Origin of the sequence: Yoonia sp. (assembly GCF_030731595.1) — a bacterium.
Classification (GTDB): Bacteria; Pseudomonadota; Alphaproteobacteria; order Rhodobacterales; family Rhodobacteraceae; genus Yoonia.
The window spans coordinates 1-51,799 of sequence record NZ_JANQTS010000044.1; the positions used below are offsets into that span (position 1 = coordinate 1).

The 51,799-nt window shown below is 57.7% G+C and carries 47 protein-coding genes and 1 pseudogene; 23 read left to right on the forward strand and 25 right to left on the reverse strand.

From position 1 onward, the window contains the following. Positions 1–690: pseudogene (locus NWQ23_RS04210) on the forward strand (F0F1 ATP synthase subunit beta); the annotation flags it as partial. A gap of 18 nt (positions 691–708) precedes the next feature. Continuing rightward, entirely contained in the window at positions 709–1,137 is a 429-nt protein-coding gene (locus NWQ23_RS04215; protein ID WP_306164998.1) for a F0F1 ATP synthase subunit epsilon, read from the forward strand. Positions 1,138–1,199: 62 nt separating this feature from the next. On the opposite strand, the gene NWQ23_RS04220 is transcribed toward NWQ23_RS04215, so the two are convergent. Continuing rightward, on the reverse strand, positions 1,200–1,991 hold the full coding sequence (locus NWQ23_RS04220; protein WP_306164999.1) for a hypothetical protein: 792 nt from the start codon (positions 1,989–1,991) through the stop codon (positions 1,200–1,202). Positions 1,992–2,138: 147 nt separating this feature from the next. Here NWQ23_RS04220 and NWQ23_RS04225 point away from each other — a divergent pair, with 147 nt between their 5' ends. Further along, a complete protein-coding gene (locus NWQ23_RS04225) occupies positions 2,139–2,489 on the forward strand; it encodes an H-type lectin domain-containing protein (RefSeq protein WP_306165000.1) in 351 nt (116 codons plus the stop codon). A 15-nt stretch (positions 2,490–2,504) separates the two neighbouring features. On the opposite strand, the gene NWQ23_RS04230 is transcribed toward NWQ23_RS04225, so the two are convergent. Continuing rightward, the gene (locus NWQ23_RS04230) at positions 2,505–3,524 is read right to left on the reverse strand and encodes a ribose-phosphate pyrophosphokinase (protein ID WP_306165001.1); all 1,020 of its coding nucleotides are present in this window, start codon (positions 3,522–3,524) and stop codon (positions 2,505–2,507) included. A gap of 118 nt (positions 3,525–3,642) precedes the next feature. On the opposite strand from NWQ23_RS04230, the gene NWQ23_RS04235 reads away from it, so the two are divergent. Beyond that, positions 3,643–4,239, forward strand: coding sequence for a 2-hydroxychromene-2-carboxylate isomerase (locus NWQ23_RS04235; RefSeq protein WP_306165002.1), 597 nt, complete (start codon positions 3,643–3,645; stop codon positions 4,237–4,239). Continuing rightward, the gene (locus NWQ23_RS04240; protein ID WP_306165003.1) at positions 4,239–5,024 is read left to right on the forward strand and encodes an alpha/beta fold hydrolase; all 786 of its coding nucleotides are present in this window, start codon (positions 4,239–4,241) and stop codon (positions 5,022–5,024) included. The genes NWQ23_RS04235 and NWQ23_RS04240 overlap by 1 nt, the downstream gene beginning before the upstream one ends. Here NWQ23_RS04240 and NWQ23_RS04245 read toward each other — a convergent pair. From NWQ23_RS04245 to NWQ23_RS04270, 6 genes are all read right to left on the reverse strand, one after another. After that, positions 4,993–6,039: a low specificity L-threonine aldolase gene (locus tag NWQ23_RS04245; RefSeq protein ID WP_306165004.1), complete on the reverse strand. Its 1,047-nt coding sequence runs from the start codon at positions 6,037–6,039 to the stop codon at positions 4,993–4,995. The genes NWQ23_RS04240 and NWQ23_RS04245 overlap by 32 nt on opposite strands. Next, on the reverse strand, positions 6,040–6,507 hold the full coding sequence (locus tag NWQ23_RS04250) for a YcgN family cysteine cluster protein (protein ID WP_306165005.1): 468 nt from the start codon (positions 6,505–6,507) through the stop codon (positions 6,040–6,042). Continuing rightward, on the reverse strand, positions 6,497–7,438 hold the full coding sequence (locus NWQ23_RS04255; protein WP_306165006.1) for a bifunctional riboflavin kinase/FAD synthetase: 942 nt from the start codon (positions 7,436–7,438) through the stop codon (positions 6,497–6,499). The genes NWQ23_RS04250 and NWQ23_RS04255 overlap by 11 nt, the downstream gene beginning before the upstream one ends. Before the next feature lie 36 nt (positions 7,439–7,474). Further along, a complete protein-coding gene (locus tag NWQ23_RS04260) occupies positions 7,475–7,918 on the reverse strand; it encodes a MaoC family dehydratase (RefSeq protein WP_306165007.1) in 444 nt (147 codons plus the stop codon). Positions 7,919–8,009: 91 nt separating this feature from the next. Beyond that, positions 8,010–8,885, reverse strand: coding sequence for a TIGR01459 family HAD-type hydrolase (locus tag NWQ23_RS04265; protein WP_306165008.1), 876 nt, complete (start codon positions 8,883–8,885; stop codon positions 8,010–8,012). A 24-nt stretch (positions 8,886–8,909) separates the two neighbouring features. After that, complete coding sequence (locus tag NWQ23_RS04270) at positions 8,910–9,827, reverse strand: manganese-dependent inorganic pyrophosphatase (RefSeq protein ID WP_306165009.1); 918 nt, start codon at positions 9,825–9,827, stop codon at positions 8,910–8,912. A gap of 242 nt (positions 9,828–10,069) precedes the next feature. On the opposite strand from NWQ23_RS04270, the gene NWQ23_RS04275 reads away from it, so the two are divergent. Continuing rightward, positions 10,070–10,720: a DUF2161 domain-containing phosphodiesterase gene (locus NWQ23_RS04275; RefSeq protein ID WP_306165010.1), complete on the forward strand. Its 651-nt coding sequence runs from the start codon at positions 10,070–10,072 to the stop codon at positions 10,718–10,720. On the opposite strand, the gene NWQ23_RS04280 is transcribed toward NWQ23_RS04275, so the two are convergent. From NWQ23_RS04280 to NWQ23_RS04305, 6 genes are all read right to left on the reverse strand, one after another. After that, positions 10,717–11,739, reverse strand: a complete 1,023-nt coding sequence (locus tag NWQ23_RS04280) for a TraB/GumN family protein (protein WP_306165011.1) — start codon at positions 11,737–11,739, stop codon at positions 10,717–10,719. The genes NWQ23_RS04275 and NWQ23_RS04280 overlap by 4 nt on opposite strands. Positions 11,740–12,148: 409 nt before the next feature. Then, positions 12,149–12,829 carry a Crp/Fnr family transcriptional regulator gene (locus NWQ23_RS04285; protein WP_306165012.1) on the reverse strand — a complete coding sequence of 227 codons (681 nt, stop codon included), beginning with the start codon at positions 12,827–12,829 and terminating at the stop codon, positions 12,149–12,151. Further along, on the reverse strand, positions 12,826–15,822 hold the full coding sequence (locus NWQ23_RS04290) for an adenylate/guanylate cyclase domain-containing protein (RefSeq protein ID WP_306165013.1): 2,997 nt from the start codon (positions 15,820–15,822) through the stop codon (positions 12,826–12,828). Before NWQ23_RS04290 ends, NWQ23_RS04285 begins: the two co-directional genes overlap by 4 nt. Before the next feature lie 28 nt (positions 15,823–15,850). Next, a complete protein-coding gene (locus NWQ23_RS04295; RefSeq protein WP_306165014.1) occupies positions 15,851–18,811 on the reverse strand; it encodes an FAD/NAD(P)-binding protein in 2,961 nt (986 codons plus the stop codon). Between the two features lie 120 nt (positions 18,812–18,931). Beyond that, entirely contained in the window at positions 18,932–19,915 is a 984-nt protein-coding gene (locus NWQ23_RS04300; RefSeq protein WP_306165015.1) for a hypothetical protein, read from the reverse strand. Between the two features lie 102 nt (positions 19,916–20,017). After that, positions 20,018–20,551, reverse strand: coding sequence for a phage tail protein (locus tag NWQ23_RS04305; protein ID WP_306165016.1), 534 nt, complete (start codon positions 20,549–20,551; stop codon positions 20,018–20,020). A 498-nt stretch (positions 20,552–21,049) separates the two neighbouring features. Between NWQ23_RS04305 and NWQ23_RS04310 the strand changes: the two genes are divergently transcribed. Further along, a complete protein-coding gene (locus NWQ23_RS04310) occupies positions 21,050–21,712 on the forward strand; it encodes a response regulator transcription factor (RefSeq protein WP_306165017.1) in 663 nt (220 codons plus the stop codon). After that, entirely contained in the window at positions 21,709–23,061 is a 1,353-nt protein-coding gene (locus NWQ23_RS04315) for a sensor histidine kinase (protein WP_306165018.1), read from the forward strand. The genes NWQ23_RS04310 and NWQ23_RS04315 overlap by 4 nt, the downstream gene beginning before the upstream one ends. Here NWQ23_RS04315 and NWQ23_RS04320 read toward each other — a convergent pair. Both NWQ23_RS04320 and NWQ23_RS04325 read right to left on the reverse strand, forming a co-directional pair. Next, positions 23,058–24,053 (reverse strand): YcjF family protein, encoded by a 996-nt coding sequence (locus NWQ23_RS04320; RefSeq protein ID WP_306165019.1) that lies wholly within the window; start codon positions 24,051–24,053, stop codon positions 23,058–23,060. The two genes, NWQ23_RS04315 and NWQ23_RS04320, sit on opposite strands and share 4 nt — an antisense overlap. Beyond that, on the reverse strand, positions 24,050–25,462 hold the full coding sequence (locus NWQ23_RS04325; protein WP_306165020.1) for a YcjX family protein: 1,413 nt from the start codon (positions 25,460–25,462) through the stop codon (positions 24,050–24,052). The genes NWQ23_RS04320 and NWQ23_RS04325 overlap by 4 nt, the downstream gene beginning before the upstream one ends. Positions 25,463–25,556: 94 nt before the next feature. Here NWQ23_RS04325 and truA point away from each other — a divergent pair, with 94 nt between their 5' ends. Further along, complete coding sequence (gene truA, locus NWQ23_RS04330; protein ID WP_306165021.1) at positions 25,557–26,330, forward strand: tRNA pseudouridine(38-40) synthase TruA; 774 nt, start codon at positions 25,557–25,559, stop codon at positions 26,328–26,330. On the opposite strand, the gene NWQ23_RS04335 is transcribed toward truA, so the two are convergent. Then, on the reverse strand, positions 26,327–26,869 hold the full coding sequence (locus tag NWQ23_RS04335; RefSeq protein ID WP_306165022.1) for a DUF3726 domain-containing protein: 543 nt from the start codon (positions 26,867–26,869) through the stop codon (positions 26,327–26,329). The genes truA and NWQ23_RS04335 overlap by 4 nt on opposite strands. Then, a complete protein-coding gene (locus tag NWQ23_RS04340; RefSeq protein ID WP_306165023.1) occupies positions 26,845–28,494 on the reverse strand; it encodes a hypothetical protein in 1,650 nt (549 codons plus the stop codon). The genes NWQ23_RS04335 and NWQ23_RS04340 overlap by 25 nt, the downstream gene beginning before the upstream one ends. A 179-nt stretch (positions 28,495–28,673) precedes the next feature. Here NWQ23_RS04340 and NWQ23_RS04345 point away from each other — a divergent pair, with 179 nt between their 5' ends. The 3 genes from NWQ23_RS04345 (at position 28,674) to NWQ23_RS04355 (ending at position 35,330) form a co-directional block, all read left to right on the forward strand. Beyond that, complete coding sequence (locus NWQ23_RS04345) at positions 28,674–30,413, forward strand: autotransporter assembly complex family protein (protein ID WP_306165024.1); 1,740 nt, start codon at positions 28,674–28,676, stop codon at positions 30,411–30,413. After that, positions 30,410–34,666, forward strand: coding sequence for a translocation/assembly module TamB domain-containing protein (locus NWQ23_RS04350; protein ID WP_306165025.1), 4,257 nt, complete (start codon positions 30,410–30,412; stop codon positions 34,664–34,666). Before NWQ23_RS04345 ends, NWQ23_RS04350 begins: the two co-directional genes overlap by 4 nt. Positions 34,667–34,760: 94 nt before the next feature. Beyond that, positions 34,761–35,330 carry a hemerythrin domain-containing protein gene (locus NWQ23_RS04355; protein WP_306165026.1) on the forward strand — a complete coding sequence of 190 codons (570 nt, stop codon included), beginning with the start codon at positions 34,761–34,763 and terminating at the stop codon, positions 35,328–35,330. Position 35,331: 1 nt separating this feature from the next. On the opposite strand, the gene NWQ23_RS04360 is transcribed toward NWQ23_RS04355, so the two are convergent. Continuing rightward, positions 35,332–35,694, reverse strand: a complete 363-nt coding sequence (locus NWQ23_RS04360) for a dihydrodipicolinate reductase (RefSeq protein WP_306165027.1) — start codon at positions 35,692–35,694, stop codon at positions 35,332–35,334. A gap of 253 nt (positions 35,695–35,947) precedes the next feature. Between NWQ23_RS04360 and NWQ23_RS04365 the strand changes: the two genes are divergently transcribed. Further along, a complete protein-coding gene (locus tag NWQ23_RS04365) occupies positions 35,948–36,769 on the forward strand; it encodes a hypothetical protein (protein WP_306165028.1) in 822 nt (273 codons plus the stop codon). A gap of 124 nt (positions 36,770–36,893) precedes the next feature. Here NWQ23_RS04365 and dapB read toward each other — a convergent pair whose 3' ends face one another. Beyond that, positions 36,894–37,703, reverse strand: a complete 810-nt coding sequence (dapB, locus tag NWQ23_RS04370) for a 4-hydroxy-tetrahydrodipicolinate reductase (protein ID WP_306165029.1) — start codon at positions 37,701–37,703, stop codon at positions 36,894–36,896. Between the two features lie 97 nt (positions 37,704–37,800). Here dapB and rbfA point away from each other — a divergent pair, with 97 nt between their 5' ends. Both rbfA and NWQ23_RS04380 read left to right on the forward strand, forming a co-directional pair. Further along, on the forward strand, positions 37,801–38,196 hold the full coding sequence (rbfA, locus tag NWQ23_RS04375) for a 30S ribosome-binding factor RbfA (protein WP_306165030.1): 396 nt from the start codon (positions 37,801–37,803) through the stop codon (positions 38,194–38,196). Next, complete coding sequence (locus tag NWQ23_RS04380) at positions 38,196–38,912, forward strand: phosphodiester glycosidase family protein (protein ID WP_306165031.1); 717 nt, start codon at positions 38,196–38,198, stop codon at positions 38,910–38,912. Before rbfA ends, NWQ23_RS04380 begins: the two co-directional genes overlap by 1 nt. A gap of 21 nt (positions 38,913–38,933) precedes the next feature. Here the strand turns inward: NWQ23_RS04380 and NWQ23_RS04385 are convergent, their stop codons facing one another. Together NWQ23_RS04385 and NWQ23_RS04390 are read right to left on the reverse strand one after the other, a co-directional pair. Continuing rightward, entirely contained in the window at positions 38,934–39,335 is a 402-nt protein-coding gene (locus NWQ23_RS04385) for an NUDIX hydrolase (protein ID WP_306165044.1), read from the reverse strand. Continuing rightward, positions 39,335–39,973 (reverse strand): SGNH/GDSL hydrolase family protein, encoded by a 639-nt coding sequence (locus NWQ23_RS04390; protein WP_306165032.1) that lies wholly within the window; start codon positions 39,971–39,973, stop codon positions 39,335–39,337. The genes NWQ23_RS04385 and NWQ23_RS04390 overlap by 1 nt, the downstream gene beginning before the upstream one ends. Positions 39,974–40,080: 107 nt before the next feature. Between NWQ23_RS04390 and NWQ23_RS04395 the strand changes: the two genes are divergently transcribed. From NWQ23_RS04395 to NWQ23_RS04405, 3 genes are read left to right on the forward strand one after another with little or no spacing between them, the layout of a single operon-like run. Next, entirely contained in the window at positions 40,081–40,992 is a 912-nt protein-coding gene (locus NWQ23_RS04395) for a co-chaperone YbbN (RefSeq protein ID WP_306165033.1), read from the forward strand. A gap of 27 nt (positions 40,993–41,019) precedes the next feature. Continuing rightward, a complete protein-coding gene (locus tag NWQ23_RS04400) occupies positions 41,020–41,661 on the forward strand; it encodes an LON peptidase substrate-binding domain-containing protein (protein ID WP_306165034.1) in 642 nt (213 codons plus the stop codon). Next, positions 41,658–41,837 carry a Trm112 family protein gene (locus NWQ23_RS04405; RefSeq protein WP_306165035.1) on the forward strand — a complete coding sequence of 60 codons (180 nt, stop codon included), beginning with the start codon at positions 41,658–41,660 and terminating at the stop codon, positions 41,835–41,837. The genes NWQ23_RS04400 and NWQ23_RS04405 overlap by 4 nt, the downstream gene beginning before the upstream one ends. Positions 41,838–42,046: 209 nt before the next feature. Here NWQ23_RS04405 and NWQ23_RS04410 read toward each other — a convergent pair whose 3' ends face one another. Further along, positions 42,047–43,234: an alpha/beta fold hydrolase gene (locus NWQ23_RS04410; RefSeq protein ID WP_306165036.1), complete on the reverse strand. Its 1,188-nt coding sequence runs from the start codon at positions 43,232–43,234 to the stop codon at positions 42,047–42,049. A gap of 479 nt (positions 43,235–43,713) precedes the next feature. Here NWQ23_RS04410 and NWQ23_RS04415 point away from each other — a divergent pair, with 479 nt between their 5' ends. Beyond that, the gene (locus NWQ23_RS04415) at positions 43,714–43,989 is read left to right on the forward strand and encodes a hypothetical protein (protein WP_306165037.1); all 276 of its coding nucleotides are present in this window, start codon (positions 43,714–43,716) and stop codon (positions 43,987–43,989) included. Positions 43,990–44,063: 74 nt separating this feature from the next. Here NWQ23_RS04415 and rpiB read toward each other — a convergent pair whose 3' ends face one another. Continuing rightward, positions 44,064–44,513 carry a ribose 5-phosphate isomerase B gene (rpiB, locus tag NWQ23_RS04420; protein WP_306165038.1) on the reverse strand — a complete coding sequence of 150 codons (450 nt, stop codon included), beginning with the start codon at positions 44,511–44,513 and terminating at the stop codon, positions 44,064–44,066. Positions 44,514–44,537: 24 nt separating this feature from the next. Next, entirely contained in the window at positions 44,538–45,785 is a 1,248-nt protein-coding gene (locus NWQ23_RS04425) for a UbiH/UbiF/VisC/COQ6 family ubiquinone biosynthesis hydroxylase (RefSeq protein ID WP_306165039.1), read from the reverse strand. Positions 45,786–45,830: 45 nt separating this feature from the next. Here NWQ23_RS04425 and NWQ23_RS04430 point away from each other — a divergent pair, with 45 nt between their 5' ends. From NWQ23_RS04430 to NWQ23_RS04445, 4 genes are all read left to right on the forward strand, one after another. Further along, positions 45,831–47,159, forward strand: coding sequence for an amidase (locus NWQ23_RS04430; protein WP_306165040.1), 1,329 nt, complete (start codon positions 45,831–45,833; stop codon positions 47,157–47,159). Between the two features lie 208 nt (positions 47,160–47,367). Beyond that, a complete protein-coding gene (locus NWQ23_RS04435; RefSeq protein WP_306165041.1) occupies positions 47,368–48,264 on the forward strand; it encodes an imm11 family protein in 897 nt (298 codons plus the stop codon). Positions 48,265–48,501: 237 nt separating this feature from the next. After that, positions 48,502–49,701: an aminotransferase class I/II-fold pyridoxal phosphate-dependent enzyme gene (locus NWQ23_RS04440; protein WP_306165042.1), complete on the forward strand. Its 1,200-nt coding sequence runs from the start codon at positions 48,502–48,504 to the stop codon at positions 49,699–49,701. A gap of 11 nt (positions 49,702–49,712) precedes the next feature. After that, on the forward strand, positions 49,713–51,799 hold a 2,087-nt coding region (locus tag NWQ23_RS04445; RefSeq protein ID WP_306165043.1), incomplete at its 3' end, for a DNA translocase FtsK 4TM domain-containing protein.

Consider the following 51,799-nt stretch of genomic DNA (forward strand, 5'->3'; position numbering starts at 1 on the left):
GACGTTCTGTTCTTCGTGGACAACATCTTCCGCTTTACACAAGCGGGTTCCGAGGTGTCCGCACTTTTGGGTCGTATTCCTTCTGCTGTAGGCTACCAGCCAACACTGGCCACCGACATGGGCCAGATGCAGGAACGCATCACATCCACAAAGAACGGTTCGATCACATCCGTGCAGGCGATCTATGTGCCTGCGGACGACTTGACCGACCCTGCGCCAGCGACGTCGTTTGCGCACTTGGACGCCACAACCGTTCTGAACCGTGCGATTTCGGAAAAGGGTATCTACCCTGCTGTTGACCCGCTCGATTCCACATCGCGTCTGCTTGATCCGGCCATCGTTGGCGAAGAGCATTATGCCGTGGCTGCCGACGTTCAGCAGATGTTGCAGCGTTATAAGTCGCTTCAGGATATCATCGCGATTCTCGGCATGGACGAACTGTCAGAAGAAGACAAACTGACCGTTGCCCGCGCCCGCAAGATCGAGCGCTTCCTGTCGCAGCCATTCGACGTGGCACAGGTCTTTACAGGTTCACCCGGTGTACAGGTGCCACTGGAAGACACAATCGCGTCGTTCAAGGCAGTTGTCGCAGGCGAGTACGATCACTTCCCCGAAGCGGCTTTCTACATGGTTGGCGGGATCGAAGAAGTGAAAGCCAAAGCCCAGAAAATGGCTGCAGCCGCAGCTTAAGAAACCCGTAAGGAGCCGATGATGGCAAACCTACAATTCGATCTTGTCTCGCCCGAGCGCCGTTTGGCGTCGGTCGAGGCAACCGAGGTCCTGATCCCCGGTGCGGATGGCGATATGACTGCCATGGCTGGTCATGCGCCAACCATCACAACATTGCGTCCCGGCGTTTTGACCGTGGTGCATGGTGGTGGCTCGGATGCTTATGTTGTCTTAGGTGGTTTTGCTGAAATCACTGCGACAGGTGTTTCTGTGCTGGCCGAGCAGGCGATGCCACGCGCTGAAGTCACACAGGACGTCTATGACCAGATGGTCGCAGAGGCGAAGCTGACCTACAGCAATGCGCAAGACACCTTCAAGAACGAACCCGGCCCGGTCGATGACGCGGCAAAGCTGTTGTCTGATATGGTGGCGATCGGTGGGCATATCGGTTTGACTGCAAAGACCTAAGCCAGCCTTGGCATAGAATGTATTGGGGCCCTGCTATTGCGGGGCCCTTTTTTATCGCCTCATCACTCCTTCAGAGCCCACACCGTTGCAATACCAACTGGGACGGGTCCGCTGCCGTCGATTGTTGCGTCAATATCGTCGCTGATCCCGCCTTGGCTTCCGGTTGCGCGCAACCCCGAGCCCTCGGCGCCAAAGAGGTATCCAGACAGGGTACCGTTTATACCAAAGGTATTCTGGCCATTGTCCAATGCGCCATCAATCCCGAAGCTGATCGCGCTGCCTCCGGTCCCCCCTTCGGTTACACCACCGCCAGTGATTGCCACGACACCCTCGTAGCTAACGACTTGGTTCATCATCGCAGAATCAAGCGTCATTCCCAGAAATCCTGTGGCAGAACCTGTGACTGGTCCGCCGGACAGATCCACCAGGAGTGTGGCGTCGCCAATCACATTGGCCGAGACTGTTTCGTTCCCGATGAGCAGTTGCATGTAACCGTCGTAGGAGACTGCGCCAGCCGGTGGCGCGGGATCAAATGGCGTCAATCCTCCGAGAATTGCGGTATCGCGCACCATCGCAAAGTCGCTCAGAAAGGATCCAAGGTATAGAATTCGCTCTTCTTCAGTCACGATGTTGAGCAATATGGGCGCGGGTGTAACTACGTCTGTCCCGCCGCCGCCGTCAGATGTTCCATCGCCGCCTGACCCGCCACTGCTTCCAGAGCCACCTCCGCCCACGGTTTCTCCAGCACTTGGAGGCGCACTTTCCGTTCCAGAATCAGCCGCGCCGCCGCCACATGCAGATCCCAGCAACAAGACCAGGTAGCACAGCTGTAATCGCACCAGTAACTTTGTCATAATAAAGCCTAATTTTTTCTAAATCCTCCGCCTCAGCTATCAGTGAATTATTAACCAAGTCTTATTGCTTTCGATTTCATTGCTCCATTGGCAGGCAAGGTCCGACAGGACGCCAAGGCATGACGCAGTAACAAACCAAGGTCAAAAATGCGCAGAATGGAGATAGGCAGGGTAGGCATCGACCATGGTGATGTCGTTCTGTTTTCCGACTTTGAAGATGATGGTCAGATGTGGCGAGGAGAAGGTCCGCGCCAATCGCGCGCACCGGTCAGGTTTTCAGAGCCCTACGCAAAACCGCCGCATGTACAGGTTTCAATCTCGATGTGGGACATCGCAAATACCACGAATATCCGCGCGGATATTCAGGCCGAGGACATCACCAACGAGGGGTTCGATATCGTGTTTCGCACTTGGGCCGATACCCAAGTCGCCCGGGTGCGGGTCGCTTGGACATCTATTGGTGAGTTGCCACAAGACGATGGATGGGAGCTCTACTAGGCGACGGGCAAGCAACTATTCCGCTGCATACAGCCCTTCATAGATCGGCCCCAGCGTCTTGTGGTCAAACAAGGATGACACCGACGTGCCGTTCCACGTGTTCAGGATCGCTTGGGCAAACATTGGTGCAGTTGGCACAATGCGGATATTCGGGCATGCCCTTACCGCGTCTGACGGTTGAATCGTATCGGTGATGACAAGACTTTTCATCACCGATTTCGAGACACGATCAACCGCAGGGCCGGACAGCACCCCGTGCGTGATGTAGGAATGGACCTCTTTCGCGCCATTCTCCATCAAGACCTCAGCCGCTTTGCAAAGCGTTCCGGCAGTATCAACGATATCGTCTACGATGACGCAAACCTTGTCGGTCACATCCCCGATCACGGTCATCTCGGCCACTTCGCCCGGTTTGCCACGGCGTTTGTCGACGATAGACAAGGGTGCGCCGATCCGTTGGGCCAGATCACGTGCGCGGGCCACGCCGCCAACATCGGGGGACACGACCATCACATCATCCATTTTGCCGCGGAAATTGTGCATGGCATCCAGTGCATAGATTGGTGAAGCATAAAGGTTATCGACCGGAATATCGAAAAAACCCTGAATCTGCGTTGCGTGCAAATCCAGGGTCAAAACGCGTTCGATGCCGGCTTCTACAATCATATTCGACACGAGTTTGGCCGTGATCGGGGTGCGGGCCTTTGATCTGCGATCTTGGCGCGCATAGCCAAAGTAGGGGATCACGGCTGTGATCCGCGCGGCCGAGGACCGGCGCAGCGCATCGGCGATGATCAGCAATTCCATCAGATTGTCATTTGCCGGGTTCGAGGTGGGCTGGACAATGAACATATCCTCGCCCCGGACGTTCTCGTAAACCTCGACGAAAATCTCGCCGTCATTGAACCGTTCCACGCGCGCATCAACAAGGCTGACTTCCATTCCACGGTGCATCGACATGCGGCGCGCTATGGCATTTGCCAGTGGTCTGTTCGCGTTTCCGGCAATCAGCTTTGGCTCGATCATTGTGGGCATGGGGGTGGTCCTCTGACAGAAGGGGCGCTTACTCGTTTGTAACAGAATCGTGGCGTTGACACCGCCTAACACAAGCTTACCGTCTCGCAAAGAATGCGCGTGACCAAGGAGACGCAAAATGCCCCATATCGACTACTACTTTGCAACACTGTCCCCCTTTACCTATCTCAGCGGTACACGCCCGGCTGAAATCGCCGCAAAGCATGGCGCAACGATCTCCTACAAGCCGCTCGATATCATGGCACTCTTTGCCCGCACCGGTGGGATCCCGCCCAAGGATCGTCACCCGAACCGCCAAGCGTATCGTTTGCAGGAATTGGCCCGACGGTCGAAACTGCTTGGCCTGCCGTTGAACCCAAAGCCTATGTATTGGCCGACCAATGGCGCGCCCTCGGCTTATGCGATTATAGCCGCACAGAACACAGGCGGGGATGTCGCCGCATTGGTGCGCGCCTTTGGCGCCGCCTGTTGGGCAGAAGAGCGTGACATCAGCCAAGATGACGTTGTCCGCGATTGCCTTGAAAAAAGCGGCTTTGATCCGGCACTGGCCGACAAGGACATGCTGACCAGTGCGGATACTTTCGCCAAGAACCTCGAAGATGCAGTGAGCGCCGGAGCCTTTGGCGCGCCCTTCTTTATCACTGATACCGATCAGCGCTTTTGGGGCGAGGACAGGATTGATGATCTGGATATGTATCTGTCCGGCAAACTGTAATGCCTGAGATCTCCGGGCATGCGGTCCATGCTGTGACCGTTGGCGAAGGCGTGCCAATGGTCATGATCCACTGCATGCTGGCAAGGCACGAGGCACTGTTGGCCTTGGCAGAGGCTATTGGCGGGCGCGCCACTCTTTTCGATGTGCCCGGCCATGGGCGCAGTGCGGATTGGGATGGCCAGACTGACTATCAAACCCTTGTGGTTGATGCCGCTGCCGCTTTCTGTGACGGGCCGACCCATCTGATCGGGCATTCCTTTGGTGCGACCGCAGCACTCCGCTTGGCCGTAGAACGACCCGATCTTGTGAATCGTCTAACCTTGATTGAGCCCGTCTATTTTGCGGCAGCGAAAGGCACGCCGGAACATGCGGCTCATGCCAGAATGTTCCGCCCCTTTGTCGGCGCGATGTTATGCGGGGAAGAGGTCAAGGCAGCGGAACTTTTCAACAATCTTTGGGGAGCGACAGACTGGGCGCGTATCCCGGCACGTCTGCAAAAATATCTTGTCGACCGGATTCACCTGATCGTCGCAGGTGGTGGCGCGATCGAAGAGGACGCGAATGGTATCACATCAGCAGCGCGGTTGGGGCTCTTGGATATTCCTGTCACCTTGATCCAAGGTGCAGATACGCAGCCCGTTATCTCGGCGATCCATCATGTCTTGGCCGCGCGGATTCCCCGCGCCACCAATCACGTTGTAGCCGGTGCAGGGCATATGATTTCACTGACACATGCGCAGGCCGTGGCAGAAATTATCCGCGCAGCAGATCCAGAAACTGGTTAACGCCTGCTTCGGTCATCGACCAATCGCAGACGAGTCGGCCTGTGAGTTGCGCCTCCGGATCACCTGTTTCTGGATCGCCGCCCATCACATAGTAGACTGCACCGCCATCCAGCATGCGCTTGTGTTCGCGGCGGGGCATTTGGAAGAAGATCATATTGGCTTGAGGCTCGAACAGGAATGTTACGGCATTGTGGCCGCGCAGCCCTTCGGCCAGCTGTACGCAACGGGCGTTGGCCGAACGTGCCATATCAAGCCACAGATCATCTGCCAGATAGGCCTGCATCTGCGCTGACAGATAGCGGTGTTTGGACAAAAGATGCCCGCCGCGCTTGCGCCGCAACTCGAATTCCCAAGCGATCTTGGGGTCGAAAATTACACAGGCCTCGACGCCGAGCGCTCCGTTTTTCGTCCCGCCAAAGCTGACCGTGTCGATCCCCGCTTTCCACGTCATTTCAGCAGGGGTGCAATCAAGCGCGACCAAGGCATTGGCAAAACGCGCGCCATCCAGATGCGTTTTGATCCCGAAGTCCTGCGCCGTCGCCGTCAGGGCGCGGATTTCATCGAGACTATAAATTGTTCCTTTCTCGGTCACTTGGGTGATCGATAGCGGCCCCCGCTGCGGGCCATGCACGCCGCGGGTTTCCTCGCCCATAATTTTGCGGCGCAGATCGTCGGCTGACATTTTACCAGCGGTGGTTGGGACCAAGGTCAGCTTGGCTTGGGTAAAGAACTCTGGCGCGTTGCATTCGTCTTCGTGGATATGGGCGCAGTCGGAACAAAAGATCGTCTGCCAAGGCTGCGACATCGACGCAAGCAACACAGAATTCGCTGCTGTCCCGTTGATGATCAGATAGACGGCAGCTTCTGGTGCCTCAAAAACCTTGCGCACCTGTGCGCGCACCTCTTCCATGATCGGGTCAGCGCCATAGCCCATAGCATAGCCGTTGTTGGCCGCGACAAGTGCCTCCATCACCTTGGGATGCGCAGGACCTGCATTATCTGAAGCAAAAAACATCTATAGCGGCTCCTCGATGATGTAATCTTCCCAGTCGTCTTCATCGACTTCGAATTCCGGGATCGTCATGCCCCTGACAGAGACGCCCGCCCGATGCACTGATTCCGGATCGCCCGAGATCAGCGGGTGCCAATCGTAAAGCGGTCGCCCTTCGTGGACGAGGCGGTAACCGCAAGTCAGCGGCAGCCAGTACAGGTTCTCGACGATGGTTTTGGGTGTCAGCACGATGCATTCCGGCACGAACTTGTGGCGGATCGGGTAATTGCCGCAAAGGCAGCTGTGATCGTCCAGCAGGCGGCAGGCGACGCGGGTCATTGCCACGGTGCCTTCGTCATCTTCCAGCTTGTTCAGGCAGCACTTGCCACAACCATCGCACAGCGCTTCCCATTCCTGCTGGTTCAGTTTTGTCATCGGTTTGGTTTCCCAGAACCGTGGGGCAAGCCCGTCGCGGGGGATATCACCGGACATCGGCAAGGATCTTTCGGGCCGTGACGCAGTCGGCGTCCATCTGGGCAATGAGCGCATCCAATCCGTCAAACTTCAGCTCTGGCCGCAGGTAGTCGACTAGTGCAACGGACAGGGTCGCGCCGTAAAGGTCGCCTTTGAAATCAAAGATGAAGGTTTCGCAGTTCGGGATATTCTCACCAAACATCGGGCGCACACCGATGGATGCCGCGCCATTATAGGTGCCTTTGTGCGGACCATCCAGAACATCGACTTTGACCGCATAGACACCAAACTTTGGCGGGTGCAGGCCCGTGATTGACATATTGGCGGTAGGATAGCCCAATTCGCGCCCGCGCTGGTCGCCACGGATCACCTCGCCTTCGATCCGGTGCCGATGGCCCAGCATCGCGGCGGCATCACGTGGTTTGCCATCCGTCAGGGCCTGCCGGATCGCGGTGGAAGATACATTGGCCGTATCGATGGCGATGATGGGGGCGATGGTCACGCCAAAGCCCATTTCGCCACCAAACTGCTCAAGGTCTTTCACCGTTCCGGCGCGGTCTTTGCCGAAACAGAAATCAGCGCCGACAACCACATGTTTGAGGCCAAGCTGATCCGATATGATGGTTTGCGCAAAAGCGCGGGGCGTCAGGCTGGCAAGGGCCGCGTTAAAGGGGACTTCATACAGCTTTTCGACGCCAAGTTTGGCCAGACGGTTGGCTTTGGCTTCGGCATTCATCAGCCGGAAAGGTGTGGGATCCTTGGAGAAATAGCTGCGCGGGTGCGGTTCGAACGTCATGATGCCCAAAGGGGCACCGATAGCTTTCGCAGCGTCGCGGGTCAGGTCAATAACAGCCCTATGGCCGATGTGAACACCGTCGAAATTACCAATAGCCGCAGCTGCGCCGCGATCTTTTGGGTCCATAAAAACGGTGTCTCGAATAATGCGCATGGCACTGCCTAGCGCGGCAGGGAGAGGGGTGCAAGATTAGTCGAATTTCCGCGACGGGGCGAGGACGGTCGCGTCGCCGACCAGCACCTTCTTGTCGTTGACGATGCAGCGTGTGTTCATCGTCACGCGTCGCCGCGAATGGTCGATATCGGTGACCTCGACTTCGGCCAGCACCATGTCGCCGGGGCGGACAGGGGCAAGGAATTTCAGGCTTTGGCCCAGATAGACCGTGCCATGACCGGGGAGTTGTTCTCCGATGACAGCACTGACCAGGCCAGCGGTCAGCATCCCATGCGCGATACGCCCGCCAAAGATCGTATCCTGCGCATAGTCTTCATCAAGATGGACAGGGTTTCTGTCTGTCGAAACCTCGGCGAACATTTCGATATCGCGGTCGGTGATCACCTTGCGGAGCGACCGGATCATGCCGATTTCGATATCTTCGATGCAGATCGTTCCGCGGGGGGCGTTGTCCAGCATGTCGGGCTCCATTGAGTAACAAAAAATCCAGTATCAGTCCGATATTGAAATTTTATTACTTTGCCAATGCAGAAAGATCAAGCGATTCCTGTCAGCGTAGATGCCCGATTGTGTAGCTCGCGCTCATTTGTTGGGCATTCAGGAAATCGTTGAGTGCGTCCGGGTCCGGTTGATGCACGGTCTTTGTTTCCGCCGCCGCCAAGCCGCCGGAAATAAACAGCGCGTCGATGTCTTCTTGCAGCGCACCTAGAATATCGGTGCCGATTCCGTCCCCGATGGCAATGATACGCGGATCGGATGGCACCTTGTCCAGCGCAGCAAGCCTGCGGCGTGCGAGGTCGTAGATCGGCGGGTGCGGCTTGCCGAAATACAGGCTTTCGCCGCCCATCTCGGTATAAAGGGCAGCCAGCGCACCGGCGCACCATTCGCGCACCTCGCCCCTGTCCACGATGATATCGGGGTTGGCGCAAAGCAGCTTCAGCCCTTTGGTCTTGGCATAAAGAAATTCGGGACGGTTCACGGCCACATCAGCCAACGGATCAAAAGGACCACAGCAGATGATGCCCTCGGCTTCTTCCAGGGGTACCTTTTGGATATTCACCGGATTTTCGATGATTTTCAGTGGTTGGAAAAAATCCTCATCGCGGGGGCTTTCGCCCATGAACCATATCTTTTCACCCACGATGCCGCGAAACATTGCAGCGCGGGCACTGTCGCCCGAGGTCGCAATCGCATCCCAAGCATCATCAGGGATGCCAAAGCCGTTGATCTGGCGCGCGACCGAGTCCCACGGGCGGGGCGAGTTGGTGACAAGGATGACAACGCCACCCTGCGCGCGGTACTTCTGCATGGCAGCAACCGCCGCGGGCAGCGCATGCACGCCATTGTGCATACAGCCCCACAGGTCCACGAAGGCAGCGTCATATTGCCCCGAGATATCCTCGAAACGGTCGATGATCTGGGTCATGTGATCGCCTTTTTAGGTCGTGTTTCAGACTTTGAGCGCAGGAATGATCTGTTTCTTGCGGCTCATCACGCCGGGCAGGACCACGCTGTCGCCTTCGACTGTCGCGTCAAAGGATTTCTCGGCAACGGTCTTGGCCAGATCATTGGGGATCAGCATCGTGGCTTCTTCTTTGATGATATCCACGACGAAAAGCAGCACCTCGTCGACTTTGTCTTCCTTTGCGACCTTGGGCATGGTTTCCATCAAGGATGCCTTGCGGTCCAGCACGACCTTGGGTGCTGTGGTTTCCAGCACGGAGACGCGGAATTTCTTGCCGCCGACTTCGTATTCCTTGCTGTCCATGCGCAGCAGTTCAGCGTCAGAGAAAGCCGAGATATCGGATTTCGCTTCGAACATCTCGCCCGCATAGGCTTCAATGTCGATGCCAAGGTCTTTGGCCAGTGCTTCGGCGATCTCTTTGTCCATTTCCGTCGTGGTGGGCGAGCGGAAGGCCAGCGTGTCCGACAGGATGCACGACAGCATCAGCCCTTTGATCCCTTCGGGCATGTGGCCCGCATGATCCCCCATCATCTGGTGCATGATCGTTGCAGTGCAGGCCAAGGGCCGGATAGTGATGTTGATCGGTTTCTTGGTGTGCAGACCGCCCACCAGTAGATGATGGTCGATGATCGCCAGCACGTCGGCATTGTTGATATTGGCAGGCAATTCGGCTGGGTTGTTGGTGTCCACGATGACGCAAGACTGGTCGTCTTGCACATCAGCAATGACCTCAGGCAGATCAAAGCCCCAGCGTTTGGCGACAAATTGTGCCTCGGTATTGGGTGTCCCTAGCAGCGCGGCTTTGGCTTCGATGCCCGTATGGTTGAGGAACCATTCCCAGATGAGCGGGGAACCTGTGCTGTCAGTGTCGGGGGATTTATGGCCAAAAACGAGCGTTGTCATGTGGATCACTTTCCATCGGGGATCAGGGTTTGGCCCGTATATAAGAGCGTGCAAGACTGCTGTCACCCCATCGCTTTGCAAAGGTGGTATGGGGGCGCTGCCCCCGGCGCTGCGCGCCTCCCCCGAGGTATTTAAGAACAAAAGAAGATGAAGGTCGTTTGTTTGTACAGGCGGCGCCCTGTGCGGCAGGGCTTGCGGCCAGCGCAGAATTGCATTTGGCTGCGCAAGCAGGAGGAATGCCGATGCCGCGTGAGGCTGATCTATACCCCCCCATCAAAGCCTATTTCCAGCGCCAAGGTTATGAGGTGAAGGGCGAAGTGGGTGCTGCCGATGTTGTTGCCCGCAAGGGAAATGATTTGGTTGTGGTCGAACTCAAGACCGGGTTTTCGCTGGCGCTGTTCCATCAGGGGGTGGAGCGGTTGGCGATCACGGATCACGTCTATCTTGCTGTTCCTGCCGGCGGACAGGCCAAGGCGCTGAAAGCGAATGTGAAACTGGCGCGGCGCGCGGGGCTGGGGGTGATGACCGTGCGTTTGCGTGACGGGTTGGTGGAGGTGCTGGCGGACCCCGGCCCCTATGCGGCGCGCACGGCCAAAAAGAAAAAGACCCGGCTTTTGCGTGCCTTTGATCGGTTGCAGGGCGATCCGAACGCAGGCGGTGCGACGCGGCACGGGATCGTTACGGGCTATCGGCAGGATGCGCTGCGTTGCGCGCGCTTTTTGGCGGTGCATGGCCCATCAAGAGGCGCCAAGGTCAAGGAATGGGCCGAGGTACCGCAAGCCACCCGGATCATGGCAGATGACCACTATGGCTGGTTCACCCGCGTGGCGCGCGGTGTCTATGATCTGACCGACGCGGGGCGCAAAGGGCTGACCGATTTCGGGGATGTCTAGGGCTGCCGCGTGATCGTCCAACCCTCGTTTTCAAGCAAGCGCAGAATGCCTTGGTCGCCGATAAGGTGGGCTGCACCCACAGCAATCACAATGTTGTCGTGGGTTTGAGCCGCGTCGGTGATAACAGGAATCCAATTGCGATTCCGTTGATCCAAAAGCGCATCTTGCATTTCGGTGAACATGGCAGCGCCCTCTGCTGGGTCAAGGCCGGGTACATCCTCTAGGGCAATCCGCGACATTTCCCAAAGCCGCCCGATGTCTTCGGCAAAGTAGCGGTCCAGCATCGCCACAAACATCTTCTGTTGCAGGTCAGGGGCCAAGAGATTGACGCGCAGCAGATCGACCTGTTCCGCGATCGAGTCGCTTTGGAAGATGTCGAACAGCGTGGTGTAGGGTTCCAGTGCCTGCAATGGAACACCTGCGGCAGTCGCATCAGCCGAGATCATATGGTCAAGGCCGGACGCACCCGCCACCATGTCGGACATCGCACAAGACGGGATGGCGAGCATCAGCGACAGATACCAGGGCTGCATCTTGGCGGCCATGAAAGCGGGGATACCCCGCTGTGTTGCGGCGTCCGCGATCAGGGTCCAAGTTGCTTCGTCCAGCAGGTCAGGCAGGGTCGGGCCATCCACGATAAAGAGCCTGCCGGGATCGGTAACCAACAAGTCCTGAAGCTGGGCCTCTTCTTCGGGCGTCGCTTCGAGCAGGATGATATCGGCCTTTGTGACCGGTTCGGAGACTTTGGCGCGTATCTCTTCAAGCCGTGGATCGTAGATATGCATGGTGCCGATGATCGTTAGCGTCCTAGCACCCTGGGTAGCGGTCCATAACAGCCCCTCTGCAAAAGGCATGTTCTGGACTGCTTGCTCCAGCGCGGCTTGCTGCCCATCAGTCAATTGATCAAGATAGCTGTCGCCCACACATTGTGCAGCGGCGGGGAGGCCCGTCAGCAGGGCGAGACAAATAGCAGCAGCGCGAAAGACCATGATGCATCCTTTGTAATCCGTTCTCTCCATAAGTAAGAGCTTCGCGGTACGGGTCAAACCCCCAAAGGGTGCGGATTTCGATTGGGCATTTTGGCGCAAAAGGAGGCGGGTCCTAGATTGATTGGGTCTTTGCCGTTCAGGTCAGCAAGGACATTATCAATGCCACGGGTGGCATTGTGCGATTTGATCCTCTTGAAAACTCTGGAAAGGGATGATCACGGTTCGCGCAGGCGTAAACACCAGATTCATCGGGGTCTCTATCTGCCTCTAACCCCAGAAAAGACTGATCAATCCTACGGTTCCGCCGACCAACATGAGTGTCGCTTCACCGCCCAAGATGCCAAAAAGACGACCCATAACATCACCGCTGCTTTAGTTTTTTTCAACCATAGCGTTTAATTGTGGCCGATTTTGGGCAATTTGAGCAGAATTGAATGATCTATTGCTGCACGTCAGCCAGTGCTTCTGGATCAATGATTTCGATCTTTTGCCGTGCAGATTTAATGACGCCACGTTTTGTCAATTTGCTGATTGATCTGCTGACCATTTCTCGGTTCGCTCCGATAGAGCTGGCGATTTCCGAATGTGTCGGCGCGTCTTCAATGACGGCTCCCTTGTTGAGTTTGCCTTGCTCCGCGGCGAGACGCAAAAGATAGTTTCCGACCCGCTCTTCCACCGAAAGCGTGGTCATTTCCATATTGCGCAAGGTCAGTGTTCTGATGCGTGCAACCAGATCATGCGTGATCCTTTGGCGAACGATTGGCACCTCGTTAAAGAGTTGCAAGAAGCTATTGCGTTTCATCGCCAAGACGCGTGCCTCGGTCTTGGCGACGACGGCAAGTGAACGTGGCGTGCCATCAAGCGCTGCAAGTTCACCAAAGTATGCGCCAACTGGAAATCTCGAAAAGACGATCTCGCGTCCTTTTGTCGTCCAGAACACGGCAAGAAGTGACCCTGAAAGAAGGAAATAGAGGTCATACGAATCGTCTTCTTGATCAAAGATCGTTTGCCATGCGGCCAGTTTTTGCTCGCTCACAGCCAAAGGGATATTGGCAAGCTCGGTCGGTGACAAACCCGCAAACAACGGAAGGTCGTAGCTGAGCAGTGTTTCGGGTGTCATATGATTGACAGCAGTGCATTGGCCTGTGCGATCTCGGGCGGTTGGGCGCGCGCATCAAATCGTTGGACAACGGCCTTGACGGTTGACGCATCTGTCCGGCCAGAGCGAAGTTGATCCAGCCGGGTCCGCAAGAGCCATAGCTTGGCATTCTGCGCTGTTGCCATGTCTGCAGCCTCTTCCAGGAAGCGCGCCGCGTCCTCCTTACGACCTGTTTGATCGCAGATATATGCATGAATCCGCAGCACTTCAGGATACCAGCAGAGCAGCCCATTTGCCTCGTTCTCGCGCGTGGCCAGCCATGAGGCTTGGTAAGCGTCATCGGCCCTCTCATGTTTCAGCAGCGCCAGTGCATAGTGGGCACGGAAATAAGGGAGCCCGATGTGGGAACCGATCATTTCCAGCGTTTGATTGACCTGATGAAATCCTGCCAAGCCTTCGGCGCTATCGGTTTGCGAAGAGTCCATCACGTTCAGCCAAGCAGCCCCTGTAACCTGCCAAAATACGGCAGACTGCGCTTGCGCCGTTTGTAATCCCCTTCGGCAACGCGCGATCGCCGCCTTTGTTTCACCGGCATAGAAGAGCGGCACTGCACCCCAGATTTGCGCATAGGGCAGCATGATCGGGATGTTCAGCAGCTTCTGGTGCGCATCCGTCTCCGCACTCAGGTCCGCGACCAGATGTGTATCGCCACAAATCGAGCGCCCGGCGCTTTCGAACATTTGCGCAGCAGCAAACGTATCGACGCCATATTTGGAAATCATCGCACCATGCTTGGTGATGTCGTAGATGTTACGCAATGCGGCGAACGCCTTGAATTGCGCGTCAAAATCACCCTTGTAGAAATACAGCGACGCATCAACATTGATCGACGCAAGGTGGAGTTCGTGATTGGTCTCTTCAGCGGGAACTGATCCGGCCGCCTCGCGAAGAAGCGTGCTGAAGCGGTCGGCACCGGCCTTGTCGCCTGACAGGATTGCGTGGGTGAAACTGCCGTAAAAGGCTGGGCCGTTTGCTGCGGAATATGTGTTTTGCGTAGAGGCGAGTTTGGCGACCTGTTCAAAAGCCTCCTTGACAGGCTGGGCAGTAAAGCCCTGAGTCTGCATCCTGACTGAACCAAGTGCTGTGTGGCATGCGATTTCCAAAGCGCGCACGTCAACATCTTCTGGCGCCTGTTCACACAGCGAGATTGCGGCCAAGATATGTGCCTCGGCGTCGTCAAAAGCGCCCTGAAACAGCGCCCATTGACTGACGCCAAGATAGCTCTCGATCGCCGGGATATGCTGTTGCGAAAGGCTCAAGTGATCGGTCAGAAGTGTCGGGTTGCGCATGATAGCATCGGCATGATGCGTTTGCAGATGGTCCGCGATCTTGCTGTGAAGGGTGATCCTTGTGCGCCGCAGCATGCCTTGATAGGCGACCTGATGCAGCAATGCATGCGCAAACATCCAACTGGTCGGGCCAGTCTGTTGCAAAACCCCTTGTGCGCAAGCCTTTGAAAGATGAGAGGTCAGGGGGGCGTGCTCTGCGGCAATGACACCAAGCATTTCGAGATCGAATGACCGCCCGATGATCGCGGCGCATTGCAAGACTGGTTTGGACGAACCTGTCGCGTCGATTTGGTCTGCCAGAAGGTCCATCAAGGTCCCCGGGACTGTTGTCGATGTCACGACGCCCGACGTGCCACGTTTGAAGAGCTGTTCGATAAAAAGCGGAATACCGGCCGCACGGGCCAAGAGCGCGGTCCGTTCGTCTAACGGGGTTTGGCCCTCTGAAAACTTGTCCAACATCATGCCAGCGTCAGCTTCATCCAAGGCGTCAAGCGGAATGACGGTGACTGTCGCATGCCCAAGGTATTTCCCGATCTTTGTGTCTTCCCGGCTGGTCATCAGGATCTGATAATTCGCGGCCTCAGCGCTTTGCAGCACATGGAGCAGAACGCCAAAGCTGGCGTTGTCGAGCCAATGCAGATCTTCAAAAATCAAAAGTCCGCTGCTTTGGGTCGACCGGATCGCTTCCCAGAGGCTGGCTTCGATCAAGGCTTTGAGCGCAACATTTGTCTTTTCAGCCAACAGACGCTGGCCTTCTGGCAAACCCAGAATGAGCGCAAGGGCGCGTTTTGCGTCGTCTTCAAGTGTGCCGAAGCAGCGCTGTATGTCACCGAACTCGGGAAGCTTGCTGCCGGTCTGACGCATGATCCAATGCGTAAACGGCTGATAGCTGGCCCGGATATGGACACCATCAGCGGCAAAGGTCGTCCGCGCAACTGCGCCTTGACCCACCTGACGCGCCAATGCCGATTTACCAATTCCGGCTTGGCCGATCACAAGGCAAGGGTCAGCGCTTGCACTGATTTTGCTCAACTCGGCCTTGCGGCCCACAAAAAATGGCTGGTTCAGCGTTGTTGCGACGAACGTATCCGCAAGCGGTTGGAAAAGGGTCAGTGGTTCGGCAAAACCCTTGAGACGCCGTTGCCCGACTGTTTGTGTGGCTATGGTGTCACGCAGCAAGCTTTGTGTGCTTTCAGAGATCATCACGGTGCCTGGAGCTGCTTGCTCTTGGATGCGCTGAGCAAGCGTTGTGACCATACCTGTAGCGCGAGGGAGGTTGTCTTTGCCGGAATTTGCCCGCACGGCAACTTCTCCTGTGGCAACACCGATCCGCAGTTGCAGTGTCATACCTTTGTCTTGCCCTGCGGTCACATCGCGTAAGGCGGTCATGGCTGCGTTCACCGCTTTTGAGGCGGCCAATTCGTCGGCGCGCTGCAAACCGAAAAGCGCGACAATCCCGTCGCCGAGATACTCGGTTACCTCGCCGTCGTGGGCTTCAACGATTTGGCGGGATTGCGCATAGAATTCTTCCAGCCATTGCTGCAGGTCTTCAGCATCAGAGGTGCTGGCGATGTCGCTGAATCCGACGACATCCATAAATACAGCCGTGATTTGTTTGAGTTCGCCACTGCCAATGCCGGCAACGGTCGGTGCTAACTCACTCATTTATATTCCCACGCTTCTACCAGCCACACTATATGCGGGTTTTCGCAGCTTCCAAGTGCGCAATGCGTGCACTGTCGAACGGGTTCGATAGTGTCCAGCTTGTCCAGATGCGAAAGGCACCAGGAAGGGCATGCGCATCAGAGGCCGCGTCATTGTGTAGCTTGAGTGGTTGAGCGATCATTTTGCCAGCGGGCAAATTGGCGAGCCCCGCATCGGCGACATCGATTTGTGCATGTATCCCAGCAACATGCGCGGACGTGAGTCCAAAGTCGAGGTTGGAGTACTGCCATTTTCCGAACTGGTTTTTGGTTACGACAACCTGATTGGCCAAGCGGTTCACAGCCCCCAGCGTCGCATAATCTGTCATGGGACGGGCCACATCGCGCTGGGCATATTTACCAGACCAAACCGGTGTACCAGTCGCGGATTTCACCGAGTAGCGGTCATTGCCCATCTCAAGCTGACCCATCCGTTTGTTGTATCCGTAGAACCATACTCCCGCCAGTTGTGGCAGTTTGCTGTTCAGATAGAGGTTCGGCAGATAGGCAAAGGCCCCGTCCTGTCCTTCGACCTGCACGTAATTGATGGCGACGATCGCTTCGAAATAGGGGCGGAACCCGAAAAGGCGCGGCATGATCGTCGGCCGCACACCGATTTGCTGGTTGGCAAGGATCGAAACAGGGTGGGTCCCTTCGGGCGTGATAGATTGGGGGTGCAGGGTCATGCCTTTCGGCAGGCACTTTTCCAGTTCCTTGGCATCCACCGCATGAAAGCTGAAGAATCCGTCAAGCTCACCCACCCCAAAGAAAGGGGTCAGCGGCCAATTGGCGTTCTGCGCATAGGGGCTTTGCAGTTTGGCCGCGGCAGTAGGGCCTGCATCGGGCGCAAGATCGCCTTCGCCGACGATTTCGATATCGGCGCCCGTCAACCCGCGCGCGGCGGCAAGGCCAGAGATCGTCGCAGCCTCCACACAGCCTGCATTGATCCCGCAGCGGGTCCAGTCGCCCGCGATAAAGAGGTTCTCGAACCCGCTGTCATCGGGGGCCAGCCGGTACTGCACCGAATTTGGCACCGAAAGCACGTAGCGTTCCGAGCCATAAAGGTTTTCGCGGAAATACTGCGCCTTGAACTTTGCCGCACCCGTCTTGGCCCCTTCGGCATGAAGCAAAGAAAGATCAAACTTGCCCGCCTTCTTGGCACCGGGCCAGAGTTTCACAAGGTCGTTGTCAGCCCACGCTTGGACCCGATCAACGAAAGGAACGGTATCCACCCCCGCGTCATGTGCGGGGCTACAGAAATAGGCGATGGATTTCGGCCCCGGCTCTTGCCAGTCCTCCCGCCCGATCAGGTCCGACATATCGGCCCAAGTATCCAAGGGTTCGACAAAGCTGGTGATCACGGTTTTCAGATCCGCAGGAATGTCGCCGATGTTGTGTTTGGCGACCAGATCGTTCCAGCCCATTTCGGCAGCGGTCTTGTCGACCCAGAATTGAGCGGCTTGGGTTGCGACGGTGCCCACCTTGTCGATCATCAGTTTCCAGCGGTTGCTGGCTGCGATCAGCTCTTGCGCCATATAGGGCAAGGACCCAAGCGACGCCCCAAGGATGATTTCGTCAAAGTCTTCGCCGTGGTTCAGGCTATAGGCGCGGCCCGTCGGCGCGTCTTTCTCACATTCGAAATTGATCCCTGATTTTTCCAGCTTGTCCCCATCGACCAGTTGGTCCCAATGCGGTTCTGACGGCCAGCATGGAAGGTCCTTGACGATGACGAAGGGGTCGTAGTCGCCGGATTTGACCGCCGCCTGTTCGACCATATCAATCCGGTTCACGAAGGACTTGGTCGGATCAAGCGCCAGATGAGTGACCGCATTGAAGAATTTGAACTTCACCCCCCGATGTTTGAGGATTTGGTAATAGGGCCCAAAGATCGTGTCGCCCATCCCCGCCATCATCTTGAAGAACAATGAACCTTTGTAGGTGAATGCCAACCGGAGCAGGCCCCGGATCGCGGTCCCGGCGCCCACGCTGCGGTGATCAGTCACGCCAGCGGGATAGCCGAAGACATAGTCATAGCAGCCGCGAAATACAGCAGAATAGACGGATTCCCTGCTCGCGCCATAATGCAGCAGCCAGTCACTGATTTCCCAGTTGTCGATGGCGTCAAACCCGTTGCGGAATAATCCGTTGTCCAAAGTGCCTTTGAAAAAAGCAAGAGAAAGGCTGATCAGGTATGTCAGGCGGCGGGCTTCATCAGATAAAACGCCCTCTGGAAATGCCTGTTCGTCAAACCAGTTTTGGGCATATCGGGTCATGTCGCAGAGCGTTTGCGTTTCGCTATCGGTATGGTCAAACGCGTTGCTCGGAAGCGCCTTTGCGAAATCGCGCAGGTGGTGGATGGGAGAGCGGTTCTTGAGGTCCAGCTCATGGGCCTTGAGTGGGCCTTCAAAACGCGGAGGCAAGGCGTGGGGAACATCCTTGCCCAGTTCTTCAAGGATTTTCTCGATGAGATTGGCAATCGTTTCCACTGCCATTTGGAAGTAGGCAAAGGGTGTCGGCAAGACGCCACCGGTTCCGGGCACGTCATTGTTCGGCTCGAACTCAAGAAACCAAGGATGGATTTCCTTAACCCCGTCCTTTTCGATCTCTTCAGCCAGCAAAAAGCGGTTTAAGCCGGTAAAGGCTTTGTCCAGCGTGCCCAAAGGCGCGTCAGGACTACGCAAACCGGTCACGTTCAACTGGTCATAGCAGTCGCGCATCAGCCGAAAGCCGTTTTCGTAGAAGCCAGCCCAGATATGCAGCCCGTGTTCCTCGATCCGGCCCGCGTGTTTCATGTTGCGGCCGCTGGCACCCTTGCCGCCCAAGCGCCAGCCAAGTTGGTAAAGCGTGATCTCGTATTTGTCTTGCCAGTTGGGTTGCTGGGTAATGGCATAGGCTGAAGTAATCGCACCAACACCACCACCAATGATTGCAACCTTCTTGATGTCAGACATGTCGCGCCACTCCGTGTAATTGCCCATTCATCCCGCTCGTACAGGTTTTGTGGGCATAAAATGGCAAAATTTTTACGTTAATGCGACGGAGTTGAGAAGCAGGGCGTTTTTGTTGCCTGACTAGATCGTGTCAAAAGGGCAGTTCCAAGGCGCAGCAACACCAATGGAAAAGAGCGGGGAGTCATCCCCACGCGCCTGCAATCCCACGTCTCCGTGAAAGGACTTGCCGGCAGGTGCTGGGAAAAGTTGATCGGCTAGCCCTGCATAGGCGGCTACATGATCACCCGGGAAATCTCGGACGAGTTGCCCGATCACGGCATCAGACCCAAACACATCCTTTGCAGAAATTTGCAGCGCAAGTGTTGGCAGGCTGCCATCAGTGTGGATTGTATAGCTGAACCCCAGTTTCTTCATCAGTCCTGCGTTCACAGCGCCTGCATTATCGAGCATTCCGCCAATGTTGCGCAGCAAAGGTACAGGCGAAACCCCGGACGGTATCACAAGGTCTTGGATCACATCCTGCGGCGCAAGATCTGTCTCAAAATAGAGCGTCGTCTGGCCGGAGAAAGAGTGGTAGCCGAGCATCGTCGGTCTGATGCCGTCTCCAAATTTTTCCAAGGTCGCCATGATCTGGGTTGCTGGAAATAGGCCCATCAACTCCAAGCCGTTGGCCGGCAGCTCTGCAAAGAGGGTCATGCCAAGTTTGCGGGCACAGTGGTGCAATCCCAACCATGCCCCGAACCGCAAGTCGGCCGCACCTTGGATCGCGCCGATCACATCACGGAGCGCAACGGGAGGAGCCACACCGCCAAGTTCCGTGATCAAATCACAAACTTTTGCTGTGCGACTGCTAGGGTGCTTGCCGGGGTCTTCCACCTCTGTCCTCAGCGAAATCACAGACTGATTGGCCGTGAAATGCATTTCGACGGGTGCGCCGGTGTCTGTCATCGTGCTGGGTTGCCAGTCTGCCCATCCGCCTGGATGCATCACGCCAATGTCGTGCAACACGCGCTCGAGTGCTTCGCCGATCTGGCCTTGACGTCTTAGATACCAGCACCAATCAAGGTCGCCTCGGGAGGGGATGACAGGCAGCAGTTCAGACATGGATTAGCCTCTGGTCGCTTTCATGTGGAAGACATCTTAGCATACGAGCGGAACGAGTGTAGACACTGTGCGTTTCGGCACAAAGAAGCCAAGATTGAACAATTAGTTTCGCGATGGGAAAATACCTTTTACCGCGATAATGTAGTTCAGGCAAAGCGACGGCTGCATATTCTCATGGGGTGCGCTGCCTCCGGTCAGGCCGATCGTCTTGCTGTTCAGGGCGGTTGTCGGATCGCTTTTCTGCCGATGCGTTCCTTCGGCCGCGTTCACATAGGTCCTTACAGCACCCAAAGCAGCATTGGCGGGGTTGTCAGTGTTGGGACCGGCCTCGGACGCCAATATCTCATGCCGGTGTTCAGGTAGCTGGGTTGCTGTCAGAGCAACATTCTCGGTCCCGATCTTTTGGCCAATATCGCGCGGAGATAGGTCCGGCGCGTGCCCCGCATGGATTGGCACGCGGCCACGCAGGTCAGGTAGACAGAATGACGTCCTCCCGTTCCCGCCATAGGTCGTGCCAAGTATGGCAAACAATTGCTCGTTCTCGGCGATCTCTAGCGTTTGGCCGTCGCAAAACGCCCAGCCGCGGGGGGCAAAATTGCCGCCAAAAAGGATAATCTGACCGATGAGCGGTTCCATAAAAAGTGGCCTCAAAAATCGCGCGCAATACTGATGTGTCGCTGCATTTTGGTGCGTCTGTCAGTGACTTTCCGCACATTCGATGGGCCGGACGCGCATCTTCGCAAATCACGCGGAAATCGGAGCGCGATTTAGTGCTCTGATGCCCTATCCACAAAGGAGTGGTTGCTGGTTTGAAGACCTTGCGACAGTGGTCATGCAATCCGTTCCCGCCTCCGATGACGGCACTACTGTGGATTTTGTGGCGCATCGCGCGGCCTTTGACGACGGTTTCCCAAAGCGAGATGATACGCATGACCGGCTTTGGTTTTATGCGCAGCTTGTTGCGCGGTCGGTTTTGCTGGCCGAGCAGACCACGAAAAGCGATGGGTTTTCTGCGCGAATTGACTTGCGCCGCTTCGTGTCATGGCGCCGATGCCAAATTATGACCCAGAGTACTACGAATGGTGACGCACATTCGCCAAAATTTTGACACCTGCGTCCTCTACCCGAATGCTCATGCGTATATTGATTGCAGAAGACGAGCCTGTGCTCGCGAGCCAAATAAAAAGTACACTCAGCTCGGAAGGGCTTACCGTGGACGTTGCCGTTGATGGCGCCGAAGCCCAGTACTTTGGTGAAACAGAGCCCTATGACGTCATCATCCTCGACCTCGGGCTGCCAATAAGGGACGGCATTACCGTTTTGAAGAACCTGCGGAACGGCGGAAATGATACGCCGATCCTGATTCTTACTGCGCGCAACGACTGGACAGATCGCGTCGACGGGTTGGATGCCGGTGCCGACGACTATGTGACCAAACCATTTCATATGGCGGAACTTTCGGCACGGGTACGTGCGCTGATCCGCCGTAAAGCGGGCAAGGCAAATCCGATCTTTTCCAAGAACGACGTGAGCTTTGATAGCCGGACCAATCAGGTTATGGTCAAAGGGATACCGACCAATCTAACCGCGCAGGAAGTTGCAGTGCTGTCCTATCTTTTCCACAACTCTGGTCGTCTTGTGTCACGCACAGAACTGTCAGACCACATCTATCAGTACGACGGTGATCGGGATTCCAACACGATTGCAGTTTTTGTGAACAGGCTGCGCAAGAAGCTTGGCAGTGACCTGATCGAAACTGTCAGAGGTCGCGGGTACGTGATCAAAGCAGTTGCATGACATCCCTGCGCGCCCGTGCCGTAACGGGCGGCATACTTTGGGCTGTCGTCATCATTTCATTGGGCCTGGCCGGGCTGTTGCAATACATGACGTCACAAGCGCAGACCCGCTTTGTCGAATTGCTACAGACACGCCATACTCAGGCAGTGCTTGCGGTTGAAAACAACACGACGACGCCAACCAGTCTCGTACGGGCGCTGGGCGATCCCATTTACCAATCCCCTTTCTCGGGTCAGTACTGGCAGATAGAGAGCGCTGATGCTGTGGTCTTCGTCTCGCCGTCTTTGGTCGATCAGCGTCTGCCACGGCCGCAGGCGCAAAGCGGAGACCTTTCCCGAGGTGAATTTCCGGGTCCGAACAACGAACATGTTTTTGGAATCGGACAATGGGTCACCTTCGATGATGGATCATCCTGGCATGTCCAGGTTGCTTCGTCACTTAGCAGTCTGAAAGCAGAGCAGTCGGTCTTGCGCGGTACACTCTTGAGCGCATTTGCAATGATCTCATTCGTTGGCGTTCTGGGGGCTCTGGCGCAGGTCGCTGTGGTTTTGCAGCCGCTGAATAAACTGCGCGAGGATGTGTCCAGCCGTTGGGAAAACGAGGATGGCCTTGAGGTCAGCAGCTACCCGATCGAGGTGGCACCTCTTGTGAGTGACATCAACACGCTGATGGACCGCAACCGTGACATCATGCGCCGATCGCGCAGACAGGCGGCAGATCTTGCCCATGCGATCAAGACGCCGTCAGCCATCATTCGCAATGAACTTATCACTTTGCAGTCAAATGGGGTGGAGGTGCAGGATTCCATTGACGCGCTGGACCGGCTGGATGCGCAACTCAAGCGCTCGTTTGCGCGGATGCGTGCAGATGCCACCGAAGCGGCCGTCGGGGTCTTCACGGATCTAGATACCGCACTTGGCCGTATGCAGCGGGCTTTCACGGCGCTTGCCCGCAACGAGGGAAAAGAATTTTCCGCTGTTTTTGACAAAGGTATGCGGGTGCGCATGGACCAAAGCGACTTTGAAGAAGTCATGGGCAACCTTCTCGATAATGCTTTGAAGTGGTCCAATGGCAAAGTGGCCCTGAAAGCGTCCACTGGCGATATCGGACAGGTCATGATCACGATTTCGGATGATGGCCCCGGTATTCCCAAAGAAGAGATGGGTCGTGCAACGCTGAGCGGAGAGCGTTTGGATGTCTCAAAACCCGGTACAGGTTTGGGCTTGGCCATCGCATCAGACCTGATTCACGCCTATGGCGGCAAGATCCTTTTGGCAAAGGATGACACGCTGCACGGCTTGGCGGTCCATATCAGACTGCCGGTCGCAAGTGCGCGCCGTTTGAGCTAGGTTTGGGCGCGCCCGAAAAGACCACTCAGGGCCCGTCCGACCAAGCCGCTCACCGAAGGCTTTTTGGCGGTCCTGAAAGGAAGTGGGCGGCAGACTTCGATTGCCGCGATGCCGACCCGCGCCGTCAAGGCGCCGTTGACCACGCCCTCGCCAAAGCGCCGTGAGACTTTTGACAAGACACCGCCGCCTGCGACTGAACCGATCAAGTCGTCCCCGACAGCAACGGCCCCAGTCGCAACCAAATGGGTAAAGACGGTGCGTGTCAAACGCCAGCTCCCCAAGGCTCCCGCACGCCCGCCATAGATTTCGGCGATCCGCCTGATCATGCGCAAATTCGATGTGAGCGCTGCAAAAACATCCGCAAGGGCCAAAGGCACAATGGCCGTCACTGTCGCAACCTGGCGTGCGGCGGCTTCGACCTCGCGCTGGGCACGGGCATCAAGCGGGGCCAGAAGCGTTGTTTCGGCCAGTCCCAGCAGCCCTTCCGCATCGAGAACGTCATTTTGCTGTGCGGTCAGTTCGGCCCGCCCCCATGCAGTATCGTCGCGCTTGCTGTAGAGGGTCTGCAATGACGCAACCACGCTGCGTGCGCCCTTGAGATCCCCTGACATATGCGCCTCTTTGGCCTGATGCTGGATGCTATCCAGTTTGCGCAACCGTCCGAATGCCGCCAGTTCGCGCAAGGCAATCACCAGCAGGACCACGATCAGAAGCCCGATCAGCGCTGTCGCGATGCCGCCCAAAATGGGGGAACGTGCCAAAAGACCGGTCACATAATCCCATGCGGCTAGCGACACCACAAACCCGACCAGCATCACCGCAAGCGACCAAAACCACTGCGCCAGCCGCGACGGCCGACGGGCGGCCAAGGCCGCAACATGCCGCATCGCATCGCCCTGCGGCCCGTCTTCTGTGTCCAGGACGACTGGTGCAATATCGGGCTGCGCGGCTGGGCTGTCGGAGAGATCAATCAGGACAGGTCCTCGGGTCATAGCCGGTCTCCCAACAGAAATTGCGCGGCCTTATCCAGCCGGATGTGTGGCGGGCCATCGCCGGGGCGGCGGCTCAGTACAGCGGGCGCGAAATTCATCACGCTGTAATCCGCGTCCAGCCATTTGTCTGATCCGGCGCGGGCCGGTGCCAGCAAATGGGCGGGATCGCTGGGCAGTTTGCCAGGATAGAACGCCGCCTGTTTACCCGTATCCCGCAGCCGCCCGCGCACAACATCAAGGGGGCCGTCTTTGTGGTCGATGGTCTCTTCGACCGTTGTCCGCAGGGCAGCAATCGACATGGCCGCCGTTTGCGCCCCGGCAAAATCGGCACGGTCTTTCGCTTCGCGCAACAGGGCCTCGGTAATCGCAGTCAGTTGTGGGTGTTGGCTGTGATGCAAGTGGTCGGCCTTGGTCGCCGCAAACAGGATTTTCTCGACACGTCGTCCCTGAAATATCCGCGTCAGAAAGGCGTTTCTGCCGGGCCGGAACGCGCCCAAGATACGCGCCATCGCATTGCGCAAATCATCAAGCGCTGCAGGACCTGCATGGATTGCGCCCAGCACATCCACCAAGACGACCTGCCGGTCGATCTTGGCAAAGTGATCGCGAAAGAACGGCTGTACGATCTTGCTTTTGTAGCTTTCAAAGCGCCGTTCAAACTCGCGCCCCAGCGATCCGCGCGGATAGCGGGCTTGAGGCAGCGGCGCAAAGGTCAAGACCGGCGATCCCGCCAGATCACCGGGCAAAAGGAACCGCCCGGGCGAGCAATCCGAAAAGCCGGCAGCGCGTGCGTCTTGCAAGTGTGCAGTAAACCGTTCCGCCAGAACCAGTGCTTCGGGCTCATCCAGCTTCACTGTCGGGTCGACCCCTGCCACAAGGGCGACATAGTCATCGCCACCGGGGCGGCCCCTTGCCCGCTCCAGCGCCGCCTCTGACCATTGGGCAAAGCTTTGATCCAATAGCCCGAGGTCCAGAAGCCACTCGCCGGGATAATCCACAATGTCGATATGCACAGTGCGCGGGCCGGAAAACCCCGAGAGCAATCCACTGGGCTGCACCTTGAGCGAGAGGCGCAGCTCGCTGATGTGTCGGGTGCCTTCGGGCCAGCTTGGGTTTGGGGCCGTCAGTTGCGCCAGATGCGCCTCGAAACTGAAGCGGGGAATGGTGTCATCGGGCTGTGGTTGCAGATAGGCCGCCTGAATTGCACCGGTTGCCGCCGCCTCAAGCTGGGGCATGCGCCCCCGGTCCATCAGGTTGGCGACCAGTGATGTGATAAACACAGTCTTGCCCGCGCGCGACAGACCCGTGACCCCCAAGCGGATGACGGGATCGCTGAAAGGGGCTGTCAGCGTATCGGTCACACCTTCGATGGTGCGGCTGATCTGATCTGCGATTGCGGCGATAACCAAGTCAGGCCCTTTCAAAGCTTTGACAGAAGATAGGCACGCGGGCACGGGATGTGTAGGGATTGATTTTGTCCGATGCTCCCCCTACTCCGGCGGGATGCCGCGCTATGCTCTCTTAGTCGAATACCATGGGGCACCCTTTGCAGGGTGGCAGCGCCAGCGCGACCAGCCGTCTGTACAGGGCGCGATAGAAGCCGCATTGGCCAAGCTAGAGCCTGGGAATCATACGATTGCTGCCGCAGGACGCACGGATGCGGGTGTGCATGGGATGGGGCAGGTGGCCCATTGTGACCTTGCGCAGGACTGGGATCCGTTCCGACTTTCTGAGGCGCTGAACTTCCATCTCAAGCCTGCGCCGGTCGCGATCCTTGCCTGCGCGCGGGTCGCTGACGATTGGCATGCCCGTTTTGATGCGGTGGAGCGGCGGTATCTCTTTCGTCTGATCGCACGCCGCGCGCCGCTTACATCAGAGGCTGGTCAAATCTGGCGGGTGAACCATGATCTGGACGCCGCGGCAATGCAGGCTGGCGCCGATCAGTTGATCGGAACCCATGACTTCACGACCTTCCGATCTTCGATTTGTCAGGCCCAAAGTCCAGTCAAAACACTTGATGAATTGCGGATCGAAGTTGTTCCGCGCACGGTTGGGACTGAATTCCGGTTTCATGTGCGGGCGCGCTCGTTTCTGCACAATCAGGTCCGCAGCATTGTGGGCACGTTGGAGCGGGTCGGCGCGGGTGCGTGGACACCTGATGATGTAGGGGCTGCGCTGGCGGCCAGAGATCGCAGCGCTTGCGGGCCAGTCTCACCACCGCACGGGCTTTATCTTGCGGCGGTGCGCTATCCGCAGGACCCTTTTGCGGGGCGCTAGTCGTTATCGGTCAGCCCGGCCCCTGCGCCTGCAAGTCGCGAGGCGTCACTCTCGGGGACATAAGTGCGTGCAGCAAGCGCATTCCAGATCGCCCAGTCGGAATCAGGGACGCTGACGTGTTTGTACTTCACAGGCAAAATCTCTGTTTCGCTGCGCGAGATGGTCAGGCCAGCCCAAGCCTGCGCTACTCCGTCCGCAGCAAGATAGGCGGCGACCATTGGAGCATGGGCCATATCTGCAAGAGTGGCCGTGTCATAGCCCATTGCAAAGGCGTCGCGCACAATTGGTCCGACAAGCACAACAGGGCCTGAAATCACGGTCATGGTCCGGTTGTCCCAACGGATATCGACAGGCGGCATCGGTTCCTGCAAAGCCAGCGTGATCGGGTGCAGATCGCTGCCAATCCCCGCAAGATAAAAGGCAGTGCGCGCAAGGTCCTCTGCGTGTCCCAGCGGAACGCCGGCCCCACGGGCTGCTTTCTGGACCAGCCCCGCAACTTCGTTGAGTGACCACATCAGAATGCGGCGACCGGCAGCCACCAGTCATCTGCATTGTCGAGTTCATCGAAAAGCGGGGCACCTTGTGCCAAGGTAATCCGTGTCCAGCGGTCTGACTTGGGGTCAAACTTTGCCGCGCCAAAGAAGGCCAGTTTGCACCGCAGAATGTCGATGGGCAGGCAGTCTTTGCCGATCAGGTTGTCCCTGATTTCTGCGTAAGGATGCCGGGCCAGCGTCTGCACCCTGCGCGCGGCGGCACGGTGCTGGGGATAAGTGGCAAGGAACGGCCCGAGCGGTGTTGTATCGTCCGGCAGATCACCTGACAGCGCCTTGACCTGTCTTGCGATATCGAGCGGGGATTCCCGCTCTGCCCCCATCTCGGCATGGCGGTTGCCAAGACGGGGCTCCAGTTTTTCCTCTGACACATACCAGAATTGCGCGCATGCGGCGTCATCGGCATAGTCGATGGCGCAGGCCCATTCCCAGTCCGTCGCAATCAATGTCTTAAGGTCCGCGCAGTGCATCTTGGGGTCGAGTTGCGGAACAAATGGCGTGGCCATGCAGTCGGTCAGCCCATCAACCAGTGCGCCGAAGGGTTCGAGCATCAGGGCCGCGATCAGTTCCTGGGTATCGATGGACCACCGCGTGCTGGCGTGCAGGATCGCGTCAATCGGGTGAGCGGCAGTCATGGCGTCCGGTGTCAGGGTTGCCGCGAATTGCGGCCATTCGACCTTGAGAGTGGCAATCCGTTTGGCTGCTATCACGTCGGCCACATCCCATTGCGCCAGATGCGCAGCGGCACGGGCCACCAGTTCGTAGATCCGGCTGATTTGGTCAGGATCAAGGCTCGGGATCGCGCGCACGCGGGCAATCGCCGTTTCACGAACCTGCATCCAGGCATCCAGCAAAAGAGGGTGGTTCACCAAGAACGGCGCCATGCCAAGGCCGGTTGCATTCCCGATCCCAAGGGCGCGTTTTGCCTCCCGTGACAGAGTGCCACCACCGACATGCTCGGCCAGATCATGGGTGAAACCACGGATCAGCCAGACAGTCAGCATTTCGGCCATGAAAGGCCCGCCCATGCCGGGGCGTTCCGCAATATGCCCGCGATCTGCAATCCCGAACTTGCCGTTGCCATAGACGGCGGTGGTTCGCATCAGGTACCCTGTCTCGCGCAGTTTTGCCGGATCGGGCTGGGTGCCGGCACGCAAGGCAGTGATGACATGGTCAAACAGGCGTACGGATTTGTTGGCGCGGCTTAGCACAAGGTCGCGTGCCGTAAAACGTGCGGCCTCTTGCAAGGGGGCGGCCTTGGTGATGCGGTCGATTTCGGCAGCGTCCGGAATTCCGTCATATAGCACATAGGCCGTATCCCACGCGCTGGCGATCACGCGGTCGGTGCGCAATTCGGGTGGAAGATCGCTCGAAACGGCGACAAGCGCATAGTCAAAACCACCGAAATTCAGTGTATAGACCGCATGTCCAAAGCCATCGGCAGATATCTTCCAAACCGGCCTTTTGACCTGCACATTGTCGGCCGCCAAGGCCCGCAGCAGCGTGCGCATGAACGACAAGCGCGTCGGGAACGCCGCCCCCATCCGCCGCAATCGCATCACGGTGTCGGCAGGACGAAGCGCCATTTGCGCAGGGGTGTTGAAATCCTTCATGGCAGGCAAGCTAGCCGCAACTCTGGCCAAGACATAGCGGAAAAGCGACACATCCTGGCGAAGTGATTGGTAAATCCTGCCGCGTTTGAGTAAACCGGAGATGAGTCAATGCAGCCTGGTTCGCACGGGCGCAAAGGGGACGTGTTATTATGGTCTTGCGGTTGTGCGCAGCTTTACTGATGTCAACGACAGCCGCTGTCGCACAAGAAGTCAGACTGGTTTCAGATGCAGCTCGGGGTGCATTGAACGAGGCCTCTTTGTTGCGCGCGCTGGATGATACCGCTGCCCCGCAAGACTATATCGCGGCGGCACGGGCAGACTATCGGCGTTTGCTGACGGCTCTTTACGCCGAAGGCTACTATGGCGGCACCATCTCGATCACTGTTGACGGTGTAGAGGCCTTCGATATTGCGCCTTTGGCAGCTCCGGCACAAATCAGACAGGTTGTGATTAAGGTGAACCCGGGTCCACTGTTTACGTTTGGCGATGTCAGGATCGCCCCATTGCCACCCCAGACGACATTGAACCAGGACCTTGGGCCACGGCGCACGGCATTGTCTGGTGTTGTCCGGACGACCGTATCTTCGGGGATCAGCACATGGCGTGATCTGGGGTATGCAAAGGCATCCGTTGCGCAGCAATCCATCGTCGCCCGCCACGATGATGCCAAGTTGGATGTGACGGTAGCACTCGACATCGGCCCGCGGTTGACCTTTGGCGCGCTAAGCGTTTCAGGCAACGAGACAGTGTCGGAAGACAGGGTCAGGCAGATTGCGGGCTTGCCGACCGGCAGTGTCTTTTCGCCCGCCGAAATGGCCGCAGCGCAGCAGCGACTGCGCCGGACCGGAACTTTCGAGAGTGCGTCGCTGAGTGAAAGTGACGAGATCGGACCGGATGGTACCTTGCCCATTCTTGCACAGTTGTCAGAGGCCAAGCCGCGCCGCTTTGGATTTGGTCTGGAGCTTTCAAGCGTCGAAGGACTGACAGTTTCAAGTTTCTGGCTGCATCGGAACTTTCTGGGCGGTGCAGAGCGCTTTCGGGTGGATGCCGAGGTGGCGGGGATCAGCGGTGAAACGGGTGGCATCGATTACCGTCTGGGTGCCACATTCACGCGCCCGGCGACATTCGGTCCCGATACCGAGTATTTCCTGAGTGGTGAAATCTCGCGCGAGGACGAGCCGGAGTTTCTGCTCGACAAGATTTCGGTTGAGAACGGCTTTTCACGTATTCTCACCGATGATCTGACTGTGCGGGCAGGGATCGGTCTGCTGCGCGCCCGCGAAGAGACGGCGCTTGAAACCCGCGAATATACGCTTTTCACCTTGCCGCTCGATGCAACCCTTGATCGGCGCGATGTCCCGACTGATGCAAAGGACGGGTACTATATCGATCTAAGCGCGACACCGTTCATCAGTGTTGACGGTGAAATTGCCGGGGCGCGCCTTTATGGCGATGCCCGCGGTTATCTGACGGTCGGAGAGGACGCGCGCCTCACCTTTGCTGGCCGCGGACAGGTGGGAAGTGTCTTGGGCGCGGGGCTCACGGAGGCTCCTGCAGATTTTCTGTTCTACTCGGGTGGTGGCGGCACTGTACGCGGTCAGTCTTATCAGTCGCTTGGCATCGAAACGATACAAGGTGCAGAGACCGTCACGACCGGCGGGGCGTCCTTTGTGGGTGCGCAACTGGAAGCGCGCTATCTGATCCGTGACAACATTTCGCTTGTCGGGTTCTACGATATTGGCCATGTGGGAGAGACATCCATCCCGGCCGAGGCAGGCGATTGGCACGCGGGGGCGGGTTTCGGTTTGCGCTACAATACCGGAATTGGCCCAATCCGCCTTGATCTTGCCACGCAGGCAAGCGGTGATGACGCCGGGAGCGACTTGCAGGTCTATATCGGCATTGGACAGGCGTTTTGAAACGGTTCGCTGTCATATGTGCCCTCGTCGTTGCGCCTTTTGTTGTGCAGGCTCAGACCCAAGAGGATGAGGACAAGGGCTATCTGACCTCGTTGATCGAGGACAATCTGTCCGGCGCTGGCCGTCAGGTTGATATTCAGGGCTTTGCAGGGGCTTTGAGTTCTCAGGCGACGATTGATCGCATGACTATTGCCGATGACGATGGCGTCTGGCTGACACTCGAAAATATCGTGCTGAGCTGGAACAGGGGTGCTTTGCTGCGCGGAGCGATCGATGTGCAGGAATTGAGTGCCGCAAGGATCATCATCGCCCGCCCGCCCGTGACCGAAGACACCGGCCCATCGCCAGAGGCGCAGCCGTTTTCCTTGCCAGACCTACCCGTTAGCGTTGCGCTGGACCAATTGAACATTGATCGGATCGAGCTGGGCACGGACTTTTTGGGTGAACCGATTGCAGTGTCATTGTCGGGGAGTGCGCAACTTAGTGGCGGTGAAGGCGCCGCGAATGTCGTTGCACAGCGGCTTGGCACAAAGACAGGCCAGTTCGAAATCAATGGCAGCTATGGCAATGCGACGCGCGTCCTTGATCTGTTGTTGAACCTTGAAGAAGGCCCGGACGGGATCGCCGCAAGGCTTCTTGACTTGCCGGGGCGCCCATCCGTCAGGCTGACTATTGAAGGCAATGCCCCGTTGGATGACTACGCCGCAACGCTGGCGCTCGCGACCGACGGGCAAGACCGGCTCAATGGCACGTTTGCCCTGACGCAAGTGGCCGAGGAACAGCGGATCACCCTCGACGTCGGCGGGGATATCTCTGCTTTGTTCGCGCCAGAGTATCAGGGCTTTTTCGGCGATGATGCGCAACTGTCTGCAGAGGTCATTCAAACAGCGGACGGGCGCATTGATATTCCCTCTGTGCAGTTGGATGCAGGTCGTGCGGCCTTGTCTGGCGCTATCCGCATCGGCAGTCAGGGCTGGCCTTCGTTGATCGACATCCGCGGCGGGATTACGGCGCTCGGGTCGGCGCCGGTCTTGTTGCCATTGTCCGGCCCCAAGACCTTTGTTGACGGGATGCAGCTGACGATCAGCTATGATGCAGCCGTTGCAGACACTTGGCGTGCTGACATCAATCTTGATGGTTTTGATCGCCCCGGTCTTGCCATCGATGCAGTCAGCTTGCGTGGTGGCGGCATCTTGCGACCGGGTGAGGGTGATCAGATCGGTGCCGTAACGGCAAACCTGCAGTATCAGGCCAGCGGGTTGCAGTTGGACGACGCAGGTGCCGCGCGCGCTTTTGGCGATGCGATTGGCGGCGAATTGGTAGCGGCGCGCACTGAAGGGGAAAGTACAGAAATTTCGCGGTTCACACTGAATGGCGCCGGTCTGGACGCGCAAGCAGAGGCCACAATAGCGGGTCCGGACGCGGGTTTCAGGACGAACCTGACACTCGATGCAGCGATTGCAGGACTAGAACGGTTTTCAACCCTTGTTGGCCAAGAGATAGGCGGGGGTGCACAGGTCGAAGTGCGGGCCGACATGACCCCGCTCGACGGTTTGTTCAACATCGTACTCTTGGGCGAGACCGCTAACCTTTCGGTCGGTATCCCCGAGGTTGACCGCGTCTTGGCCGGGTCTGGCGTTGTCTCTGCCACCGCGGTGCGTGACACTGAAGGCACACGTTTGGAAAGCCTCGCGATCCAGACCGACGCCGCCAGCCTTCAGGCAAGCGCGGACCTGACCAGCGATGGCGCTGATGCGCGGATTGACGCACGCTTGGGTGATCTGGCGCTTGTTCTGAATGACCTCTCTGGGCCTGCGGAAGTGTCTGGCGATCTTGTGCAAGGGGCGGGCGGTCTGCTCGACTTTGCCTTGCGCGGCACTGGCCCAGCGCTTGCATTTAATGCAACCGGAACAATGAGGCCCGATCCGGTCGGGCAAACGATCACCGCAAACCTGACTGCGGATTTCAGGGATCTGACGCGTTATGGCGCTTTGGCAGGGCAACCTTTGGCGGGAGCTGTCACAGTTGCCGCCAATGGCAATTTGCAAACAAGCAGTTTCCGTTTTGACGGGCAGATCAGCGGGACGACGCAGGATCTTGTGACAGGTATTGCGCGGATTGATCCAGTTTTGGGTGGCAATGGTACGTTCAGCGGATCTTTTGTCCGTCCTGACGGCGATCGGTTTCAGGTGAGTGACTTACGGGTCCAAACACCCGGGATGTCACTCCAAGGGAATGCCGGCCTGAATCTGGCCGGTTCAAATCAGGCTGATATCACGTTCCGGATCACGGATGCTGCGCTGCTTGACCCCAGCCTGAGCGGGCCGGTGACGCTGACGGTCAACGCAACACCGGCTGCGGATGATGCCACCGATACAGTCCTGCGCCTTGTCGGGCCGGGGACCGAGATCGTTCTTGATGCCGTCGTTGCCTCGCCTTCCAATGACTATGAGGTCACAGGAGATTTGACCGCACAAATTGCGCGCCTAGCCAGCTATGCTAGCCTGATTGGTCAACCCGTTGCCGGCAGCATCGATCTCACCGCCTCGGGCAGCGTCTTGCCGGATCTGACCCGGTTTGACAGTCAAGTCAGCCTGCGCAGCGAGAACCTCGCGATAGGGAACGCAACCCTTGATCCCTTGCTGGCAGGCACGGGGCGGATCAATGCGACCGTCGGGCTCGCGGATGGTGTTCTGGCCGTCCGTACCTTGGAGGTCTCGACCCGCGAGGTCTCGATCGTTGGGGCGTTGAATGGCGCGGCCGGTTTTGGGCAGGGGCGGTTCAACGCCAGTTTGCGTGATGTGGGTGTCCTGACCGACCAGATCAGTGGCCCTGTCCGTGCGACAGGCAGCGCGTCGCTTGATGAAAACGGGACGTGGGGCATTGACGCAAACGGGACAGGGCCGGGCGGACTTGCCGCAAGCATTGCGGGTGACCTCAGGCAGGACGGCAATCTGTCAATCAATGTGGACGGCAGTGCGCCGCTTGCCTTGGCCAATGCCGCGATTGATCCGCGCAGGTTGAGCGGGCTTGCGAATTTTGACCTTAGCATCAATGGTCCGCCAGCATTGTCTTCCTTGACTGGCGAGGTGACGTTCTCGGACGGGCGGTTGGCAGCCCCAACTTTGGGAGAGGCGCTCACCGACCTGAGCGGGCAAATCCGTATGGCCAATGGCTCAGCGCAGATCGATCTGCGCACACGGGTCGAAAGCGGGGGTAGTCTGCGCGTTTCCGGCCCGGTGGCGCTTACAAGTGGGAATCAGGCGGATATCACCTTAACGCTTGATGATGTGGTTTTGCAGGACCCGGAACTTTATTCCTCGCGCATCTCTGGCACTGTCAATCTGAATGGTCCTTTGCAAGGTGGCGCGCGCATTGTCGGGCGTTTGGCCTTGGGGCAGACCGATGTGCAAGTGCCGTCTTCGTCCATCAGCACGCTGGGTGCATTGCCTGATGTGACACATATCAATGAGGATGCCATGGTCAGGCAGACGCTCCGCCGGGCAGGCCTGCTTGGAGAGAACGGCAGTGACGCAGGTGGGAACGGTGGCGGCAGGGCCTTTCCGCTTGATATCGTGATCAACGCGCCATCACGGATCTTTATCCGTGGCCGCGGGGTTGATGCGGAACTGGGTGGCAGCCTGACTATTGGCGGGACAACAGCCGATGTTATCCCGATCGGCCGATTTGCCTTGGTGCGCGGCCGGATTGATATTCTGCAACAGAGGTTTGAACTGACCGAGGGTGTGGCGACCCTTGAAGGTGATTTTGAACCCTTTATCCGGCTGGTAGCGACAACTGAAACGGATACGGGTACCGTGATCAGCATTGTGATCGAAGGCCCTGCAAGTGAGCCACAGGTCAGCTTTGTCTCGGTTCCTGACCTGCCACAGGATGAAGTGCTGTCGCAACTGATCTTCGGCCGTGATCTGCAAAGCATCAGCGCGTTGCAGGCCGTGCAACTGGCTTCGGCGATCAGCACTTTGGCGGGGCGTGGAGGCGGCGCGCTAGACCGTTTCCGGCAAAACATCGGCCTAGATGATTTTGATGTGACGACAGATGACGAAGGAAACGCTGCCGTGCGGGCGGGCAAGTACTTGTCCGACAATGTCTATACCGACGTCACGATTACCAGCGAAGGCAATACCGAGATCAACCTCAACCTCGATATTACCAGCGAAATCACCGCCAAAGGCAGCGTGGATCAAGAAGGCGACACGAGCGTCGGTATCTTTTTCGAACGGGATTACTGATCGGCTTTCATGACCCGCGATAAATCAAGTGTCTCGCTGGTCGTTTGAGGCTACGCGCGCTAGGTTCCGAGGCGTACAAACTGATGGAACGGACATGGATAAACTCGCCCTCGCGAACCGCAAGAAACTCCCCGAGGCCTTGCGCGTCTTGCTGGAAGACTACCCCCGCGAAGGTTGGGAGCTTGATCCCGGTTTTGACGGGCTGGTACGGTTCTGGCTGGATCGCCATCTGATGTTTCGCCGCCTCTTGGCGGAGATGGGGAGCGGCACCGAAGCGCTGTTGGACAAAAAGATCGCGCCGGAGCGCTATGCCGGCCTTCTGTCACGCTATGGCGGCATGTTTGTGAACGGGTTGCACGAGCATCATACCATCGAAGACACCCATTATTTCCCGAAACTCTCTAAAAAGGATCCCCGGATCAAGCGTGGCTTTGATATTCTTGACAAGGATCATCACGATCTGGACGGGTTCCTTTCTGATTTCGTGGGCGGTGCGAATGGTGTCATCCACAGTAGCGACAATGCATCCAGACTGCATGAAGGTGCCGGAAAATTCCAAAAGGAGCTGCGCAAGCTGGAACGCTTGCTGGACCGGCATCTTGTGGATGAGGAAGAACTGATTGTGCCTGTCATCCTGCGGTTTGGTGCAGGTGGCATCGGCTAGGTTACTGGATCCGGAATGAAGCGGAATCTCCCGCGCCACGGTCGACCGTGAACCGCAAACGATCATCGCCGCGCGCCTCGACCAACTGGCAATTATAGGGGATCGGATCACCGCCCCAACTCATCTCGCGGCAGAAATAGCCATCCTGCCACGCCCATGTGCCTTCGATGTCCCAGCCCCAGGCCGCACCTGCGATCTGGCCGGTTTCAAAGACATTGAGTTGCACGCCATAAAGGAAGTTGCGCAATTCCTTGCCCTCGATCAGTGACAGGAACGTTGCCTGATCTTTGATGGGCACATAGCTTTCGGCGAAAGCCGGCGCGGCAGTTGTCGCGAGAGCGAGGCTGAGGACAGCGTGTTTCATCGGGCACCTCTTTTGGCAAAAGACAGTATAGATACGCGTCAAGTTGGGAATTGGTTCACATTTTGACATGTCTTCATGGTCAGGACCCATTCATTTTGCGTTGTTTGTGCCGTTTGCACCTTTAGGGCGCGGTTAGCATGAAGTGACCTGTCCATGGGATGGTGTGGAATACCCCACTATGCATACCTGAAAGCTTCACCTTAAAGTTGATTTGCAGGAATTTTCCCTGTGTTCTCAAAAAAGAGGTTTTGATATGATCATTTCGCATTTTGAACTTATTTTTAAGCCGCAATCCCCAAATTCCCCGCCCAGCACGGGCCCTGTGGATAACCTCATTCAGGGCTATTTCCTGGAAATCACAAACCTTTCAAGTCAAACGATCGAATACTTGCTTAGGTTTCGTGCCGCCCGCGCAACTGTCCCAAACCGGTCGCTTGCCGGCAACACGATTTACATCCTTGATCGGCCTGACATAGACAATCAATTTGGCCGCCTCAACGGATCATTCTTGGCGACGTCCTTTACACCTTCGACCGGTCGCATTGAACTGGATCCGAATGAAACTGCTTTGGTCGCCGTTTTGCCAAGCGCGTTCGGGCCAATTCCTGGTATCGATACATCGCCCCTGACGTCTCCCAATTTCGAGGTCCGCGGCATTGTTGAACTAAGCGTTCCGGCCATAGCACCGCCAAGCACCGGTGGCACCTTCACACGCCCTGTTGCTCAAACTTCCAGTCCGGTGCCAACGCTGCTCACGCCGCAAAACCGCACGACCTACTTCAAAGCCGACGGTACGATTTCTGACCAGACGCAGGCATCCTTGCCGACATCCACAGGCGCTGCGCTTATTGAGATCGCACCTGACCGCGGCGGGTTCGTAATCCCACCACTTGATCGGTTTGATCGGTTTGATTTCGACTTTTTCGACGCATCGGGGTTCTCGAACGCTGATCTATTAGCGGGCCTTCTGGCCAATACAGACCCTGAAACAGCTGAACTTACTGAATTGAACAAAGCGATGGCCGAGGCCGGGATCGGTTTTGCCATCGAGCGGCGCAAGGTGAAAGCGAGCTAGTGCAAAGCGATCAAGCGGGCGTATCACCCCGCTTGATCGCTCTCCTAAGGGACGTATTCCTTTCATGCATCAGGCCGTGACGCCCTGTGCTCTTGCAACAACGCAGTCCGCCCTTATGCGGAGTTCACAGCCCCAGCACATCCAGCATGTCGTATTCACCGGGGTTCTTGTCTTGTCCCCAAAGCGCGGCTTTGAGCGCGCCACGCGCGAAAATCGCGCGATCAGTGGCCACGTGGCGCAGCACGATCCGCTCGCCCGCAGCGGCAAAAAGCACGTCATGTTCGCCCACGATATCGCCGCCCCGAATTGCGCTGAAACCAATATCGCCACGTTTGCGCGCGCCGGTGATCCCGTCCCGTCCGCTGTCGGTGACATCTGACAGGGCCACGCCGCGCCCTGCGGCGGCAGCTTCGCCCAGCATAAGCGCCGTGCCGGAGGGGGCATCAACCTTTTGATTATGGTGCGCCTCGATGATTTCGATATCGAAATCTTCGTCCAAAGCGGCGGCAACCTTTTTGGTCAGCTGCACCAGAAGGTTCACGCCCAAAGACATGTTTCCTGCCCGCACGATAACGGCATGCCTTGCCGCGGCGTTGATCGCCTTGAGGTGATCCTCGGACAGCCCCGTTGTGCCGATCACATGCACAGCGCGCGCTTGGGCGGCAAGCCCCGCGAATCCCACCGTTGCAGCGGGTGCGGTAAAGTCGATAACAGCCTGCGCCTTGGCAAAGACTTCGACGGCATCATCGGTGACGCTGACACCAACGGGCTGGCCACCTGTCACAACACCGACATCCTGACCGATCCAGTTATGTCCTGCCCGCTCCAGCACGCCCACAAGGCGGCATTTGTCTGATGCCAAGACAGTCTTGACCAGCATCTGGCCCATTTTGCCTGATGCGCCTGTGATCACGATACCGGGTGTGTCTGTCATGGGTCTGTTCCTTTATCCGTGCCCCGTCTTAGCGGCGGATTGCCTCTGACGCAAAGGCTTGCTTGGCAAGCCGCGCCACAGCGCTTAAATGAACCCTATGGCTAAGAATTCAAATCGAGACGGCAAGGCCCCAACGCAGCGCATGCTGCGCGTGGGCGAGATGATCCGTCGGACCCTGTCAGAAATCCTGCAACGCGGCGACGTGCACGACGATGAGTTGGCGCGCATGTCCATCACAGTGGGCGAAGTGCGTATGTCGCCTGACCTGCGGATTGCCACGGCCTTTGTCCTGCCCCTTGGCGGGCAAGGCAAGGAAGAGGCGCTCGCAGCGCTCCGCCGCAATCGGTACGAGGTCCGGCATCTTGTGGTCAAAGGCGGCTCTATGAAATTTGCCCCCGAATTGCGGTTCGAGATTGACGGTACCTTTGACCAGATCGACGCGACCCGCGCGCTTCTGTCCGAAGCGCACGTGCGTCAGGATCTAGACGACTGATGCGCTGGCTTGCGGCTGTGCTGTTGTTATCGGCGGCACCTGCTGCGGCGGTGACCTGCGAAGATGTCACCTATGACAACAATCGCTTTACTGCATGTTCCGTGAACGCCGCGACCGAAACGCTGCGGCTTTATCTGAAGGATTCGGAGGGCGCGGTTCTGGGTAGTTTCAGCGCCATCGAGGCCTTGCCCGAGGTTGAAACCCTGACCTTTGCCATGAATGCCGGGATGTATCACGACGACCGTTCGCCGGTCGGACATTATGTCGAGGACGGGGTCGAGGTGATGCGCGTGATCCCCAATGCGGGCCCCGGTAACTTCGGGCTGCTGCCCAATGGCGTCTTTTGCATCAATGATGACAGCGCCCAGATTTATGAGACATTGCGCTATATGGCAGAGGCGCCCACCTGCCGTGATGCCACGCAATCCGGCCCGATGCTGGTGATAGACGGTGCCTTGCACCCACGGTTCCTGCCCAACAGCACTTCGCGTTTCATTCGCAATGGCGTTGGCACCAGTGCCGACGGTACGACAGCGGTTTTCGTGATTTCCAACGATAGCGTCAGCTTTCACGAGTTCGCCCGCTTCTTCCGTGATTACCTGCAACTGCCCAATGCACTTTATTTTGATGGCAAGGTCTCGCGCCTTTATGCCCGCGCGCTGGGCCGCAGCGATTTTGGGTTTCAACTGGGGCCGATGGTGGCTGTGACTGAATAGGGGGATGGGTTAAAACCCATCTTACGCCTCAAACAGGTCGAGAATGGTTTGAACGCTGGGGCTTTGTCTGAGCTTTTTTGCCTCGGCTGCGCTGAACCACCCCGCATCGCTCACATCATCGGCGGCGACGGGCGTTCCTGAAATGTAGACGCATTCCACGACCGTCAGAAGGAAATGGTACTGTATAGCACCTGCTGCATCCCGCGTGATCACATCAATGTTCGTGAGGTAGCGCTCGGGCTGTGCGATCACGCTGGTTTCTTCGGCCAGTTCTCGTGCAGCGGCTTCAAGTGCTGTTTCCCCCAATTCAACATGCCCGCCAGCAAAACCCCAGGTCCCTGCGTTCGGCTCTTTCTTGCGTTTGACCAACAGGAACCGGCCTTCATGCAAGACAACCGCGATGGCCCCCAGCTTGGGCTGCATCACAGGGCGCTGATCTTGGCCGCTATCGCCTTGCCAAGGGTAAGATGATCTTGCGCGTCAAAATGGATGCCGTCGATCTGGCTGGAGCTGATATGTGCACCTGCATCCAGGAACGGGATGCCCCAATGTGCCGCAAGGCCCGCCACCAACGGCGCAAGGGCCAAGGATTTCGCCCGCGCGCCCATCAGCGTGTCGCGGTAGATCCCCTGTTCAAGCACCGGTGGCGGGCAGATCAACAGGATATCAAATCCGCCATGCCGCGTTTGGTAGGGTTCCGAGCGTGCGATGGCCAGAAGTCGCGCCAAACCGCCCACGATCTGGTCGGGGCTGGACTGGTGATGCAATTGCACATCATTGGTCCCCAGCATGATCACCAGCAGATCAATCGGCCCATGGCTTTCCAGCGCAATTCGCAGCCCGATTTGCCCATCCATATGCGGGCCCATGACGGGATCAGCCAGGCAGGTCGTGCGACCGGGCAGGCCTTCCTCGATCACGGCCCAATCGGGGCTGAGGATGTCTTGCAAGATCGCGGGCCAGCGTGTCTCTGGCCCAAAGCGCCTGTTTTCACCGCGCGCGGTCGCAGGCGGTGTGCCGTAGGTGTTGCTGTCGCCGAATGTCAGAACGGTTTTTGTCATAACTCTAGGCTAAGTGGACTGTCGCCTTTGGTAAAGCGCCTTTGCCCCTTGGACTTGCCGCTGATTGCGCACATATAAGGCGCAAGACAATTCAAAGGAGACGACGCATGTTGGAATTGGACGCAAACCCAAAAGCCCCTGCTGATCTGATCAAGGATGGAACCGACGCCAGCTTTGCCGCCGATGTTATCGAGGCATCGCAAACAGTTCCGGTGATTGTGGATTTCTGGGCCCCGTGGTGTGGCCCCTGCAAAACGCTAGGCCCTGCGATTGAAGCGGCGGTGACGAATGCCAAAGGCCGCGTCAAGCTGGTCAAGATCGACGTGGATGCAAACCAGGCCTATGCAGGCCAGTTGCAGGTGCAATCCATCCCCACGGTCTATGCCTTCTATCAGGGTCGTCCGGTGGATGGCTTCCAAGGTGCCTTGCCACCCTCGCAGATCAACGCGTTTGTAGAAAAGATCGCCGCACTTGCGGGCGAGCCCGAAGACGATGGTCTGGGTGCTGCCCTTGAGGCCGCCGCTCAGATGCTGGACGAAGGTGCGGCTGTGGATGCCGCCGAGACCTATGCCGCCATCCTGCAAGAAGATCCGGTCAACGCAGCCGCCTACGCGGGCCTCGTGCGCTCCTATCTTGCCTTGGGTGATGTGGATCAGGCCGAGGCGGTGCTGAACGGTGCGCCTGCCGAAATCTCGACCGATCCCTTGTTGGAAGCTGCACATGCGCAAGTGACCTTGGCGCGCGAGGCTGCCAATGCAGGCCCGGTGGACGAGTTGCAGGCGGCTGTCGACACGGACCCCGACAATCATCAGGCGCGGTTCGATCTTGCCATCGCCCTGCATGCCAACGGCAAAGTGGAAGAGGCTGTGACCGAGTTGTTGGAGCTTTTCCGCCGCGACCGCGAATGGAATGACGGGGCCGCCAAAACCCAGCTTTTCACCATTTTTGATGCGCGTGATGCCAAGGACCCGATTGTTTTGAACGGCAGGCGCAAGCTATCGTCGTTGATATTTGCCTGAGCGGCCTTTCGGCCTACCTTCATGCGCATGATATCAACAACCGATCTGCCAGAGACCATTCCGGTGTTTCCGCTGCCGGGCGCGCTGCTTTTGCCGCGTTCGCGCTTGCCGTTGCACCTGTTCGAACCGCGTTATCTGGCTATGCTGGATGACGTGCTGAAAACATCGTCACGCCTGATCGGGATGGTACAGCCCTATATGTCGCCCGGCGGCTCTGGCAAGCTGCATGCGATTGGCTGTGCCGGCAAGGTGACCGCCTTTTCCGAGACCGAAGACGGGCGCTATATGATCACCCTGTCGGGTGCATCCCGGTTCCGGATCATGGAAGAGGTTGAAGGGTTTACACCCTACCGTCGCTGCAAGGTGAACTGGCAGGGCTTCGACCGTGATCTTGGGCCGGTCGAGAAGGATGCAACCTTTGACCGCCCAGTCTTTATGGAAGCTTTGGGCCACTATCTGACCGATCAGGGGCTTTCGACCGACTGGGAAAGCCTTGGCGATGCGGAAGACGAATTGCTGATCAATTCGCTGTCCATGCTGTGTCCGTTCGAGCCCGAAGATAAACAAGCCCTGTTAGAGGCTCCATCCTTGACCACACGCCGCGAAACGCTCATGACATTGATCGAATACGCCCGCCGCGGCGGATCAGGCGAAGAGACCATGCAATGAGCGAAACTGCGTTCGACCCCAAAATGCTAGAGGCTTTGGTCTGCCCGATGACCCAGGCAACGTTAGCTTATGATGCTGAAAAACAGGAATTGGTAAGCAAATCCGCAAAGCTGGCTTTTCCGATCCGCAACGGCATTCCGGTGATGCTGATTGACGAGGCGCGCAAGCTGGACTGAGGCTGCGGGGTCAGTCTCAGACGGCGTGCAGTTTGATTTGTCTGAGTAATTGAACCTGAGCGTAATCTGCTGCGGCAACGAACGGCAGGTTCGAGCCCAGAGTGTTCCCATTACTTCAGTACAGCGAATGTCGGTTACTAAGAAGACCTAAGAGTTTGGAGCGCTTTCAAAGCGGAATTCGAAACTACCTGCTAATTTCGCGACTTGGTTTAAGTTCCTCGGGCCAAAAACTCCAAGGTTGCCCCCATAACGCGTTCGAAAGTGGTGTCACTCCCGATCAGGAACGTGTTGGAGCTGTCGACTTCCATGAACTCTGCTGCCGGGATGCCAGCGGCGACACGTCGTCCTTCCGTTACCGGGTGCAATGAAGAAAGCCGTGCGTGGATCACAAGCGTTGGGGCCTTTACGTCTTGCAAGTCGCGCATGACGTCAAATTGATCAATTAGGATACGGTGCTTCAAAGCAGCATCTGCTGACACAGATTTGGCAATCAAACGAATAAGCTCTGTGATCTCATCAGGTGAGGCCATTGGCAAAACCATTGTCGCCCATGCCCGCATAAAGCCGTCCTCCGGATCGCTCCACCCGCTACTCTTGAGCAAAGAGATAAACGGATCATGTTCGGCATTGTCGGGAGCATTCGGTCGAACGGCACGTCCCATTGCGTAAGGATTGTGCAAGACAAGACGAGATACTCGTTCAGGATAACGCGCAGCAAAACGAATAGCCACCGCAGCGGCTTGCAAGGTCGCAATGATCGGAAATTGGTCCAAATCCGCGGCGTCTGCGACAGCTTTCATTTCGGCCACGCAGTCATCAAGGGTCACGTTCGAGGGGATCGGATCGGAAAAACCAGCGCCGCGAATGTCAAAGCGAATAAGCCTATGCTTTTTCGCAAGTCGCACCAGAGCCGGGCTTAACAGGCTGCTTGACCAGTCGAGCTCAAGGTGACTGAAATGGTGCCAGCAATAGAGCACCGGTGGGCCCTCGCCGGCGCTTGCCCAGGCAATGCTCCCACCGTCAGGCGCCGTCGTGTAGCGGATCACTTGTTGGAGTTCTTCGGATTTTCGCTCGGTCTTTAGGGTTTCGATCGCCTTGACCTCTGCTACCATCTGAAAGCCTCGACGCGAAACCGTACGAATAATTTTCTGATTACGGCCCGTGTCCCCAACCGCAGCACGTGCAGCAGAGACTCTGGCGCTTATAGTTGCGTCCGAGACAATCCGACCAGCCCAGACCGCTTCGATGAGGTCATCCTTTGTGACCACGTTGCCAGCTTGGCTGGCCAGTGTATGGAGAAGGTCGAATACTTGGGGCTCGACGGTGATCGGCTGCCCGTCCCGGACAAGCGTATAGGTCGCAGCATCCAGCGCGCAGCCCGCGAATTCAAACCGCATAGCGTCCCCCTTCTTGGCTCAAGCACCCGTCTTAAGCGTTTAGAAGGTTTTCTAAAGCATTCAGAAGACTTTCGTAAGCCTGTCTTCAAGCGCGACGACGGTGCCACTGATAGTTTGACTGCATAGCAAATGGAGGCAAACATGACCCAATCCCAAAACATACAATACCGCAAAGACGGCTCAATCGACACAACGCATTACATTGCGCATGGGCGGTATCTACGCAGCAAGGCAGCCCACAAGCTTATGCAGAAAAGGCCCAACCTAGGTAGAGGTCCACTTTTAATCGTAGTCGCCATGTTGGCTGTTCTACCATTCTTTCCGGTCTGACACTGGGATTATAACTGGACCTTCATGGCATTCGCTGCGAAGTTCGGGTTCGAGCCCAGAGTGTTCCTTCTTCGTGTTGGCTCTGCCCAAGTATCGCCATCACTCTAGGTTTCATTCGGCCCACTAAGTCAAAGATCGGAGAGTGCGAAATGAGTAACGGCGATAAAGACCCAGTAAACGAATGGGCCTTTCTTGGTCGCGGCATATTAAGAACGTTCAAACGTGACGTCATAGCGATCGCACTCGGTGTCGTTATCGGTGCCGTCATAGGGGTTGTCGTTGCCTACATTCTTGGCCGCTCGTCACAATTTGGCATTAAGTTCGGTGCTTTGGTCGGCGCCTTTATAGGCTTGGCTGCGCGCAGTTGGACGTCCCGTCTCTTTGATTTTGACCATCCACCACGTGACAAGAACCCAGATGCCTGAAAGTTCGAAAAAGCGATAAATGGTCGCTCAATCAGAAAGGCCGTTTAGTCCCCCGTTGCAGACGTTACCCCGAACTACCCCTCCAGCGCGTCGATCATCTCGACCCGCGTTGCGTGCCGCCCGCCTTCGAAGCGCGCGTTCAGGAAGGCGTCCACGATATCAAGCGCCAGTCCTTCGCCGACAACGCGCGCGCCGATTGACAGCATGTTCGCATCATTGTGCATACGGATCATGCGGGCCGAGAATGTGTCAGAGCAAACCCCGCAGCGGATACCTTTGACCTTGTTGGCCGCCATCATGATCCCTTGACCTGTTCCACACAGGATAATTCCCAACTGGCAATCGCCAGAGACAACCCGCTGTGCCGCGGCGGCACCATGGGCGGGGTAATGGGTGCTTTCGGGCGTGGTTGGTCCGATATCCACGACGTCCCAGCCTTGAGAAGCGATATGCGCGGCAATGGCTTGCCGTAGGGCGATGGCGGCGTGATCGCTGGAAACAACGATGCGGTTTTCGGTGGTCATGAGAGAGTTGTCCTGTCTTGTTATTTATCCGCGCATCAACTTGGGCAGATCACCAGTCAGCCCTGCGGCCTCGCGGATAAACCCGCGTCGCAACCCGGGTGCTGCATTGACCAGCCCCATCCCGATATCGCGTGCTGCCCGCAAAAGCGGATTGTCGTTCGAGAAAAGCCTGTTGAACGTATCCGTGGCAATCGCGAGCGTTGCCGTGTCGAACCGCCGCCATTGCTGATAACGCGCGAGCGTCTGCGGCCCGCCGATATCCTCGCCGCGCGCATGGGCGTCGCTGAGTACCTCGGCCAAGGCCGCCACATCGCGCAGGCCCGCGTTCAGCCCTTGGCCCGCAATAGGATGCACACCGTGGGCTGCGTCACCGATCAGGGCGACCCGGTCGGCAATGAAACTATTGGCCAGCGTCAGCCCCAAAGGATAGCTGAACCGCGCACCCGTAAGGCTGATCTGTCCCAGAAAGCTGCCGAATGCGGGCCGCAGCGCTGTAAGGAATGCTGCATCATCCATCGCAATCAGTTCGACGGCACGGGCATCAGTTTCGCTCCAGACAATTGAGCTACGGTTCTCGGTCAGGGGCAGGATCGCCAAGGGTCCGCCGGGCATAAAGAACTGGTGCGCAATGCCATGATGCGGCTGTTCGTGCTGAACGGCGCAAACAACGGCCGTTTGCCCATAGCCCCAACCGGTCCGCTTGATGCCCGCGCGTTCTGCGGTGCCGCTCTTGCGCCCGTCAGAGCCGATCAGAAGACTGCCTTCAAGCGTTTCACCAGAGGCCAGCGTGACCGTTACCCCTGCTGGGCTGCTGCTTTGCGCAACAACGGTTTCATTGGCGCGGTGCGTGATCTTCTTGTCTTGCCCCATCGCATCCAGAAAGGCGCGCCGCAGGTGCCGGTCCTCGACCATATAGCCCATCGGGCCCTCTTCGATCTCGGCATGGTCGAAATGCATCATCCAAGGGCTGGGGCCTTCGCCCGCGCGCCCGTCGGTGACCTTGATTTCCAGCATGGGCTGGGCTTTGTCCCGCAGGGTGTCCCAGATGCCAATGCCTGCCAGCAATCGGGTTGAAGCAAGCGCCAAAGCATAGCTGCGCCCGTCAAAATCGCGCCGTTTGCGGGTATCCACGGGCAGGCTGTCGATGATGGTGACGGTAAACCCGGCCTGCGCTGCGGCCAGCGCCAAGGCGGGGCCATTCAACCCGCCGCCTACGATGATCAAATCAGTTTTCATAACCTGCAATATGCGCAGCGATGCGGGATTGTCCATGCGCTGCTTGGCCGCTACCAATGCCCCAGCAACGGAGAGGTTTTCATGCAAGACTGGCGATGGATGACGGCGGCTGATCTGGGTCGCGCGATTGGGGCGGGCGATATTGACCCCGTCGCGTTGACAGAGGTCTATCTGGAGGCCATCGACGCCCATGAATTCCGCGACCGGATTTATGCCCGCGTGACCCATGACCGCGCGCGGGGCGAGGCAGCTGCTGCTGCAATGCGCGCGAAGGCGGGGATGCGTCGCGGACCGCTGGATGGTGTTCCGGTTTCTTGGAAGGATCTGTTCGATACCGCTGGCATCGCGACCGAGGCGGGAACCGCCTTGATGGAGGGCCGCACGCCGGATCGCGATGCTGTCGTGTTGCAGGCTGCAACTGCGGCGGGTCTGGTCTGTCTGGGCAAGACCCATATGTCCGAGATCGCATTTTCAGGGCTGGGCCTGAACCCGATCACTGCTACACCGCCTTGCGTGAACGACCATGACGCCGTTCCGGGGGGGTCATCGTCCGGGGCCGGAGCTTCGGTTGCTTTTGGCTTGGCTGCGGCGGCAATAGGCTCTGATACAGGCGGATCGGTGCGTATTCCTTCCGCGTGGAACGATCTGGTGGGTTTGAAAACCACCCACGGGCGGCTTTCGCTGGATGGTGTGGTGCCGCTGTGCCTGACCTTTGATACGGTCGGCCCGCTGTGTCGGTCGGTCGAGGATGCAAACCTGTTGCTGGCGGCCCTTGAGGGCAGCAAGCCCGCCGATCTGACAGGCAATAGCCTTGAAGGTCTGCGGCTTATGGTGCTGGACACGATCGTCCCCGAAGAGGTGCGCGATGCCCCGCGCGCCGCCTTTGACAGCGCGGTCGCGCGGTTGCAGGCCGCAGGAGCCGTGACCGAGCACCGGTATTTCTCGCAACTCTTCGATGCGTTCAATGTGGCGGGCAATCTTTATGCCGCTGACAGCTATGGCTGGTGGCGCGATCTGGTCGAGGCGCACCCCGAAAAGATGTTTCCGCAAATCCTTGAACGGGTGCGAGGCGGCAAGACTGTTAGCGGGCCGGATTACTGTGCGGGATGGAACATGCTGCGCGACATCCGCAAGCAATACGCCGCCGAGACCGCCCAGTTCGATGCGGTAATCATGCCGACCGCCGCGATCCTGCCGCCCAATGCCGAACGGCTGTTGACCGACGACGATTATTACAAATCCGAGAACCTGCTGGCCCTGCGCAATACCCGCGTCGCCAATCTTATGGATGTCTGTTCGATCACCCTGCCCACAGGGGTGCCGTCCTGCGGGATCATGTTCAACGGCCAGAACGGGAATGAAGCTGCGCTATTGAGGGTTTGTGCGGCGGCGGAAAAGGCGTTGGGGTAGAGGAAACTGCTCTCAGGTCTGATCTGCGTACAGACCGGGCTTACGCCGCTCCTATGTTAATGTTTGCCTTGCTGTTTGCCGTTGCTAAGGTGCCATCGGGTTTTTCGATGCAGCATAAGATCAAACTTGCCATTTTTGGACACGCCAGGGGCTCAGTTTCTCCATAGAAAGATGTCAGTTTGCCGGGGCACGCAGGAGGCAGCGGAACATGTCTAGAGTAGCAAAGACGGTAAATTATCTCGGAGGGGTGATCCTTGCCCTCGGCGTTTTGTGGGTTGGCCTTTCAATGCCTAAACCGGGCTGGCATGCGCTGAACGAGCGACTTCCTGAATGGCTGAACAACTTCGAAACAGGTGGGTTTGTCGCCCTGTTTGGCGTGGTCATGATTGCAATTGGCAAGGTGCTGGGTCGGCGATCAAGCATGCCCCCGACAGAGCATGAGAGCTTGATTGGGGTCTCCTCCTCTGCGCAACCCAAGGTCTGGTGTATGGGCTATCCTGGACATGGGGATTTGCTCGCAGCCTACAATGGCGCCGAAAACACCTCTGAGGCGCGCAAGAAGCGTATGCAGACCTCAGCGAGAAACCGTCACGGGCTGCCTCTCGAAGCGGAAGACTTCTCATTGGTGCTTCATGCGATGGATGATCCTCCTGACGCGTTGCAGGATTATTGCTATATCAGTGGTGGGAATCCGATGGTCTCGCCCCGCCTTGCAGAAGTGCTGAAGGGTCTGGATCTTGGAAACGGAGCCTTCTTTGAAGCGCAGTTTTATACCGAGGACGGCAGCGAAAGTTTGCCTTGGTCCCACGCGTTCTGGAACATAGGCAACAGAAAACAGAGCTTCGTTCCCGAACAGAGCGCGGTGACGCGTGTGACGTCAGGTCGTACCGATCTTCCCTCTTTCGAGCTCTACGCGACGAAGGGAAGCCTAATGGATGATGAAATTGCTGTCGGGCCCGAAGCTCTGGACGGCCCTGATGTCTGGATCGAACCGAAACTGAGCGACTGTATCTTCTTCTCCGATCGTTTTGCGCGGCTCATGCGTGAGCACGGGATGCTACATCTGTTTGATCTGAAATCGGTACGCCAGATCTCACCCGATTAGCCGTTGCAGGTATCTGTCGGCCAAGCGGACATGGCAGATACGGTCTGGATAACTGCCGTTGCCCTGGCATCGTCCCACGAACGCCATTTGCATCGCCAGATACCGGTAATTGCCGTTGGCGCAATGGGTCGCTTTCCTCCCCCCAACTGACCCAAAAGCCACAAAAATCACCCTTCGCGTCCCTTGTTCTGGACACGACCGCCCTCACCGCGTTAGTTTGGTCAAAAGCGGGGCGAAATGATCCCGTGTATTGAGGCAGTTATGGATTTTCCCGCGCGGTTTTCGGACCTTCCGGCAGCGACATGGCCACGCCTGCGTGCGCTATTGGACGTGCCCACAGAGGCCTCCGAGACGATCAACATGACGATTGGCGAACCTCGCCATGCCTTTCCTGCTTTCGTGGGAGATATTCTGGCGGCCAATCTGCAAGGTTTTGCGAAATATCCTGACAATTACGGCATCCCTGCGCTGCTTGACGCCATCGGCGGGTTCCTCAACCGCCGTTATGGTCTTGATCTGCCCGGCGACCAGATCCTGACGCTGAATGGCACCCGCGAGGGGCTTTATAATGCGGCGATGGCGCTATGCCCCGAACACAAGAACGGCAAGCCTGTTATCCTGACCCCGAACCCGTTTTATCAGGTCTATGCGGTCGCCGCTTTGTCAGTGGGCGCCGAGCCTGTCTATGTCCCCGCGACCGAGGCCACGGGCCATTTGCCTGATTTCCATGCCCTGCCTGCGGATGTGTTGGACCGCACGGCCATTGCCTATATCTGTTCGCCCGCAAACCCTCAGGGCGCTGTGGCGGATGAAGCCTATTGGCGCGCGCTGATCGCCTTGGCGGAAAAACATGATTTCATCCTGTTCGCCGACGAATGTTATTCCGAGATTTACCGCGATGTCCCACCCCCCGGTGCTTTGCAGGTGGCGACTGCAATGGGGGCTGATCCTGAACGTGTTGTGATTTTCCATTCGTTGTCCAAACGGTCGAACTTGCCCGGATTGCGGTCGGGGTTCTGTGCTGGTGGTCCCAAATCCATCGCACATATCCGCCAGTTGCGCGCCTTTGCGGGATCGCCCTTGCCAGAGCCGCTTCAGGCCGTTGCCGCAGCGGTCTGGAATGACGAGGAACATACGGTCGAGAACCGCGCGCTTTATCACCGCAAATACGAGATCGCGGATGACATTCTGGGCCATGTTGATGGCTACCACTCCCCACAGGCGGGGTTCTTTTTGTGGTTGCCCGTGGACAGCGGCGAACCGGCTGCTGTGAAACTGTGGCAAGAGACAGGCGTGCGGGTCTTGCCCGGTGCCTACCTCAGCCGCGACGTGAACGGGGACAACCCCGGTGAAAAATACATTCGGGTCGCAATGGTGGCCCCAACACAAGAATTGCAGCGCGGTCTGACCCTGATCCGCGACTGTTTGTATCGTTAAGGTAGGCAGAGATGGCATCATATCAGACACGGCGACGCGACCCGCTTTTGGACAGCACGACACAGGCTGCGATTGAAAAACGCACCAAAGAATTGTTGGGGCTGGGGCTGATCTTTGTGGGTCTCTTGATTGCCGCGATGGTTGGCAGCTATTCCCCCGATGATCCGAGCTGGATCTCTGCCACGGATGCACCTGTGCAAAACTGGCTGGGCCATTTTGGTGCCTCTTTTGCTGCACCGGTGATGATGATTATCGGTATGGGTATCTGGGTTGTCCCGCTGACCTTGACCACATGGGGCGCGCGGTTCGTGGCGCACCACGGGCAAGAGCGCGTCATGGGTCGTTTGATCTTTGCACCTCTCGCAATTGTGGTGGCATCCATGCATGCAGCGACCCTGACGCCAAGTGCCGACTGGCCTGCGAACTTTGGTCTTGGTGGATTGTTTGGCGATACTGTCTTGGGCGTCGTTTTGACCATCGTGCCGTTTGGCGCGGTCTTTGGTGTGAAGCTGTTGTCGCTCTTGTCGGGCCTCGCACTTTTGGCTTTGCTCGCCTTTGCCTTGGGCTTTACCCGGCCAGAGCTTAAGATCGCAAGCCGCTTTACGCTTTTGGGCACGGTGATGCTTTATGCGCTTGTCTTGCGCGTGTTGGGCAAGGGCGCGTCTTTGTCCGCGCAAGCCGCCCAAGGGGTCTCGGCCACGGTTCAGGCCCGTCGCGAGCAATTTGCGGAAACCCGCGCGGCACGTCTGGAAGAACCTGCCCTGAGCAACCCCCATCCTATTCCTCCTTTGCAGGATGCGCGCGCCCGTGCTGCCTCTGTCGTGCGCTCTAATCCGGCGATGCCTTTGTCAGAGCCACGATTGACTGCACCCAAGATGCCACCCGCGCCACCGCTTGCGGCCCCCGTCCGTGCCCCGATGCCAGAGCCGCAGGGCGGCGGATTTCTGTCTGGCCTGCTCAAGCGCAATGAGCCGATGCCAGAACCAGAGCTTGTCAGCCCAGAGCCGCTTGTCCCGCGCATTCCTTACGCTGGCGATACGGATCGTGTCAGTGCGCGCATTGCCGACGCGATCAAGAACCGCTCTGTCCCGCCTTCGCCAACCGGTGTGCGCATCGAGCCATCCCTGACCGCCGGCCGTGGTCCCAAGCCATTGGTTTTTGCCCCGATCGAAGAAGATATGTCCCATCTGGAGGATTTGATCGAGCCCGAGATCGACGCGCCGCGCATGGCCACCCCGCATATGCCGATCCCCGAGGCGCATATTCCCGCCCCCTCTGTCGAGCCACGCAGCGTTGTGCGGCATCCACCCAAACGTATGCCTCAGCCTTCAAGTCAGGCGCGTGCCGAGGCGCAGCCAGCGCTGAAGTTTGACGACAAATATGCTGATTATGAGCGCCCACCGCTGGGCCTTTTGACCAGCCCTGTTGAAATCCAGCGCCATCATCTGAGTGATGAAGCGCTGGAAGAAAACGCCCGCATGCTGGAAAGCGTACTGGATGACTATGGGGTCAAGGGCGACATCGTATCGGTCCGCCCCGGCCCTGTGGTGACCATGTACGAGCTAGAGCCGGCGCCCGGCTTGAAGGCCAGCCGGGTGATTGGCCTGTCGGATGATATTGCACGCTCTATGTCAGCTTTGTCGGCGCGTGTTTCTACAGTACCCGGTCGGTCCGTTATCGGGATCGAACTGCCGAACGAGAACCGTGAAAAAGTGGTCCTGCGCGAAATCCTGTCGCACCGTGATTTCGGTGACGGCAATCAGAAACTGCCTCTGGCGCTGGGCAAGGATATCGGTGGCGAGCCGATCATCGCGAACTTGGCCAAGATGCCTCACCTGTTGATCGCGGGTACGACCGGTTCGGGCAAATCCGTAGCGATCAACACGATGATCCTGTCACTGCTGTATAAGCTGACACCGGAAGAATGCCGGATGATCATGATCGACCCCAAGATGCTGGAACTGTCCGTCTATGACGGCATCCCGCATCTATTGTCGCCTGTCGTGACAGACCCCAAAAAGGCGGTTGTCGCCCTGAAATGGGTCGTGGGCGAGATGGAAGAGCGCTATCGCAAGATGTCCAAAATGGGCGTGCGCAA

What these genes read in the sequence shown, in the direction of transcription:
- truA (WP_306165021.1), top strand. Translation starts at nt 25,557, where the DNA reads ATGCCGCGCTATGCTCTCTTAGTCGAATACCATGGGGCACCCTTTGCA.
- NWQ23_RS04265 (WP_306165008.1), bottom strand. Translation starts at nt 8,885, where the DNA reads ATGACCCAGATCATCGACCGTTTCGAGGATATCTCGGGGCAATATGAC.
- NWQ23_RS04440 (WP_306165042.1), top strand. Translation starts at nt 48,502, where the DNA reads ATGATCCCGTGTATTGAGGCAGTTATGGATTTTCCCGCGCGGTTTTCG.
- NWQ23_RS04310 (WP_306165017.1), top strand. Translation starts at nt 21,050, where the DNA reads ATGCGTATATTGATTGCAGAAGACGAGCCTGTGCTCGCGAGCCAAATA.
- NWQ23_RS04430 (WP_306165040.1), top strand. Translation starts at nt 45,831, where the DNA reads ATGCAAGACTGGCGATGGATGACGGCGGCTGATCTGGGTCGCGCGATT.
- NWQ23_RS04215 (WP_306164998.1), top strand. Translation starts at nt 709, where the DNA reads ATGATGGCAAACCTACAATTCGATCTTGTCTCGCCCGAGCGCCGTTTG.
- NWQ23_RS04235 (WP_306165002.1), top strand. Translation starts at nt 3,643, where the DNA reads ATGCCCCATATCGACTACTACTTTGCAACACTGTCCCCCTTTACCTAT.
- NWQ23_RS04400 (WP_306165034.1), top strand. Translation starts at nt 41,020, where the DNA reads ATGATATCAACAACCGATCTGCCAGAGACCATTCCGGTGTTTCCGCTG.
- NWQ23_RS04315 (WP_306165018.1), top strand. Translation starts at nt 21,709, where the DNA reads ATGACATCCCTGCGCGCCCGTGCCGTAACGGGCGGCATACTTTGGGCT.
- NWQ23_RS04225 (WP_306165000.1), top strand. Translation starts at nt 2,139, where the DNA reads ATGCGCAGAATGGAGATAGGCAGGGTAGGCATCGACCATGGTGATGTC.
- NWQ23_RS04320 (WP_306165019.1), bottom strand. Translation starts at nt 24,053, where the DNA reads ATGACCCGAGGACCTGTCCTGATTGATCTCTCCGACAGCCCAGCCGCG.
- NWQ23_RS04255 (WP_306165006.1), bottom strand. Translation starts at nt 7,438, where the DNA reads ATGCGCATTATTCGAGACACCGTTTTTATGGACCCAAAAGATCGCGGC.
- NWQ23_RS04435 (WP_306165041.1), top strand. Translation starts at nt 47,368, where the DNA reads ATGTCTAGAGTAGCAAAGACGGTAAATTATCTCGGAGGGGTGATCCTT.
- NWQ23_RS04300 (WP_306165015.1), bottom strand. Translation starts at nt 19,915, where the DNA reads ATGTCTGAACTGCTGCCTGTCATCCCCTCCCGAGGCGACCTTGATTGG.
- NWQ23_RS04345 (WP_306165024.1), top strand. Translation starts at nt 28,674, where the DNA reads ATGTCAACGACAGCCGCTGTCGCACAAGAAGTCAGACTGGTTTCAGAT.
- NWQ23_RS04250 (WP_306165005.1), bottom strand. Translation starts at nt 6,507, where the DNA reads ATGTCCGGTGATATCCCCCGCGACGGGCTTGCCCCACGGTTCTGGGAA.
- NWQ23_RS04275 (WP_306165010.1), top strand. Translation starts at nt 10,070, where the DNA reads ATGCCGCGTGAGGCTGATCTATACCCCCCCATCAAAGCCTATTTCCAG.
- NWQ23_RS04355 (WP_306165026.1), top strand. Translation starts at nt 34,761, where the DNA reads ATGGATAAACTCGCCCTCGCGAACCGCAAGAAACTCCCCGAGGCCTTG.
- NWQ23_RS04340 (WP_306165023.1), bottom strand. Translation starts at nt 28,494, where the DNA reads ATGAAGGATTTCAACACCCCTGCGCAAATGGCGCTTCGTCCTGCCGAC.
- NWQ23_RS04405 (WP_306165035.1), top strand. Translation starts at nt 41,658, where the DNA reads ATGAGCGAAACTGCGTTCGACCCCAAAATGCTAGAGGCTTTGGTCTGC.
- rpiB (WP_306165038.1), bottom strand. Translation starts at nt 44,513, where the DNA reads ATGACCACCGAAAACCGCATCGTTGTTTCCAGCGATCACGCCGCCATC.
- NWQ23_RS04220 (WP_306164999.1), bottom strand. Translation starts at nt 1,991, where the DNA reads ATGACAAAGTTACTGGTGCGATTACAGCTGTGCTACCTGGTCTTGTTG.
- NWQ23_RS04395 (WP_306165033.1), top strand. Translation starts at nt 40,081, where the DNA reads ATGTTGGAATTGGACGCAAACCCAAAAGCCCCTGCTGATCTGATCAAG.
- NWQ23_RS04360 (WP_306165027.1), bottom strand. Translation starts at nt 35,694, where the DNA reads ATGAAACACGCTGTCCTCAGCCTCGCTCTCGCGACAACTGCCGCGCCG.
- NWQ23_RS04240 (WP_306165003.1), top strand. Translation starts at nt 4,239, where the DNA reads ATGCCTGAGATCTCCGGGCATGCGGTCCATGCTGTGACCGTTGGCGAA.
- NWQ23_RS04305 (WP_306165016.1), bottom strand. Translation starts at nt 20,551, where the DNA reads ATGGAACCGCTCATCGGTCAGATTATCCTTTTTGGCGGCAATTTTGCC.
- NWQ23_RS04290 (WP_306165013.1), bottom strand. Translation starts at nt 15,822, where the DNA reads ATGAGTGAGTTAGCACCGACCGTTGCCGGCATTGGCAGTGGCGAACTC.
- NWQ23_RS04285 (WP_306165012.1), bottom strand. Translation starts at nt 12,829, where the DNA reads ATGACACCCGAAACACTGCTCAGCTACGACCTTCCGTTGTTTGCGGGT.
- NWQ23_RS04425 (WP_306165039.1), bottom strand. Translation starts at nt 45,785, where the DNA reads ATGGACAATCCCGCATCGCTGCGCATATTGCAGGTTATGAAAACTGAT.
- NWQ23_RS04415 (WP_306165037.1), top strand. Translation starts at nt 43,714, where the DNA reads ATGAGTAACGGCGATAAAGACCCAGTAAACGAATGGGCCTTTCTTGGT.
- NWQ23_RS04270 (WP_306165009.1), bottom strand. Translation starts at nt 9,827, where the DNA reads ATGACAACGCTCGTTTTTGGCCATAAATCCCCCGACACTGACAGCACA.
- NWQ23_RS04260 (WP_306165007.1), bottom strand. Translation starts at nt 7,918, where the DNA reads ATGCTGGACAACGCCCCCCGCGGAACGATCTGCATCGAAGATATCGAA.
- NWQ23_RS04245 (WP_306165004.1), bottom strand. Translation starts at nt 6,039, where the DNA reads ATGTTTTTTGCTTCAGATAATGCAGGTCCTGCGCATCCCAAGGTGATG.
- NWQ23_RS04390 (WP_306165032.1), bottom strand. Translation starts at nt 39,973, where the DNA reads ATGACAAAAACCGTTCTGACATTCGGCGACAGCAACACCTACGGCACA.
- NWQ23_RS04280 (WP_306165011.1), bottom strand. Translation starts at nt 11,739, where the DNA reads ATGGAGAGAACGGATTACAAAGGATGCATCATGGTCTTTCGCGCTGCT.
- NWQ23_RS04380 (WP_306165031.1), top strand. Translation starts at nt 38,196, where the DNA reads ATGCGCTGGCTTGCGGCTGTGCTGTTGTTATCGGCGGCACCTGCTGCG.
- NWQ23_RS04385 (WP_306165044.1), bottom strand. Translation starts at nt 39,335, where the DNA reads ATGCAGCCCAAGCTGGGGGCCATCGCGGTTGTCTTGCATGAAGGCCGG.
- NWQ23_RS04365 (WP_306165028.1), top strand. Translation starts at nt 35,948, where the DNA reads ATGATCATTTCGCATTTTGAACTTATTTTTAAGCCGCAATCCCCAAAT.
- NWQ23_RS04230 (WP_306165001.1), bottom strand. Translation starts at nt 3,524, where the DNA reads ATGCCCACAATGATCGAGCCAAAGCTGATTGCCGGAAACGCGAACAGA.
- NWQ23_RS04295 (WP_306165014.1), bottom strand. Translation starts at nt 18,811, where the DNA reads ATGTCTGACATCAAGAAGGTTGCAATCATTGGTGGTGGTGTTGGTGCG.
- rbfA (WP_306165030.1), top strand. Translation starts at nt 37,801, where the DNA reads ATGGCTAAGAATTCAAATCGAGACGGCAAGGCCCCAACGCAGCGCATG.
- dapB (WP_306165029.1), bottom strand. Translation starts at nt 37,703, where the DNA reads ATGACAGACACACCCGGTATCGTGATCACAGGCGCATCAGGCAAAATG.
- NWQ23_RS04410 (WP_306165036.1), bottom strand. Translation starts at nt 43,234, where the DNA reads ATGCGGTTTGAATTCGCGGGCTGCGCGCTGGATGCTGCGACCTATACG.